49 protein-coding genes and 1 pseudogene (2 of these 50 running past the window's edge) are annotated in these 57,542 nt (G+C 64.9%); 15 read left to right on the plus strand and 35 right to left on the minus strand.

Annotated elements, in window-relative coordinates; genetic code table 11:
• From ACVMDN_RS23230 to ACVMDN_RS23255, 6 genes are all read right to left on the minus strand, one after another.
• Positions 1-7, minus strand: the beginning of a protein-coding gene (locus ACVMDN_RS23230) for a c-type cytochrome (RefSeq protein WP_456834947.1). Its footprint begins 440 nt before the window's first position; the window shows 7 of its 447 coding nt (coding positions 1-7); its start codon is at positions 5-7; the stop codon falls past the left edge of the window.
• 103 nt (positions 8-110) lie between these two features.
• Positions 111-2,420, minus strand: coding sequence for a xanthine dehydrogenase family protein molybdopterin-binding subunit (locus ACVMDN_RS23235; protein WP_456834946.1), 2,310 nt, complete (start codon positions 2,418-2,420; stop codon positions 111-113).
• 128 nt (positions 2,421-2,548) lie between these two features.
• Entirely contained in the window at positions 2,549-4,078 is a 1,530-nt protein-coding gene (gene murJ / locus ACVMDN_RS23240; protein ID WP_456834945.1) for a murein biosynthesis integral membrane protein MurJ, read from the minus strand.
• 43 nt (positions 4,079-4,121) lie between these two features.
• Positions 4,122-5,273, minus strand: a complete 1,152-nt coding sequence (locus tag ACVMDN_RS23245) for a DegT/DnrJ/EryC1/StrS family aminotransferase (protein ID WP_456834944.1) — start codon at positions 5,271-5,273, stop codon at positions 4,122-4,124.
• Between the two features lie 33 nt (positions 5,274-5,306).
• Positions 5,307-6,323, minus strand: a complete 1,017-nt coding sequence (locus tag ACVMDN_RS23250; protein WP_456834943.1) for a Gfo/Idh/MocA family oxidoreductase — start codon at positions 6,321-6,323, stop codon at positions 5,307-5,309.
• A gap of 250 nt (positions 6,324-6,573) precedes the next feature.
• Positions 6,574-7,986, minus strand: a complete 1,413-nt coding sequence (locus ACVMDN_RS23255; RefSeq protein ID WP_057016706.1) for a mannose-1-phosphate guanylyltransferase/mannose-6-phosphate isomerase — start codon at positions 7,984-7,986, stop codon at positions 6,574-6,576.
• 353 nt (positions 7,987-8,339) lie between these two features.
• Here ACVMDN_RS23255 and ACVMDN_RS23260 point away from each other — a divergent pair, with 353 nt between their 5' ends.
• Together ACVMDN_RS23260 and ACVMDN_RS23265 are read left to right on the plus strand one after the other, a co-directional pair.
• Positions 8,340-9,305, plus strand: coding sequence for a lysylphosphatidylglycerol synthase transmembrane domain-containing protein (locus ACVMDN_RS23260; protein ID WP_456834942.1), 966 nt, complete (start codon positions 8,340-8,342; stop codon positions 9,303-9,305).
• 8 nt (positions 9,306-9,313) lie between these two features.
• Positions 9,314-10,342: an MraY family glycosyltransferase gene (locus tag ACVMDN_RS23265; RefSeq protein ID WP_456834941.1), complete on the plus strand. Its 1,029-nt coding sequence runs from the start codon at positions 9,314-9,316 to the stop codon at positions 10,340-10,342.
• On the opposite strand, the gene ACVMDN_RS23270 is transcribed toward ACVMDN_RS23265, so the two are convergent.
• From ACVMDN_RS23270 to rfaD, 6 genes are all read right to left on the minus strand, one after another.
• Positions 10,334-11,275, minus strand: coding sequence for an NAD-dependent epimerase/dehydratase family protein (locus ACVMDN_RS23270; RefSeq protein ID WP_092089540.1), 942 nt, complete (start codon positions 11,273-11,275; stop codon positions 10,334-10,336). The genes ACVMDN_RS23265 and ACVMDN_RS23270 overlap by 9 nt on opposite strands.
• Positions 11,272-12,414, minus strand: coding sequence for a glycosyltransferase family 4 protein (locus ACVMDN_RS23275; protein ID WP_456834940.1), 1,143 nt, complete (start codon positions 12,412-12,414; stop codon positions 11,272-11,274). Before ACVMDN_RS23275 ends, ACVMDN_RS23270 begins: the two co-directional genes overlap by 4 nt.
• Before the next feature lie 108 nt (positions 12,415-12,522).
• Positions 12,523-14,436 carry an SDR family NAD(P)-dependent oxidoreductase gene (locus ACVMDN_RS23280; RefSeq protein WP_456834939.1) on the minus strand — a complete coding sequence of 638 codons (1,914 nt, stop codon included), beginning with the start codon at positions 14,434-14,436 and terminating at the stop codon, positions 12,523-12,525.
• An 81-nt stretch (positions 14,437-14,517) separates the two neighbouring features.
• Positions 14,518-15,798, minus strand: coding sequence for an O-antigen ligase family protein (locus ACVMDN_RS23285; protein ID WP_456834938.1), 1,281 nt, complete (start codon positions 15,796-15,798; stop codon positions 14,518-14,520).
• An 8-nt stretch (positions 15,799-15,806) separates the two neighbouring features.
• Entirely contained in the window at positions 15,807-17,279 is a 1,473-nt protein-coding gene (gene rfaE1 / locus ACVMDN_RS23290; RefSeq protein WP_456834937.1) for a D-glycero-beta-D-manno-heptose-7-phosphate kinase, read from the minus strand.
• An 18-nt stretch (positions 17,280-17,297) separates the two neighbouring features.
• Entirely contained in the window at positions 17,298-18,278 is a 981-nt protein-coding gene (gene rfaD / locus ACVMDN_RS23295; protein WP_229159032.1) for an ADP-glyceromanno-heptose 6-epimerase, read from the minus strand.
• A gap of 135 nt (positions 18,279-18,413) precedes the next feature.
• Here rfaD and waaF point away from each other — a divergent pair, with 135 nt between their 5' ends.
• On the plus strand, positions 18,414-19,478 hold the full coding sequence (gene waaF / locus ACVMDN_RS23300) for a lipopolysaccharide heptosyltransferase II (protein ID WP_456834936.1): 1,065 nt from the start codon (positions 18,414-18,416) through the stop codon (positions 19,476-19,478).
• On the opposite strand, the gene ACVMDN_RS23305 is transcribed toward waaF, so the two are convergent.
• A complete protein-coding gene (locus ACVMDN_RS23305; protein WP_456834935.1) occupies positions 19,460-20,506 on the minus strand; it encodes a glycosyltransferase family 4 protein in 1,047 nt (348 codons plus the stop codon). The two genes, waaF and ACVMDN_RS23305, sit on opposite strands and share 19 nt — an antisense overlap.
• A 132-nt stretch (positions 20,507-20,638) precedes the next feature.
• Here ACVMDN_RS23305 and galE point away from each other — a divergent pair, with 132 nt between their 5' ends.
• A complete protein-coding gene (galE, locus tag ACVMDN_RS23310) occupies positions 20,639-21,652 on the plus strand; it encodes a UDP-glucose 4-epimerase GalE (protein ID WP_456834934.1) in 1,014 nt (337 codons plus the stop codon).
• Positions 21,653-21,761: 109 nt separating this feature from the next.
• Positions 21,762-23,573 carry an ABC transporter ATP-binding protein gene (locus ACVMDN_RS23315; RefSeq protein ID WP_057016717.1) on the plus strand — a complete coding sequence of 604 codons (1,812 nt, stop codon included), beginning with the start codon at positions 21,762-21,764 and terminating at the stop codon, positions 23,571-23,573.
• 6 nt (positions 23,574-23,579) lie between these two features.
• Here the strand turns inward: ACVMDN_RS23315 and ACVMDN_RS23320 are convergent, their stop codons facing one another.
• Complete coding sequence (locus tag ACVMDN_RS23320; RefSeq protein ID WP_456834933.1) at positions 23,580-24,323, minus strand: dipeptidase; 744 nt, start codon at positions 24,321-24,323, stop codon at positions 23,580-23,582.
• Positions 24,324-24,335: 12 nt separating this feature from the next.
• Positions 24,336-24,758, minus strand: a complete 423-nt coding sequence (locus ACVMDN_RS23325) for a hypothetical protein (protein ID WP_456834932.1) — start codon at positions 24,756-24,758, stop codon at positions 24,336-24,338.
• A gap of 153 nt (positions 24,759-24,911) precedes the next feature.
• Here ACVMDN_RS23325 and ACVMDN_RS23330 point away from each other — a divergent pair, with 153 nt between their 5' ends.
• Together ACVMDN_RS23330 and ACVMDN_RS23335 are read left to right on the plus strand one after the other, a co-directional pair.
• Positions 24,912-25,613, plus strand: coding sequence for a fumarylacetoacetate hydrolase family protein (locus ACVMDN_RS23330; RefSeq protein ID WP_076825777.1), 702 nt, complete (start codon positions 24,912-24,914; stop codon positions 25,611-25,613).
• Between the two features lie 86 nt (positions 25,614-25,699).
• Entirely contained in the window at positions 25,700-26,386 is a 687-nt protein-coding gene (locus ACVMDN_RS23335; RefSeq protein WP_456843652.1) for a hypothetical protein, read from the plus strand.
• Here the strand turns inward: ACVMDN_RS23335 and ACVMDN_RS23340 are convergent.
• The 5 genes and pseudogenes from ACVMDN_RS23340 to maeA (ACVMDN_RS23360) form a co-directional block, all read right to left on the minus strand.
• Positions 26,383-26,853 (minus strand): hypothetical protein, encoded by a 471-nt coding sequence (locus tag ACVMDN_RS23340; protein WP_456834930.1) that lies wholly within the window; start codon positions 26,851-26,853, stop codon positions 26,383-26,385. The genes ACVMDN_RS23335 and ACVMDN_RS23340 overlap by 4 nt on opposite strands.
• A gap of 18 nt (positions 26,854-26,871) precedes the next feature.
• On the minus strand, positions 26,872-28,236 hold the full coding sequence (locus ACVMDN_RS23345; protein WP_229191982.1) for an MFS transporter: 1,365 nt from the start codon (positions 28,234-28,236) through the stop codon (positions 26,872-26,874).
• Between the two features lie 271 nt (positions 28,237-28,507).
• Positions 28,508-30,190, minus strand: coding sequence for a gamma-glutamyltransferase (ggt, locus tag ACVMDN_RS23350; RefSeq protein WP_456834929.1), 1,683 nt, complete (start codon positions 30,188-30,190; stop codon positions 28,508-28,510).
• Positions 30,191-30,444: 254 nt separating this feature from the next.
• A complete protein-coding gene (gene maeA / locus ACVMDN_RS23355) occupies positions 30,445-31,320 on the minus strand; it encodes an oxaloacetate-decarboxylating malate dehydrogenase (protein ID WP_456843653.1) in 876 nt (291 codons plus the stop codon).
• A 73-nt stretch (positions 31,321-31,393) separates the two neighbouring features.
• Positions 31,394-32,143: pseudogene (maeA, locus tag ACVMDN_RS23360) on the minus strand (oxaloacetate-decarboxylating malate dehydrogenase); the annotation flags it as partial.
• A 325-nt stretch (positions 32,144-32,468) separates the two neighbouring features.
• Here maeA (ACVMDN_RS23360) and ACVMDN_RS23365 point away from each other — a divergent pair.
• Complete coding sequence (locus ACVMDN_RS23365; RefSeq protein WP_016843659.1) at positions 32,469-32,624, plus strand: hypothetical protein; 156 nt, start codon at positions 32,469-32,471, stop codon at positions 32,622-32,624.
• A 90-nt stretch (positions 32,625-32,714) separates the two neighbouring features.
• On the opposite strand, the gene ACVMDN_RS23370 is transcribed toward ACVMDN_RS23365, so the two are convergent.
• Complete coding sequence (locus ACVMDN_RS23370) at positions 32,715-33,644, minus strand: aspartyl/asparaginyl beta-hydroxylase domain-containing protein (protein ID WP_141342913.1); 930 nt, start codon at positions 33,642-33,644, stop codon at positions 32,715-32,717.
• A 353-nt stretch (positions 33,645-33,997) separates the two neighbouring features.
• On the opposite strand from ACVMDN_RS23370, the gene ACVMDN_RS23375 reads away from it, so the two are divergent.
• The 3 genes from ACVMDN_RS23375 (at position 33,998) to ACVMDN_RS23385 (ending at position 37,967) form a co-directional block, all read left to right on the plus strand.
• Entirely contained in the window at positions 33,998-35,200 is a 1,203-nt protein-coding gene (locus tag ACVMDN_RS23375) for an ABC transporter substrate-binding protein (protein WP_456834928.1), read from the plus strand.
• 10 nt (positions 35,201-35,210) lie between these two features.
• Positions 35,211-36,932 (plus strand): FAD-dependent oxidoreductase, encoded by a 1,722-nt coding sequence (locus ACVMDN_RS23380; RefSeq protein ID WP_456834927.1) that lies wholly within the window; start codon positions 35,211-35,213, stop codon positions 36,930-36,932.
• A gap of 240 nt (positions 36,933-37,172) precedes the next feature.
• Positions 37,173-37,967 (plus strand): IclR family transcriptional regulator, encoded by a 795-nt coding sequence (locus ACVMDN_RS23385; RefSeq protein WP_456834926.1) that lies wholly within the window; start codon positions 37,173-37,175, stop codon positions 37,965-37,967.
• A gap of 269 nt (positions 37,968-38,236) precedes the next feature.
• On the opposite strand, the gene ahcY is transcribed toward ACVMDN_RS23385, so the two are convergent.
• The 3 genes from ahcY to ACVMDN_RS23400 form a co-directional block, all read right to left on the minus strand.
• On the minus strand, positions 38,237-39,664 hold the full coding sequence (gene ahcY, locus ACVMDN_RS23390) for an adenosylhomocysteinase (protein WP_057016727.1): 1,428 nt from the start codon (positions 39,662-39,664) through the stop codon (positions 38,237-38,239).
• A gap of 126 nt (positions 39,665-39,790) precedes the next feature.
• Positions 39,791-40,987, minus strand: coding sequence for a methionine adenosyltransferase (metK, locus tag ACVMDN_RS23395; RefSeq protein ID WP_057016728.1), 1,197 nt, complete (start codon positions 40,985-40,987; stop codon positions 39,791-39,793).
• 60 nt (positions 40,988-41,047) lie between these two features.
• Positions 41,048-42,403, minus strand: coding sequence for a hypothetical protein (locus tag ACVMDN_RS23400; protein WP_016843649.1), 1,356 nt, complete (start codon positions 42,401-42,403; stop codon positions 41,048-41,050).
• Between the two features lie 196 nt (positions 42,404-42,599).
• On the opposite strand from ACVMDN_RS23400, the gene ACVMDN_RS23405 reads away from it, so the two are divergent.
• Positions 42,600-44,333, plus strand: a complete 1,734-nt coding sequence (locus ACVMDN_RS23405) for a caspase family protein (protein WP_456834925.1) — start codon at positions 42,600-42,602, stop codon at positions 44,331-44,333.
• Positions 44,334-44,444: 111 nt separating this feature from the next.
• Here the strand turns inward: ACVMDN_RS23405 and ACVMDN_RS23410 are convergent, their stop codons facing one another.
• From ACVMDN_RS23410 to ACVMDN_RS23435, 6 genes are all read right to left on the minus strand, one after another.
• Positions 44,445-45,563: a cobalamin-independent methionine synthase II family protein gene (locus ACVMDN_RS23410; protein WP_253623625.1), complete on the minus strand. Its 1,119-nt coding sequence runs from the start codon at positions 45,561-45,563 to the stop codon at positions 44,445-44,447.
• Positions 45,564-45,594: 31 nt separating this feature from the next.
• Positions 45,595-46,311 (minus strand): ABC transporter ATP-binding protein, encoded by a 717-nt coding sequence (locus ACVMDN_RS23415; RefSeq protein ID WP_229191356.1) that lies wholly within the window; start codon positions 46,309-46,311, stop codon positions 45,595-45,597.
• Entirely contained in the window at positions 46,304-47,056 is a 753-nt protein-coding gene (locus tag ACVMDN_RS23420) for an ABC transporter ATP-binding protein (protein WP_253623624.1), read from the minus strand. The genes ACVMDN_RS23415 and ACVMDN_RS23420 overlap by 8 nt, the downstream gene beginning before the upstream one ends.
• Entirely contained in the window at positions 47,053-48,084 is a 1,032-nt protein-coding gene (locus tag ACVMDN_RS23425) for a branched-chain amino acid ABC transporter permease (protein WP_456834924.1), read from the minus strand. The genes ACVMDN_RS23420 and ACVMDN_RS23425 overlap by 4 nt, the downstream gene beginning before the upstream one ends.
• A gap of 7 nt (positions 48,085-48,091) precedes the next feature.
• Positions 48,092-48,961 (minus strand): branched-chain amino acid ABC transporter permease, encoded by an 870-nt coding sequence (locus tag ACVMDN_RS23430; RefSeq protein ID WP_253623622.1) that lies wholly within the window; start codon positions 48,959-48,961, stop codon positions 48,092-48,094.
• Positions 48,962-49,170: 209 nt separating this feature from the next.
• A complete protein-coding gene (locus tag ACVMDN_RS23435) occupies positions 49,171-50,352 on the minus strand; it encodes an ABC transporter substrate-binding protein (RefSeq protein ID WP_456834923.1) in 1,182 nt (393 codons plus the stop codon).
• A 363-nt stretch (positions 50,353-50,715) separates the two neighbouring features.
• Between ACVMDN_RS23435 and ACVMDN_RS23440 the strand changes: the two genes are divergently transcribed.
• Positions 50,716-50,994: a hypothetical protein gene (locus ACVMDN_RS23440; protein WP_456834922.1), complete on the plus strand. Its 279-nt coding sequence runs from the start codon at positions 50,716-50,718 to the stop codon at positions 50,992-50,994.
• 60 nt (positions 50,995-51,054) lie between these two features.
• Here the strand turns inward: ACVMDN_RS23440 and purU are convergent, their stop codons facing one another.
• Positions 51,055-51,918: a formyltetrahydrofolate deformylase gene (gene purU / locus ACVMDN_RS23445; protein ID WP_456834921.1), complete on the minus strand. Its 864-nt coding sequence runs from the start codon at positions 51,916-51,918 to the stop codon at positions 51,055-51,057.
• Positions 51,919-52,053: 135 nt separating this feature from the next.
• Between purU and ACVMDN_RS23450 the strand changes: the two genes are divergently transcribed.
• Entirely contained in the window at positions 52,054-52,899 is an 846-nt protein-coding gene (locus ACVMDN_RS23450) for a uroporphyrinogen-III synthase (RefSeq protein WP_456834920.1), read from the plus strand.
• 97 nt (positions 52,900-52,996) lie between these two features.
• Here ACVMDN_RS23450 and ACVMDN_RS23455 read toward each other — a convergent pair whose 3' ends face one another.
• The 4 genes from ACVMDN_RS23455 to ACVMDN_RS23470 all read right to left on the minus strand — a co-directional run bounded on the left by ACVMDN_RS23455 (position 52,997) and on the right by ACVMDN_RS23470 (position 56,917).
• Entirely contained in the window at positions 52,997-53,971 is a 975-nt protein-coding gene (locus ACVMDN_RS23455) for a Bug family tripartite tricarboxylate transporter substrate binding protein (RefSeq protein ID WP_456834919.1), read from the minus strand.
• Between the two features lie 117 nt (positions 53,972-54,088).
• The gene (gene fcl / locus ACVMDN_RS23460; protein WP_456834918.1) at positions 54,089-55,033 is read right to left on the minus strand and encodes a GDP-L-fucose synthase; all 945 of its coding nucleotides are present in this window, start codon (positions 55,031-55,033) and stop codon (positions 54,089-54,091) included.
• Positions 55,014-56,099, minus strand: coding sequence for a GDP-mannose 4,6-dehydratase (gene gmd / locus ACVMDN_RS23465; protein ID WP_456834917.1), 1,086 nt, complete (start codon positions 56,097-56,099; stop codon positions 55,014-55,016). Before gmd ends, fcl begins: the two co-directional genes overlap by 20 nt.
• Positions 56,100-56,242: 143 nt before the next feature.
• Positions 56,243-56,917: a Crp/Fnr family transcriptional regulator gene (locus tag ACVMDN_RS23470; protein WP_018272661.1), complete on the minus strand. Its 675-nt coding sequence runs from the start codon at positions 56,915-56,917 to the stop codon at positions 56,243-56,245.
• A gap of 387 nt (positions 56,918-57,304) precedes the next feature.
• On the opposite strand from ACVMDN_RS23470, the gene ACVMDN_RS23475 reads away from it, so the two are divergent.
• Positions 57,305-57,542 carry the beginning of an ABC transporter ATP-binding protein gene (locus tag ACVMDN_RS23475; protein ID WP_016847995.1) on the plus strand. 584 nt of this gene lie beyond the right edge of the window, so 238 of the gene's 822 nt are visible here — the first part of the coding sequence; the start codon lies at positions 57,305-57,307; its stop codon lies off the right edge, out of view.

Below are 57,542 nucleotides of genomic sequence, written 5' to 3' on the forward strand. Positions count from 1 at the left end.
GCTTCATCGGCTAAACCCCTCAATTCCGCTCTGTCCCGATCCGCGATCTGCGGCCGGCCTGGTTTGCAAAACACCGCAGGCCGAATCTTCATTCCGCCTGCGACAATTTATCAGAGATTATGGCGGCGCTGCGCCTCGCGGATCGCGATCCAGACCCGTTCCGGCGTGGCGGGCATGTCGATGTGGTCGATCTTGTACTCGCGATGCAGCCCCTCGACGATCGCGTTGACGACCGCCGGGCACGAGCCGATCGCGCCGGCCTCGCCCGCGCCCTTCACGCCCATTGGATTGGTCGTGCAGGGCACGTTATGGGTCTCGAACACGAAGGACGGCCCGTCGGAGGCGCGCGGCAGCGCATAGTCCATGAAGGTGCCGGTGACGAGCTGACCATCGGTCGGGCTGTACACCGCCTGCTCCATCAGCGCCTGCCCGATGCCCTGCATCGCGCCGCCGTGAACCTGGCCGGCGAGCATCAGCGGATTGAGCGTGACGCCGAAATCGTCGACGATAACGTAGCTGACGATCTTGATGATGCCGGTTGAGGGATCGATCTCGACCTCGGCGAGATGGGTGCCGTTCGGATAAGTGCCGTCGGCGCTGGCGAAGGTCGCGCTGGCATTCATCTTCGACGTATCGCCGCCCGGACGTTTGGCGAGATCGGCAAAGCTGATCGAGCGGTCTGTGCCGGCGATGCGGATGCGGCCGTCGGCGAATTCGAGGTCGCCGGCGCCGGCTTCCAGCGCCTGCGCCGCGAGCTCCTTCAGCTTGTTGCCGAGATCATGCGTCGCCCGCTGCACGCTGACGCCGCCGGACGGAATCGATGCCGAGCCGCCGGTGCCGAGGCCGGTCGCGATCTTGTCGGTATCGCCCTGCAGCACATGGACGCGCTCGGGTGGCACGCCGAACTGCTCGGCGACGATCTGCGCATAGGCGGTCTGGTGGCCCTGCCCGCTCGACTGCGTGCCGATCAGGATCGAGATGTCGCCGTTGGGATCGAGCGCCACATTGGCAGTCTCCTCGCCCATCGTGCCGCAGACCTCGACATAGCTTGCCATGCCGATGCCTCGCACCAGGCCGTCCTTCCTGGCGGCCTTGGCGCGCTTCGGAAATTCCTTCCAGTTGGCAATCTCCATCGCGCGCTTCATATGCGCGACGAAGTCGCCGGAGTCGTAGACCTTGCCGGTCGCGGTCGTGTAGGGCAGCGACTTCGGCGGAATGAAGTTCTTCCGCCGGATGGCGTCCGGCGTCATGCCGAGCTTGCGCGCAGCGGCATCGACGAGGCGCTCGATGACATAGGCGGCCTCCGGCCGGCCGGCGCCGCGATAGGCATCGACCGGCACCGTGTTGGTGAACACGGTGCGGACCCGGCAGTGGAAGGCCTGGATGTCATAGAGGCCCGGCAGCATGCCGGCGCCGCCATGCGGGATGTAGGGCGCGAAGGTCGAGAGGTAGGCGCCCATGTCGCCCATCAGGTCAACATCCATGCCGAGGAATTTGCCGTCCTCGGCGAGCGCCATCTTCGCGGTGGTGAGATTGTCGCGGCCCTGCGCGTCGCCCATGAAATGGTCGGAGCGCTCGGCCGTCCATTTGATGCTCTTCTTGAGCTTGCGCGCGGCCACCGAGATCAGCGCATATTCGCGATAGGGAAACAGCTTGGTGCCGAAGCCGCCGCCGACATCCGGGCAGATCACCCGCATGTTCTCCTTCGGCATCTTCAGGACCATGTCGCAGAGGATCTCGCGCAGGCGGTGGCTGCCCTGGCTGCCGATCGTCAGCGTCAGATGATCCTTCTTGGCGTCGTATTCCGCGACCGCGGCGCGCGTCTCCATAAAATTTGTGATGACGCGCGGATTGACGATGGTGATCTCGGCCACCGCATGCGCCTTGGCGAACGCGTCCTCGGCGGCCTTCTTGTCGCCGATCGAGACGTCGAACAGCACATTGCCGGGCTTGTCCGGCCAGACCTGCGGCGCGTCCTTCTTCACCGCATTGACGAGGCCGACCGCCGCCGGCAGCGGCGTCCATTTGACGTCGATCGCCTCGATCGCGTCACGGGCATGATCGACGGTGTCGGCGACCACAAAGGCTACCGCGTCGCCGACATGGCGCACCTCGTCCTTGGCGAGGATCGGATAAGGCGGTGCGGTGAACGGATCGGTTTCGAGATTGAACAGGCACGGCAGGCCGCCGAGTTCGGCGACGTCGGCGGCGGTCAGGATCAGCGCCACGCCGGGCATGCCGCGGGCCTTGCCGGCATCGATCGTGTAGGTCGCGTGCGCGTGCGGCGAGCGCAGCATCAGCGCGTGCAATGCGGGAGACGGTGCAACGTCGTCGGTGTAGCGGCCCTTGCCGCGAATCAGAGCGTCGTCCTCCTTGCGCCGCACACTTTGTCCGACGCCGAATTTGATGGGAGCTGCCATCGTCTCTCCAATTGCCTTGGTGTGTTTTGCGCATATTGGCGTGGTTGTCGCCGAAGCGCAAACCGCTTTCCGCCGCGCGCGGCGCTATCACACAGCGGCCTCCTATGCATTTGATTTGACAGGTAAAACTATACGCGGCGGAGCGCGAACAGCCAGCCGCGGCCGAACAGCATGAGGATCAGGAGGGCGTAGACGAAGACGCCGACCGCAATCAGCAGCAGCAGGATCAGTTCGTCGCGAAAGATCTGCATCGGCGCGAACCACACATAAGCGAAATGCGAGGTCAGCCACAGTGCGACCGCGAGCAGCACGCCGCACAGCGCGAAGGTGCCGAACGAGCGGATCAGCGCGCGATCGAGCGCGAGGTAGCCGCGGCGCACGGCAAACATCAGCACCAGCAGCAGATTGACCCAGGCCCCGATTGCGGTCGCGAGCGCGAGCCCGACCTGCGCCAGCGTGCCGACTAGCGCGATCTTCAGCGCGACGTTGACCGCGACCCCGGTCAGCGCCGCTTTCACCGGCGTTGCGGTGTCCTTGCGGGCGTAGAAGGTCGCGACCGCGCTGCGGATCATCACGAAGGGAATGAGCCCCACCGCATAGGCCGCGAGCGTGGCCCCGGCGCTTGCCGCATCGGCCTTGGAGAACGCGCCGCGGGCGAACATCGCGCGCATGATCGGATCGGCGACCGTCAGGAACGCCGCCACGAACGGCACCGAGAACAGCAGCGTGAAATCGAAGGCGCGGCGCTGCGCGGCCATCGCGCCGGCGTGATCGTCGGCGCTCAGGCGCCGCGACATCTCCGGCAGCAGCACGGTGCCGATCGCGATCCCGATCACGCCGATCGGCAATTGATTGAGGCGGTCGGCATAATACAGCGCCGACAGCGCGCCGGCGGGCAGGAAGGTCGCGATGATGGTGTCGGCGAACAGCGCCACCTGGGTGCCCATCGAGCCCAGCGTCGCCGGTCCCAGCGCGCGGAAGAAGCCGCGGACGTCCTCGTCGAGCCTCAAGGGCGCGAACCGCGGCAGGCCGCCATGGCGCGCGAGGTCGCTGGCGAGCAGGAAGAATTGCAGGAAGCCCGAGATCAGGACGCCCCAGGCCGCCGCATGGCCCGCGCTCGGGAAGAACGCCGCAAGCGCCAGCGTCATCATCATGGCGAGGTTGAGGAAGATCGGCGCCGCGGCGGCGCTGGCGAAGCGATGCATCACGTTCAGCATGCCGCCATAGAGCGTCACCAGCGTGATCAGCAGCAGATAGGGAAAGGTGATCCGCGTCAGTTCGATCGCGAGCTTGCGCTGCGCCGCGTCCTCGGTGAAGCCCGGCGCGAGGATGCTCATCGCCTGCGGCATGAACGCCATCGCCACCGCCAGCAGGATCACCTGCGAGGCGAACAGCAGCGTGAAGATGCGGTCGGCGAACAGCCGTGCCGACGCTTCGCCCTTCTCGCCATGGACATGGGCGTAGGCCGGCACGAAGGCGGCGTTGAAGGCGCCTTCGGCGAAGATCGCGCGGAAATGATTGGGCAGCCGCAGCGCCACGAAGAAGGCGTCGGCAACCGGCCCGGCACCGAGGATCGCCGCGAGCATGATGTCGCGCGCGAACCCGGTGACCCGCGATAGCAGGGTATAGCCGCCGACGGTGAAGATGCGCCCAAGCATGCGCTGCTTCTAGCGCATGATTGCGGTCTGAAAAAGTTTCCTATCAGGCCGAAAGCGCGCTGCGCACAGCCGCGATGACGCGGTCCTGCGTCGCCTCGTCGAGATAGGGGTGCATCGGCAGGGCGATGACGTCCTTCGACAGGCGCTCGCTGACCGCCAGACCGCCGTCGGCGACCGGATAGTGGCTGTAGGCCGTCTGCTGGTGCACCGATTTGGGATAGTAGATCATGGTCGGGACGCCGTGCGCCTTCAGGGCCGCCGCGAAGGTGTCACGATCGATGCCGTCGGACAGGCGGATGGTGTATTGCGCCCACACCGAGGTACAGCCCGGGGCAAGGCGCGGCACCGCGACGAGGTTGCCGAGTGCGCGCGAATAGCGCTCCGCCACCCTGTTGCGCGCCGCGATCTCGTCGTCGAAAATCTTCAGCTTCTCGAGCAGGATCGCCGCCTGCATGGTGTCGAGCCGCGCGGTGAGGCCGAGCCGCACATTGTCGTACTTGTCCGAGCCCTGGCCGTGCACGCGGATGCTGCGCAGCGTGCGCGCGAGCTCCTCGTCGTCGGTGAAGATCGCGCCGCCGTCGCCGAAGCAGCCGAGCGGCTTGGCCGGGAAGAAGCTGGTCCCGGTCGCGAGCCCGAAGGTGCCGAGCTTGCGGTTCTTGTAGGTTGCGCCAAAGCCCTGCGCGGCGTCATCGAGCACGAACAGGCCCTCGGCCTCGGCGACGGCGCCGATCGCATCGTGATCGGCGCTCTGGCCGAACAGGTCGACCGGGATCACGGCGACCGGCTTCAGCCCGCGCGCGCGCGCCGTTGCGATGCCGCGCTTCAGCGAGTTGACGTCGATGTTGAAGGTCTCCTCATCGACATCGACGAAAACCGGCGTCGCGCCTGTCAGCGTCACGACCTCGCCGGTCGCACAGAAGGTGAAGGTCGGGCACAACACCGCGTCGCCCGGCCCGACATTCTTCGCCATCAGGACCATCAGCAGCGCGTCGGTGCCGCTCGCACAGCTGACCACATGCTTTGCGCCGCTATAGTCCGCCAGCGCCTTCTCCAGCGCGGTCACTTCGGGACCGTTGATGAACTGGCAATGGTCGAGCACGCGCGCGACCGCGTCATCGATCGACTTGCCGAGCCGCCGGCGCTGCGCGGCGATATCGATGAAGGGAATGGGCTCAAGCTGCATATGCTGGTTCATGGAAGCTCTTTGCACGTATTGAATGAATGACAATCAGCCGGCGATGCGGCGCGGTCCCTTGCGCATCGTCGAGGCGGCGGGTCTGGCGGGCGATTCCAGGCAGCGGATCGCGATCTCGAGGCTCGCCACGCCCTCGTCGCCGGACACGGCCGGCAGCTTGCCGCTACGTACGGCATCGAGGAAGGCGATCAGCTCGGCGCGCAGCGGCTCGTCGTGACCGACCGGCAGATGACGCATCGAATAGCTGCCGTCCGGCTTGAAGCCGAAACATTCGGTGACCTGACGCGTGAGCAGATCGCCCATCACATACTTGCCGCGGGTTGCGACCGTCACGTTGCGCGCCTTGAACGGCGTCAGCCAGTTGGTGTTGATGTGGGCGAGCACGCCGGAAGCGGTACGGAACTGCAGCAGCGCGATGTCCTCGCGCTCGGCGACGGCGCTGGAGAGCTGCGGCTGCACCTCGACGATGTCGGACTCGGTGAACCAGCGGATCAGGTCGATGTCGTGCACGGCCAGATCGATCACGACGCCGACATTGGACATTCGCGGCGGGAACGGGCCGACCCGGGTGATGCCGATCGACAGGATGTCCTCGCCCGAGATCGCCTTCTTGATCGCGGCGACCGCCGGATTGAAACGCTCGACATGGCCGACCATCAGCGTGACGCCGGCCCGCTCGGCGGCCGTGACGATCTCGCGGCCCTCTTCGACCGTGGATGCGACCGGCTTCTCGACCAGGATGTGAATGTTGCGCGCGATGCAGGCGAGCGCGATCTCGTGATGCAGATGGGTGGGAGCTGCGATCGTCACCGCATCGATGCCCTCGGCGAACAGCTGATCGAGGCTTTCGAAGGCGCGGCAGCCGACCAGGTCGATGGCGCGGGAGCGATGTTCCGGCAGCGGATCGACGATGCCGATCAGCAGCACCCCGGGCAGTCCGGCCAGCACGCGGGCATGGTTGCTGCCCATCACGCCGGCGCCGATCACGCCGACGCGCAATGCGCGGCCGATATCGGCTTTCGCGCCGGCCGCGGACACTTTTGCATTCATATCGTAGACCCCAAGTAACGTTCTGGCGGTTGTCCCGGCTTCTCAGGGAGCCATCCCGGCTCCGAGGGAATCAGCACCAAGGCCCCTCTGCCCGATCCGCGCCTTTGGCGCAAATCACGACCCGCTTCGTTGGCAGCCGCTATAGCACGGCGTCACAAATGTGGCGAATGCCAACGGCGAAATCCGGACACGTTTTGATTCAAAGAGTTACATCGCCCGCGACTCGGTCTTGAGCGCGCGGCCGTTCGCCTCAGGTGCGCCGATAGTCATCCTCGATGCGGATGATGTCGTCCTCACCGAGATAGCTGCCGGTCTGCACCTCGATCAGCTCGAGCTGGATCTTGCCCGGGTTCTCCAGCCGGTGCACCGCGCCGATCGGGATGTAGATCGATTCGTTCTCGTGCACCGTCTTGATCAGCTCGTTGACGGTGACCTGCGCGGTACCGCGCACCACGATCCAGTGCTCGGAGCGGTGATGGTGCTTCTGCAGGGACAGCCGTCCGCCCGGCTTGACGACGATGCGCTTGACTTGGTGGCGATCGCCATTGTCGACCGACTGATAGGAGCCCCAGGGGCGATGCACCTTGATGTGGTTCTCGGTCACCTCCGGCGCCGCCACTTTCAATTTCGCGACCAGCCGCTTCAGCCCGTTGGCGTCCTTCTGGCGTGACACCAGCACGGCGTCCTGGGTCGCGACCACGACGAGATCGTCGACGCCTTCGAGCGCAACCAGCGCCCGGTCGGTCGAAACGTTGCAATTGCGGGAGTCCTCGAACACCGCAGTGCCGCGCGCAGCGTTGCCGAGGCTGTCCTTGTCCGATAGCTCCCAGACCTGACGCCACGAGCCGATGTCTGACCAGCCGCACGCCACCGGCACCACCGCGGCACGCGATGTCTTCTCCATGACCGCGTAGTCGATCGAGATCGCCTTCGCCGCGCCGAAAGCCTGCGCATCGAGCTTGACGAAGCCGAGATCGCGCGCCGCCGACGCAACCGACTGCTCCACCGAGGCGACGCTGTCCGCATCGACATTGCGGTACTCGTCGAGCAGCACGCCGGCGCGGAACATGAAGTTGCCGCTGTTCCAGAGATAGCCTGCATCGATATAGCCCGCCGCCGTCGCGGCATCCGGCTTCTCGACGAATTTCGCTACCGCGCGCACCTCGCCGGCGACCACCTCACCCGGATTGATGTAGCCGTATTCGGTGGCCGGCCGCTCCGGCTTGACGCCGAACGTCACGATGCGGCCGGCGTCCGCAGCCACCAATCCGCCGCGGCACGCGGCGACGAAGGCCGCCGTGTCCCGCACCAGATGGTCGGCGGCCAGCGCCAGCACGATCGCTTCGCTGTCGCGGCTCTGCGCGAACGCCGCACCGGCCGCGATCGCCGGCCCCGAGTCGCGGCGCATCGGCTCCAGCAGCACGTCGGCCTCACGGCCGATCTCGGCCAGTTGCTCCAGCACCATGAAGCGATAGGCCTCGTTGGTGATCACGATCGGACGCTCGAACAGGCCGGCGTCGGAAACTCGCAGCAGCGTCTCCTGGAAGGTCGAGCGGGCCCCGAACAGCGACAGGAACTGTTTCGGATGCACCTCGCGTGACGCCGGCCACAATCGCGTGCCTGCGCCGCCGCACATGATCAGGGGAATAATTCGTCGATCCATCGATGCCTCAAATCCTGTCGTGCAAGTCCTGTCGTATCCGCCTGCGGACGACACACCAAATCGGCCCGGGCGGTCGCGGCCGGCGGCCCTGTCGCCTCGGAAGCACTATCCAAGCAGTAGCACGCGCCCCCACGCGCGTCTGGTCGGATTTTACCGGTAACGTAAACCCCCGGTGAGTGGCCGGCCGTCCCCCGTTCCGGCCTCTTTAGCCACCCCTTCGCGCCTGCCGCAATAGGGACCAGTACGGGTATTGCCAGATCGGCGCGGAAACCATACCAAGGCGGCGAATTTGGGCGCGCGAAAGCGTTTTGCGCTGTTTTTGACACATTCTGAAACCTGGCAGCCGAACGGAAATGCGCCGAATCCTGCTTTCGACCGTCAAGATCTTGATCTCGGCCGCGCTGCTGTATTTCTCGCTGCGCAAGGTCAATCTGTACGACCTTGCCTCCCGTATCCAGGTCGAGAGCCTGGGCTGGCTCGGCCTCGCGATCGCGGTCACGTTCCTGCAGATATTCCTCGGGGTGTTGCGCTGGCGGGAGATCAGCGTGGAGTGCGGAGCCCCGCTGGAGACAGGCCAGGCCATGCGCTTCAACGTGATCGGCACCTTCTTCAACCAGACACTGCCGTCCTCGATCGGCGGCGACGCGGTGCGGCTTTGGCTCGTCGCGCGCGCCGGCGCGGGTTGGCGCGCAGCCACCTATTCGATTTTCGTCGACCGCGCGATCGGACTGATCGCCCTCGCCGTCGTCATCGCCGCCACCCTGCCCTGGAGCTATCGGCTGATTTCCGATTCCCACGGCTGGATGGCGTTGCTGCTTCTCGACCTCGCCGCACTCGCGGCCGGATTTGGCTTCCTGCTGATCGGCGTGTTGCCGTGGGCTTGGCTGAAGCAATGGTGGGCGACGCATCACATCCACGCCTGCGCGGTCATCGCGAACCGGGTGTTGTTCAGCCGCACGCACGGATTGAGGGTCACAATCCTATCGATCGCCATTCACGTCGTGACCGCCGTGATCGCCTGGTGCGTGGTGAAATCGATCACCGCGCCCGTCACCTTCGGCCAGATCTTCCAGTTGTTGCCGCCGGTGATGCTGATCACGATGATGCCGATCTCGATCGCGGGCTGGGGCGTGCGCGAGGCCACGATGGCGCTGGCCTTCGGCTACGCCGGATTGATCGCCAATGAAGGCGTCAACATCTCGCTGTTGTTCGGCGCGGTATCGTTCGTGGTTGGCGTGTTTGGCGGCCTGGTGTGGATCCTGAGCCCGGAAAAGGCCGCCAAGGGCACAGAACCGATCGAAGTCCCAGGATCAAAGTAACTATCACCATGAGCAGCTCCGAAATCCTACTCTCGTTTATCGCGACAGTTCTGGCCGCATTGATCTCGGCCGTCTTAACCCAGGCGACGCGACCGATTCTGCAGCGTGTAGCGCTGGCCAAACCGAATGCACGGTCATCGCACCGAATTCCAACACCGCAGGGCGCCGGTGTTGCGGTCACGGCGGCCACGCTGCTCGCGGGTGGGATCGTCATCGTGCTGGCCGGATCGCCGGACCTGACAGTTCCGTTCACTGTCTTCGCGGCCTGCCTATTCATCGCGGTGGTCGGCTTGGCCGACGACATCCGTTCCTTGCCCGTCGTTCCGCGGCTGTTGCTGCAGGCCGCCGCCGTTGCTGCCGTGGTGTTTTCCGCGCCTGATGGTCTGAGGCTGGTTCCAGCCAGCCCGATCTGGCTCGAACGCGGGCTGCTGTTGATCGCCGGCCTCTGGTTCGTGAACCTCGTCAACTTCATGGACGGGCTCGATCTGATGACCGCGGCCGAGACCGTGCCGATCACCGTGGCGATCGCCCTGCTCGGCAGCTTCGGCTATGTTCCCGCAGCTCCCGCGCTGGTCGCGGCAGCGCTGTGCGGCGCGCTGCTCGGCTTCGCGCCGTTCAACCGACCGGTCGCAAGGATATTCCTCGGCGATGTCGGCAGCCTGCCGATCGGCTTGCTGCTGGGCTGGTGCCTGCTCGAGCTTGCCCTGCATCAGCAATTTGCCGCTGCGCTGCTACTACCGCTCTACTATTTGACGGATGCGACGGTCACGCTGTTTCGCCGCATGGCGCGCCGCGAGCCGTTCTGGGCAGCGCATCGCTCGCACTTCTATCAGCGCGCGACCAACAACGGTTTTACGGTGTGGCGCGTCGTCGGCGAGGTCTTTGTGCTTAACTTAGTGTTGGTTGTGCTCGCATTCGCCTCGGTCGCCCTCGATTCGTTCACCGCAGATATTACCTTACTATTAGTCGGTGCGCTCGCAGTTACCCTCCTGCTCCGCCGGTTCTCGCGTCTCGCTCCTCCCGCTAAGTTAAGGTAGCCTTGGACTAACGACACGTTTCAAGCCGTCATCGAGGCTGAGTGGCGGTTGCCATCCGGTCGTGGCAACTTTCGAAAGATCTAGCTCGAGCGAGCCAAGCAAGCTGTCGCACGCGTCACCTCGACCAATCAACGTCAGCATCACCCTAAGAAGCGACGCGGGCAATCGGAATAAACGTGGAGGAGTCTGCGCTGCGTGGGCGAGGCGTTCGATGAAATGCGGCGTCGAAACCTGCTCGCTATCAGCCACAAGAAACACGTCGAAATCCTGCCCTGGCTGCGAGAGGCGGTGTAGGATGAATGAAGCGAGATTCTCCACCGATAGGAAGGCCCGGCGGTTGCGGATATTCGCTAAAGGAAGTGGGACACCGCGTTTCACGGCCTTTTCGAGATACGCAAAATTTCCTTTTGCTCCGGCACCATAGATCATTGGCGGACGGATGACGGTGACCCTCATGCTGCCACCTGCTACCAGCTCCTTAAGACCTGCCTCCGCAGCAGCCTTCGACATTCCATAGAGGCCACGGGGCGTCAAGAAGTCATCTTCGCGAAACGGTGGACGCCCGCTATTGCTGCGCCCGTGCACCAGTATTGTGCTGATAAAGATGAAATGCTGTACGCCGGCGGCCATCGCCGCGCGCGCCAAGTGCAGCGTGCCCTCTACATTTACGGTCTGGTAAAGCTCGATCGCATGCTCTTCGTTCTTGTGATGAACGCGAGCTGCGAGGTGAACTACGGCGTTTGCACCGACAACCGCATCGCTCCAATCTGCGCTCGGCCCCAACGTATCGATCATGATATCGTTCGCATCCGGCGACGGAGTTCGCATGGCACGCCGCACCAACCAGCCATGGCCAGCCAATAAAGGCACTACGTGGCGACCGACGAAACCGCTCGCACCAGTCACAAGAACCGTCGGGCGTCGATTACTCATGCGATCTGCTCCATATCGTGATTGGATAGCAGTTCCCGAACCAGAGCGGCGTAGCTGGCCAGGGACCTCTCAGGAGTAAAGGTCATCGCGGTCGCAACTGCACGCTCAGCCATGCCGGCATCCTTCGAACACGACGCCAACCTAATCGCGTTGGCGAGTTGATCGGGCCTGCCGGGTGTCACAACCCAGCCTAACCTATTCTCCCTGACGGCAAGTGCGGCCTCGGCCTCAGCCTCAGATACGAGAATGACGGGCCGACCGACTGCAAGAAGATTGTAGAACCGGCTCGGAACTGACACACCGGCGACATTCTTGCGATAGGGAACGAGCCAAACGTCCGCACTTGAGAGAAGGGCGTCAAGTTCACCGTCCGCAACGCGGTCGACCAATGTGACGTTGGCAAGCCGCGCTGAGGCCTGCATCTCCTTCAGTCGCGCAAAGCCTATACCCCATCCCGAGAGCAGGAAATGGATATCGCATTCGGCTCGCAGGAGCCGCGCTGCCCCGAAGACAATGTCCGGATCGTGGGTGAAGCCCAGATTGCCGGAGAGACCGACGACGAAGCGGGCGGTGATAGCCTTACGAAATGGATTGTCCGGGCTGACGGGACGGTTGGCGGGGGTGAGCGTGCCCCAGTTCGGGATGAATTTGACCTTGTCAGGCGTCATTCCGCCATACCGCAGCACGAGCTTCTCGGCGTCGCGGCCGATCACGATGACGACGTTCAAGGCACGGAACATCAGCGTGTTGATCGCTCGCAGTGCCCGCGTGACAAGCGAGGACGGCCGCAGCAGCCCGGCCATCACGAGCACATCGGGAAACAGATCGTGCAGGATCAGCGCCGACTTGGCTCCCTTCAACCTTGCCGCGGCGGCAACGGCATAAGGAAGCGCGAAAGGGGCTGTCACCGTCAGCGCCACGTCGCCCCGACGCAGCTGCCGCAATAGCGCAAAGAAAATGCGGCCCGTGAACAGCGTCTCGGCCAGCGCTCGCTTGATCAAGGCCGCCTTTCCAGGCAGCCAATTCCTGATCTCGATAACGGCTGGCCGCCCGGGCGCCGGCGCGCGCGCCGAGCCCGGCATCCCAGAGATCACCACCACATCCGACTCGCGCGCGATCCGCTCGGAGATGGCGGCCATGATCCGGGCGGTCGTGCTATGATCCGGTGGATAGTGCTGGCTGACGACAACCACTTTTCGGGAGCTGCGCATCAATGGCTTTCGAGGCGCTTGTGCACCGCGGCGCGGTCAGGCGGCATTCGACCCGAACTCAGGCACGGCGTCTTGAAGTACCGAGCGGATGGTCTTGCGGTCGTCCCTCTGGATTGCATCCTCCAGCGCCACCAGCCATTTGCGCAACGTCGACATCGGAGGCTGGTTCGGCTTGGCCGCCATCATGCCATCGACGCCGATCTCAATGGTCGGCTCTTCGCTTGCAAACAATATCTCGTTCAGCCGTTCTCCGGGACGCATGCCGCTAAACACCACCTCGATATCAACACCGGGCTGCAGACCTGACAAGCGGATCATCCGCTCCGCGAGATCTACGATCTTGACCGGCTGCCCCATGTTCAGGACATAGACCGACACGTCCGGCCGCGCAGGCGTCATTGCGTGCGTTGCCGCGGTGATTACGAGATCGCAGGCCTCGCGGATCGTCATGAAATAACGGACCATGTCGGGATGGGTCACTGTGATCGGTCCGCCGGCCTCGATCTGCGTCTTGAATTTAGGCACCACCGATCCATTGGACGCCAGCACATTGCCGAACCGCACCGAGATCAGCCGCATGTGCGGCTTGCCCTTTGCCTCGGTCATCAGGTCATGGTCCAGCGCCTGGCAATACATCTCGGCGAACCGCTTGGTCAGGCCCAGCATCGATACCGGCTCGATCGCCTTGTCAGTCGAGATCATCACCATCGCGCTCGCGCCCGCGGCATGCGCGGCGTCGGCCACGTTCACCGACCCGAAGATGTTGGTTTTGACCCCTTCGCTCCAGTCGCGCTCCAGGATTGGCACATGCTTGAGTGCCGCGGCATGGAACACGATGTCGGGCTTGAACTCGCTCATCAGCCGCGTGATGCGCTCGCGATCCCGGATATCGGCGATCCGGCCCTCGATCTCGGGGCCGGAGTCGCGCGCGGACAGCGCCTCGGTGACCGCATAGAGCGCCGGCTCGGAGTTCTCCACGACTAGGAGGCGCGCGGCGCCGAAGGTCGCGACTCGTTCGCAGATTTCGGCGCCGATCGAGCCGCCGCCGCCGGTCACGATGACGGACTTGCCCCTCACCAGCGTCTCGAGCCGCGCGTAGTCGATCTTCCGGCTCGGGCGCAGCAGCAGGTCCTCGACGGCGACATTGGTCAGTCGCGGCGCGTCGCCGCCCTCCAGCGACGGCAGGCGACTGACCATCACGCCGAGCCGCCGGGCGCGCATCAGCACGCTTTCCGGATGCGATTCGGGCTCAAACGCCGAGGGGGTCATGACGACGCGCTTGATCGGCCGCTGGCGGGTCTCGAAATCCCTGATTACGGCCTCGATATCGTCTACGCCGCCGACCACGGGAATGTTGCGGATCATCTGTCCGCGATCCGCGTTCGACGGCGAGAGCACGCCGACCGGCCAGAGCCGCTTGATGGCGCCATTCTCGATGCCGCGCAGCACGATCTCCGCGTCGGCCGTACGTCCGACCAGCAGGGCCGGCGCGGCATTGTCGGATCGGGCATGCAGGCGCGTGCGTGAATAACGGAAGTAGCGATAGCCGAGGCGCAGTGCGCTCAGCGCGAACACCTCAAGGAAAAAGAAGAGGATGATGGTGATCCGGCCGAGAAACACTGGGGCGTGCGAACTCGCTCCAGTAAAGAAATATACGTAGTCCAGCACGACAAGCGCCAATGTCAGCACCGCCGCGACCCGCAGTATGTTGACCGCGTCTGGTAACGAGGTGAACCGCCATTTCGCTGTTGTCAGATTGCAGAAGTAGCTGACCGCAACGCTGAACAGCACGAACCATGGCAGAATCTGCCACAAATGAGGTTGTCGATCAGAAAGCTGACTGCCCTCAAAACGTAGATAAAAACTCGCGAGCAATGCAAACGCCGTCGCCAGCGCGTCATGGACCAAGATCAGGAAGTTGCGCAAAGTGAACCGTGAAAGGCGCATCATGTAACGGAAATTTGCCAGCAATTAGGGGTTCGGGATGAGAGTAGGCTGCTGATAGCGCATCTGTGGAGCGCATGCCAGCGATCATGGGCGGATTGGAGGTTCAGGTTCCGCATTGCCCCGGATTTGTCCCTTCAACACCATGCCGCCGGCAACCCCGACGCCCAGTACATACATCCAGCCTTCGTGAAAGTCGAAAATGTGTGAATTAAACAACGAACTAGAAATATTCTGTACCACGACGAGAAGCCCGATCCAGTTGACGAGACCGTCGCCGCGGAACAGCAAAAGGTGCAGGAGCCACATCGCGTACAGTATCGCTACACCCACAATGCCCCACTGCACGGCGACGTTCAACGTTTGATTGTGGGGGTTTCCGATGACTTCGCCGGAAGCCTGGGTCGCACCGCCCTTCGCGACGCGCTCGAACAGGCCCCGCGTCGCGCCGGTGCCATGGCCGATGACCGGTGCCTCGGCAAAGAAGCCGAGTGACTTGCGCCAGAATTCGAGCCGCAAGCCGAGCGATGTCGGTTCGTTGCGCTGCATGTAGAGCGTGTAGTCGCGCTCGAATGACTCAGCCGTCGAGCGCAATTGCGGCGAGCCGTACCACGCCACCACGGATAACGCGGCGGATGAGCAAAGGATCAGGACGATGCCGCGCCAGCGCAGATGGAGCAGCGCAAACACCGCGAACATAATCGGAACCGTCACCAATGCAGTCCGCGACACCACCACCATCGCCATGTTGGCAAACAGGCTGAGCGCGATCGCGATCAGCAACATGGCCGGCAGGATGCGTTTGGCCCGCAGCAGCATCACGACCGGATAGGCCAGCGCGACTGCGCACAAGGTGAATTCCTGGCTCTGGTCGATGTAGTTCTTGACGAAGACTCCCTGCTCGCCCGGAGCGGGCGCCCGCAGCGCGAGGTGCGGATAGGCAAGCACCAGCCAGGACATCAGCATCAACAGCGTGCAGGAGACCAGGAAGGCGACGAACACCCAGGTCCCGCGGGCCGAGCGCTGGAAATGATAGAGCAGGACCGGAAGCACCAGGAGCTTTGCGGTCGGCCCGACCGCGTAGAATCGCGCGCCCCAGGCCGCGTCCGACCAGAGCGTGCCGACAAGCGCGAGGCAAAACAACGCGACTGGCGCCAGGCAGATCGGCCGCTTCAGCAGCGCCCAGAACGCCTTCAGATCGACCGTCGGCGCAATCGCGATCAGCAGCACCACGCCGAAGATGCCGACCAGCGAGGTCGACCACGGCAGCGACAGCGCGATCAGGACCGCCACCACATCGGTCGCGGTCTGCCAGCGCGCCGGATCGCGCCAGGCCTGACACGCCGCGGCGCCTGCCGGGGATGCCATGCTGGCGCTCACGCCTTGCCCTCACGGGCCCGCGCGACGAGTGACGTCGTGCTGTGGCCGGGCAGCATCTCGACCAGCACCACCTCGCCGCCGGCGGCTTCGACGATCTCGTGGCCGACCACCTGCTCGCGGGTATAGTCGCCGCCCTTGACCAGCACGCTCGGCCGCACCTGCGTGATCAGATTGATCGGCGTGTCCTCCTCGAAGATCGCGACGAGGTCGACGGCTTCCAGCGCCGCCAGCACCTCGGCGCGGGCGCGCTCGTCCTGCACCGGACGCCCCTCGCCCTTCAGCCGCTTCACCGAGGCGTCGCTGTTCAGCCCGACGACCAGGCGGTCACAGGCGCCGCGCGCGGCGGTCAGCACCTTGACGTGGCCGGGGTGCAGGATGTCGAAGCAGCCATTGGTGAAGCCGATGCGCAGATCCTGCCTGCGCCACTCCTCGAGGCATGCATCGATGTCGCCGCCGGCCGCGACGATCTTCTCCTCGGCCGCCAGCGAAGCGTGCGGCAGGATCCTTCGGCGTAATTCGGCGGACTTGACGATCGCGGTACCGGTCTTGCCGACCGCAACCGCCGCCGCCGCGCTCGCGATCCGCAGCGCACCTTCCCAGTCGGCACCACCCGCCAGCGCCAGCGCCAGCGCCGCGGCAACGGTATCGCCGGCGCCGGAGACGTCGCGCACCTTGACCGGTAGCGCCGGCACATGGATCGACTCGCCGCCCCGCGTCACCAGCGTCATGCCGCGCTCGCCCTGCGTCACCAGCATCGCCTCGCAATCCGCGAGGTACATCGCATCGGGCGCGGCCTGCGCGATACTGTCCTGGCTGTCGGCGCGGCTGCGGGTCGCCTCGGCGAATTCCTTGCGGTTCGGCGTCAGCACGGTCGCGCCGCGATAGATCGCGAGATTGGCGCTCTTGGGGTCGACGATAACGCGCTTTTGCGCCTGGCGCGCCGCGTCGATCACGTTGCGGATCACGCGCGCGGTGAGCACGCCCTTGGCGTAGTCCGACAGCAGCACGATGTCGGCCCGCGCAAGACGCGGCAGGATCGCATCGATCAGCTGCTGCTCGATGGCCGGCCCGGCCGGCGCGGCGAGCTCCCAGTCGGAGCGCAGCATGTGGGTCGAGAATTGCTCGGAGACAAAGCGCACCTTGCGCGTGGTCGGACGCGCGGCGTCGCGCACCAGCACGGTCTCGATAGCGGCCTCCTTCGCCAGCGCCTCGGCCAGCATCGCGCCGGCGGCGTCCTCGCCGATCAGGCCGACGAAGATGCAGCGCCCGCCAAGCGCGGCGATGTTGCGCGCGACGTTGCCGGCGCCGCCGATATTGGTCTCGCTGCGCCTGACCGCGATCACCGGCGCCGGCGCCTCCGGCGAGATTCGCGACACCTCGCCATAGACGAACTCGTCGAGCATGAGGTCGCCGACGCAGAGCACGGTCTGGCCGGACATCGCACGCGAGATCGCTTCAAAATCGAACATCAGTCACCGTCATCCGCTCTAGCGATAGCGATCCGCGCGATCGAGAAAGCCCTTCACATAGGCCCCGACTGCGTCTTCCAGGCGGGTGAAACCGCCATTGTATCCGGCGCGCCCGAGACGATCGACTACGCTCTGGGTGAAGTACTGGTAGCTGCCGCGAATCTGCTCGGGCATGTCGACATACTGGATGTTCGGCTCCAGCCCGAGCGCGCCATAGGCCGAGACGATCAGGTCCTTGAAGCTGCGCGCCTTGCCGGTACCGACATTGAACAGCCCGGAGACCCGCGGCGTCGCGATCAGCCACATCATCACCCGCACGACGTCGTCGACATAGATGAAGTCGCGGCGCTGATCGCCGTCGGCGATGCCCTCGCGATGCGACTTGAACAGCTGCACGACGCGACCCGCCTTGATGTCGTCGAAGCGGCGCGCGAGCACGCTCATCATCGGGCCCTTGTGATATTCATTGGGGCCGAACACGTTGAAGAATTTCAGCCCGGCCCATTGCGGCGGCAAAGGCGCGCCCTTCGCCGCGCGCTCGGCGACCACAAGGTCGAACAGGTTCTTGCTCCAGCCGTACAGGTTCATCGGCCGCAGCCGCTTCAGCGCCTCGACCGATGCGTCATCGTCAAACCCCTGTTCGCCGTCGCCATAGGTCGCGGCCGAGGAGGCATAGATGAACGGCGTGGCATTTGCCGTGCACCAGTCGAGCAGCCGCATCGAGAGACGGAAATTGGTCTCGATCACCAGGTCGCCGTCGGTTGCCGTGGTCTCGGAGATGGCGCCGAGATGGATCACGGCGGTGAGCCGCCGCCCCTTCAGCCAGTCGCCAAGCTCGGCCGGCGGAACGACATCGGCAAGCTGGCGCTTGGCCAGGTTCCGCCACTTGCCATCCTGCCCAAGCAGATCGCAGACCGCGACGTCGCTGCGCCCGGCGTCGTTCAACGCGGCCACGACATTCGATCCGATAAAACCGGCGCCCCCGGTTACCAGAAACATGATGAAATCCCGCCAGATTCCTTTGCAGCCGTCAGCTTTGCCCCACTCCCGCGTCGCAGGCAACGACGGCTTTACCTCTCATCGCGAACCGGTTACCGACTTGGCCGCACCCGATCGGCCTTGGCCTATTTAGAAATGAATATTGATTCAATATCTGATATCGAAACACAGGATACCGGGGATACCAGACCTATCCTCGTCGTGCCCTATGTTTGGATCGGCGATTTCGTGCGCGGCCACACAGTGGTCAGGGTGCTCCGCAAGCGTTGGCCGAACCGGCCGATCGACCTTCTGACGTCCAGGCTTTGCGCCCCTTTGGTCGATTATATGCCCGATGTTCGCGCCGGGATCGTGTCTGACCTGCCGCGCAGCCGGCTGGCGCTGGCCCAGCAGCAGGCCCTCGCGGCCGAGCTTCGCCGACGGAACTACGCCACCGCGCTGGTGCTGCCGCGGACCTGGAAGGCCGCTCTCGCGCCGGCGCTGGCGGGCATCCCGGAACGGGTCGGCTTCTTTGGCGAGGCGCGGTTCGGCCTGATCAACGCGATGCGATGGGGTGAAAAGCAGCAGCCGCGCTTCATCGACAAGAACGCGATCCTGGCACTGCCTGACGGCACTGCCCGCCCGCCGGAATGGCCGGTGCCGCAGCTTCGGGTTCCCACGGACGAAATCGAACGCTGGCGGCAGGCTAACGGCCTCGGCCGCGGTCCCGCCATCGCGCTCGGCCCCGGCTCGGTCGGCGCCTCGAAACGCTGGACCTATTATCCGGAGGCCGCGCGGCTTTTCGCCGAACATGGCTTCGACGTCTGGGTGGTCGGCGGCCCCGGCGAGAAGGCGCTGGCGCAGGAGATCGCGGCCGTCGGCGGCGCGCGGGTCCGCGACCTCACCGGCAGTGATCTGCGCAACGGCATCGTTGCGATGGCCGCGGCCAGCGTCGCTGTGACCAACGACTCCGGCCTGATGCACATCGCCGCCGCAATCGGCACGCCGACCATGGGCATCTTCGGCCCGACCGATCCTTATCTCTGGGCGCCCCTCAACGGCCTCGCCGCGACGGTGCTACAGACCAGAAGCAAGCTGTCGTGCCAGCCCTGCCAGCGCACGGTCTGCACCATGAACGATCATCGCTGCATGCGCGACATCGCCCCCGAAGAGGTCGTGGAGATTGCGCAGCGCGTGCTGGCTCAGGTCAGCGCGCGGTAGACCTTGGCGATCGCGTTCGCCTCGGCATCGAGGCTGAACTTATCCACAACTCGTTGCCGCGCCCGCGCCCCCATCGCCGCGGCCGCAGCCGGATCGCGCATCAAGGGCTCCAGCGCGGCCACCAGCGCATCGGCGTCGCCAGGCGGCGTCAGCACGCCGGTGACGCCGTCCTCGACGACGAACTCGGCGGCGCCCGCGCGCGCTGCCACCAGCGCCGCGCCCGCAGACATCGCCTCGATCAGGGTCAGGCCGAAACCTTCATTGCGCGAGGTGAAGGCGTAGATCGTCAGCCGCTGATACCAGCGCATGACGTCCTCGATGGGCAGTTCGCCCGTGATGATGATGCGCGATTGCAGGCCGGCGGCCTCGATCTTCCGCTTCAGCTCGTTGGCAAAGGCGAGCTGCTCCGGCACCACGGCGCCGACGATGACGGCGGTGAAATCGGGATAGCGCGGCAGCAGCCTGCACATCGCCTCGACGAAGACGTCGCTGCCCTTCTGCGCGCGCACCCGCCCGAAACAGCCGATCGCATAGCGTCCCGGCAGTCCGCTCTCGGCGAAGGCTGCCGCGCGATCGGCCGGCGGCGCATAACGATCGGTGTCGACGCCGTGCATCACCACTGTCGCGTCACGCTTCAGATAGGAGGCCGACAGCGGACTGGTGGCGATGATCGCATCCATGTTGCGGATCAGCCAGCGCGTCAGCCAGGTGTGATGGCGCTGCGCGGCCGAGGTGAAGATCAGTTTCAGCGGCCAACCGAGCGCGCGCAGCGCGAGCCCGACGATCATCTCGTCGTTGCGCCGCGCATGCCAGATCAGCGGCGATGCGCGCCGCCACAGGTGCAGGAGATCGGCAAATCCGATCGCGTCGATGCCGTCGGGCCGATGCGGGCCGAGCCAGGCTGCGCGAAACATTTTGGCGAGCTTCGGCGCGACCATGCGGTTGGTCGCGGTAACACCCGAATAGCGTCGGTGCAGATTGGGCACGATGAGCTCGAGCTCGCCGGCAGATGTGTTCTCGATCGGCACTCAAGTCTCCGTTTCGTGCCAGTTCCTATACGCAACATTAAGCATAGTGGCCAGTTCGGCCGCGGCGAAACCCCCTCTTCACCGCACTCCCGCTAGCATCACCGGTTAAAGAACATCGGGAGAGCTCTATCCATGACCGTGCTCGTGACCGGCGGCGCCGGCTATATCGGAAGTCACATGGTTCATGCGCTGGTCGATGCCGGCGAGAGCGTCGTCGTGATCGACAACCTTTCCACCGGCTTCTCCGCGTTCCTGCCCGAAGGCGTGCCGCTGTTCATCGGCGATGCCGGCGACGAAAATCTCGTCGAGGGCGTGATCGCCCAGCACGGCATCGACAGCATCATCCATTTCGCGGGCTCCGTCGTGGTGCCGGACTCGATGCGCGATCCGCTCGGCTACTACCGCAACAACACCATGACGACCCGCAGCCTGCTCAACGCGGCGGTGAAGGGCGGCGTCGGCCGCTTCATCTTCTCCTCGACCGCGGCCGTCTACGGCAATCCGGACCAGGTGCCGGTGCCGGAGATCGCATCGACGCGTCCGCTGTCGCCCTACGGCTCGTCGAAGCTGATGACCGAGATCATGCTGCACGACGTCGCGTCCGCTCATGGCATGAGCTACGTCGTGCTGCGCTACTTCAACGTCGCCGGCGCCGACCCGAAGGGCCGCGTCGGCCTTGCCACCATCGGCGCCACCCATCTGCTCAAGATCGCGGTCGAGGCCGCGACCGGCCAGCGCGCCAAGATCGACGTGTTCGGCACCGACTATCCGACCCAGGACGGCAGCTGTATCAGGGATTTCATCCATGTCAGCGACCTCGTCGAGGCGCATCGCTCGGCGCTGTCCTATCTGCGCGCCGGCGGGCAATCGGTGACGATGAATTGCGGTTATGGCCGCGGCTATTCCGTGCTCGAAACCATCGAGGCGGTGCGCCGGGTCTCGATGCGCAATTTCGCGGTCGCCTACGCCGCGCGCCGGCCCGGCGACATCATGACCATGGTGGCCGACACGACAAGGATCCGCTCACTGCTCGACTGGACGCCGCGCTACGATGATCTCGAGACCATCGCGAGCCACGCACTGGCCTGGGAGGAGAAGCTGTTCCGGGAGCGCGCCGGCTCCGCGCGACAGGCGGAATCGGCCTAAAAAACAAACCGTTATCAAGCAGTTATTGTACTTGAAAAAGCCCCGCCAAGCGGGCAAGGAGGTCCCGCAACCCTGACGGCCGGCGCTGCCCGCCGTCAATGGAACGCGGATGGCCCAGTTTCCAAAGAAAATCACCGACGATCCCTATGGCGCGGCGATCCTGATTCGCCGCCTGGTCATGGAACAAGGGATTACCTATTGGCGGCGCTATCTGACAGCGTTCGCCCTGATGGCCGTTGCTGCCGGCTCGACGGCCGGCGCCACCTACGTGCTCGGCCAGGTGATCAACCAGGCCTATGTCGACAAGAACATCCCCGGCATCGCGATGTTCGCCGGGATCACGGTGGTGCTGCTGTTCATCAAGGGCGTGGCGACCTACGGCCACATGGTGATCCTGAACAAGATCTCCAACGCCATCCTCGCCAGCAACCAGCGGCAACTGTTCGCCAAGCTGATGAGCGAGAGCATCGGCTTCTTCTCGCAACGGCACTCGTCGGAATTCCTGGCGCGGCTGACCGCCGGCGCCAAGTCAATCACCGACGTACTCAACATGCTGGTCAATGCGATCGGCCGCGACTTCCTGATGCTGATCAGCATGGTCGCCGTCATGGTCTGGCAGGACCCGCTGATGTCGTTCATCGGGCTCGTGGCAGTGCCGCCGGCGATGCTGATGCTGCGCAGGCTGGTGAAGCGGATCAAGGGGCTCGCCTACAACCAGTTCACCGGCACCGCCGACATCATGGAGACGATGCAGGAATCGCTGCAGGGCATCCGCACCGTGAAGGCGTTCACGCTGGAAGGCACCATGCAGCAGCGGATCGACGAGCACATCGCAACCGTCGAGAGCAATGCCAACAAGATGGCACGCGTCGCCAACCGTTCCAATCCGCTGATGGAAATGCTCGGCGGCTTCGCGGTCGCCGGCTGCCTGATGTATGGCGGCTACAGCGTGGTGGCGCTCGGTTCCACGCCGGGCCAGTTCTTCACGTTCCTGACCGCCTTCCTGATGGCGACCGAGCCGGCCAAGCGGCTGGCGCGGCTCAACATCGACCTCAACAGCCAGCTGGTCGGCGCGCGGATGCTGCTCGAGGTGGTCGATAGCCCGGCGAGCGAACAGTCCGATGACGGCAAGCCTGCGCTGAAACTCTCCGAGGCGCAGATCGAACTGCGCGACGTCAGCTTCGCCTATCGGCCGGGCGAGCCGGTGCTGAACCGCATGAGCTTCGTGGCCGAGCCTGGCAAGGTGACCGCGCTGGTCGGCCCCTCCGGCGGCGGCAAATCCACCGTGCTGGCCTTGCTGCTTCGTTTCTACGAGACGCGCGAGGGCGACATCCTGATCGACGGACAGCCGATCTCGTCAGTATCGCGCAAGTCGCTGCGGCAGCAGACCGCCTATGTCGGACAGGACGTCTATCTGTTCCGCGATACCATCCGCGCCAACATCGCCTTCGGCAAGCAGGGCGCCACCGAGCAAGAGATCGTCGACGCCGCCAAGGCCGCCTGCGCGCACGACTTCATCATGAGCTTCCCGCTCGGCTACGACACGCCGGTCGGCGAGCACGGCACCCAGCTGTCCGGCGGGCAACGCCAGCGCATCGCGGTCGCCCGCGCGCTGATCAAGAACGCGCCGATCATCCTGCTCGACGAGGCCACCGCCGCGCTCGACTCGGAGTCCGAGAAGCAGGTGCAGGAAGCGATCGAGCATCTCTGCCAGGGCCGCACCACAATCGTGATTGCGCACCGCCTGCACACCATCATGCATGCCGATGCGATCCTGGTGGTCGAGGGCGGCGAGATCGTCGAGCGCGGACGGCACGAGGAGCTGCTGCGCCGCGGCGGCCGCTACGCCTCGTTCTTCCGCCTGCAGCACCACCACGACCCGTCGCCGCTGGCGCTGGCGCCGATCAGCGCCACCGGCTAGAGCCTGTCATCCCCTCCGGGCAATGCCTGCGCGCAGCACGCGCAGGACATTGCCACCCATCACCTTGCGGATGTCGTCCTCCGAGAACCCGCGCGACATCAGCGCCTGGGTCACGGCGACGATCCCGCCGGCATCGAAGCCCGTGGTGGTCGAGCCGTCGAAATCCGAGCCGAGGCCGACATGGTCGATCCCGACCAGGTCGCGGACATGGGCGATCGCCCGCGCGACATTGTTCGGATCGAGCGAGCAGACCGCGCCTTGCCAGAAACCGATGCCGACCACGCCGCCGGTCCGCGCGACACCCCGGACTTCGTCGTCGGTGAGGTTGCGGTTGACCTTGCAGGTCGCCTGAACGCCGCCATGGCTCGAGACCACCGGGCGCGTCGCCATCGCCAGCACCTCGGCGACCGCCGCGTGGCTCGCATGCGCGAGGTCGACGATCATGCCCATCGCCTCCATCCGCTGCACCACCTGCCGGCCGAGCGGCGTCAGTCCGCCCTTTGCGACGCCGTGCATCGAGCCCGCGACATCATTGTCGAAGAAGTGAGCGAGACCGGCCATTCTGAATCCGGCGGCATAGAGCACGTCGAGATTGGCGATGTTGCCCTCGATGTCCTGCAAACCCTCGATCGAGAGCATGCCGCCGACCACCGTCGCGCCGCTCTTGCGGTCGAAGAGCAGGCGGTCAAGGTCGGCCGGCGTTGCGATCAGGCGCAGCCGCCCGGTGGATTGTTCGGCGAAGCTCCGCAATTTCTCTGCATGTTACAGCGAGCGCTGCAGCAACGAGAACCACGTCCGTGTCGGCTGCAGATCGATGATGGCGAGGTTCGTGATGGTGTCGGTGTCGGCGCCGTTGGCATCATAGTTCTGGCCCTTGGGCGACTTGGTGACCGACGAGAACACCTGCAGCGCGTAGTGTCCCTCGATCAGGCGCGGCAGGTCGATATGGCCGCGATCGGATCGCGCGATCAGGTCGCGCTTCCACAGCAGGCTGTCCGCATGCATGTCCGCCACGTCGAGCGACGCCTGCAGGGCCGTAGCGGCGGGCGTGATATCCAGCGCCACGCGCTGGACCCTGTTCTGCGCCCGGTCGATCCGCTCCGGGACGACCGTGAAAAAGCGAACGGCGGCGGCGATCAGGACCACGGCGACCAGCGCCAGGCCGATCGAAAGCCATTTCCTCATGGACACCACCGCCTTTGTCGACCAAAGGCGGCTGCGCTCGGCGGAAAGCTGGCCTCACCTCTGCGCCGGATGCAGCCGCAGCCACTAGCCCTGAGCGGCGTAAGCGCGTAAATACCGCCCGCGCTCCCTCCTTCAACCCTCCGGGACCCGTTCATGAACGCCGCATCCACCGTCATTCCGCTTCCCCCGCAGCCCTCGCTTCCCGTCGTCGGCGAATCCGGCACCTATCCGGTCCGCCGCATCTGGTGCGTTGGCCGCAACTATCTCGAGCATATCAGGGAGATGGGCAATGACGAGCGCGCGCCGCCGTTCTTCTTCGGTAAGCATGCCGACATGCTGGTGCCCGATGGCGCGATCATCCCCTATCCGCCGCTGACCAAGGACCTGCATCACGAGGTCGAGCTAGTGGTGGCGATGAAGAGCGGCGGGCTGAACATTCCCGCCGACAAAGCGCTCGAGCATGTCTACGGCTATGCCGTCGGCATCGACCTGACCCGCCGCGACCTGCAGATCGCCTCGCGCAAGAAGGAGCGGCCCTGGGAGATCGGCAAGTCGTTCGACTATTCCGCGCCGTGCTCGGCGATCCAGCCGGCCGCGAAGATCGGCCACCCGACCGCGGGCAAGATCTGGCTCACCGTCAACGGCAAGGAAGCCCAGAAGGGCGACCTCACCGAGCTGATCTGGAACGTGCCTGAAATCATCTGGCAGCTCTCGCAGCAGGTGAAGCTCGCCGCCGGCGACATCATCATGACCGGCACGCCCGCGGGCGTCTCGCAGCTGCAAGTGGGCGACAAGCTCGAATGCGGTGTCGACGGCGTCGGCAAGCTCGCGGTGACGATCGGCAAGCCGGAATAACCGCCTCAGGAACGAGGCAAGGCCCAAAGCCCCGGACCTCAGGTCCGGGGCTTTTTGCTGTGCGCCATCAGCGCATCGTGCCGGGCATGCAGGGCGGCTCGGTGAAGGGAGCGGTCGCGAACGATCCAACCTTCGGCGCGCGCACGCAATCGGTGGTCTTGCTGCTGGCCGTCGTTGTCGTCATCGAAGCATTGGCGCGCCGCACCGCAGCGTTGTTGCCGGCGGCCGACGCCTGCGCCGAACAGGCGGCTGCGGCAACCAGCGCAAGCGCCGCGAGGGTCAATTTGGTCATGGGATTTCTCCGTACGGTGGGTGAAGCCGACCTAGCTCGGCTCCTGTGTTCAGGACCGCGCGCGCCCGGAAATTATTTCATCACGCGCGATCACCGCGCCGCGAGCGCCCGATCACATCGGATGGAGCGGGGAATACCGGAGCGACCGGGGCACTCCATGTCATCAAGGCCGCGCGCAAAACGCGGCGACGACGATATGGAGGTTTTCATGATCGATCTTCAACGACCCGGCGTACGATTGGGCTTGGCTGCGATTATGTCCGCGGCAATGGCGACCGCTTGCTTCGCACAGGCGGCGGTCCAGCAGCCCCGCGCCTACGCGTCAAACGAAACCGCGAGCAGGCCGTGGTCGGCGCCGGTCGGCCATCGCCAGCCGCGCGCCGCCGATATTCCGGCGACGACATCGACATCGCAGCAGATCATCGATCAGGAGGACGCGATCGTCGACCGCAAGATCAAGGGGATTTGCCGCGGCTGCTAGAGCATGATCCGGAAAAGCGCGAAGCGGTTTTCCGAGGAGGTCATGCTCAAAGACAAGGAGCCACACCCCTCGGTCTCGCCGGCGGCGGATCCTACTGCCTTTCGGCGGCCTGCGGCGCCGCCGGGCCGAAATGCGTCTTCTCGTATTCGAGCCACAGCTCGAGCAGCGCCATGAATGCCACCACCGCGCCGGCGGCGATGGCAAAATGCATCGCGCGGGTATGCGTGAAGCCGAGCAGCCAGGGCGAGACGATCAGCCAGCATCCGACGACCAGGTTGATCCATTCTTCCCAGATCGAGAACGACGATCGCCGCCAGCGACATGATCGCGATCGCCGCGCCGCTGATCCTGAGATCGATCGCCGCCGTCGGATTGGCCCGCACGAACAGCCACAGCGCAGCGAGCAGGAAAATCGCTGCGATGAGGTTATAGAGATCGAGCGCGGATTCTTTTCGCCACTTCATCATCGATTGCTCCCTTGCTACTCAAACCCGCTGCTGATGCGCCTCGGGCGCATTGATGTCCCTGCCCGTGTAGTCGGTCATCATCGCGGTCGCGACCAGCGTGATGATTGCGCAAGCCGCGATATAGGCCGCGATCGCGGTCGCCGAATGGAACGTGCCGAACAGCCAGGTCGCGATCAGCGGTGCCGGACCGCCGGCGATCACGGAAGCAAGCTGATAGCCGAGCGAGGCGCCGCTGTAGCGCAGGCGACCAGTAAAGCTCTCTGCGATCAGGGCCGCCTGCGGGCCGTACTGCATGTCGTGCGGAATCAGCGACAGGAAGATCGCAAGGAAGATGATCGTTTCCGATCCGGTGTTAAGCATCGCGAAATAGATGAAGCCGAACACGCCGGTCACGGCAGCGCCGATCATGTACATGTTCTTGCGGCCGATCTGATCGGAGATGTGCCCGCACAGCGGAATCGAGACGAACGACAGCACCGAGGCCGCGAGCACCGCGGTCAGCAGGAAGTCACGCGACACGTGCAGCGTTCCGACGCCGTAGGAGAACACGAAGGCGGTGAAGATGTAGAACGGCGCCTGCTCGGACATCCGCGCGAAGGCGGACAGCAGGATCTCCTTCGGATGATCGCGGATCACCGTCAGCATCGGCGTGCGGTCGAGCTGACGCTCGGCCAGCAGCTTGCTGAACACAGGCGTTTCCAGAATGCCGAGCCGGATGTAGAGGCCGACACCGACCAGGACGATGCTGAGCGCGAACGGAATGCGCCAGCCCCACGACAGGAACTGGTCGCCCGACATCTGGCTGAAAGCCAGCACCGCGAGATTGGCGAGGAACAGTCCGCAGGGCACGCCGAATTGCGGCCATGACGCGATCAGGCCGCGGGAGCGATCGTTGCGCGCCCATTCCATCGACATCAGCACCGAGCCGCCCCATTCGCCGCCGACGCCGACGCCCTGGATGAAGCGCAACACGGTCAGGATCACCGCACCCCAGATGCCGATGCTGGAATAGGTCGGCACCAATGCGACCGCCGCGGTCGCCAGTCCCATCAACAGCAGCGTCGCGATCAGCGTCGACTTGCGGCCGATGCGGTCGCCATAGTGCCCGAAGATCGCAGCCCCGATCGGCCGCGCGACGAAGCCGACCGCATAGATGGCGAAGGCCTCGAGCGTGCCGACCCAGGGATCGGAATGCGGAAAGAACAGTTTTGCGAACACCAGGCCGGTGACGGTGCTGTAGAGAAAGAAGTCATACCACTCGATCGCGGTCCCGACGGTGGAGGCGATCACCGCACGGCGCATCTGCAGCTGATGCTCGGATGGTGTGAGCCGGTTGGCGTCGAGGCCGGGGGTCAGACCAAGCATTGGGCCAAATCTTGCCATGGGGGTGTCTCCCTCGCACAGGCCCCCGGACGGATATTGACTGTGGTTTGTTTGAGTACAAACGATAAGGCGCGCCGGAAAGTTCCACCGGAACGGACCATCGACGCTTGAACTTTAGTCGGCCTTCAGTCGGCCATGGCGAGCGACAGATCGCAACGCGTCGAGGGCGTCGTCCGCCACCGCTCGCCCACCGGCGGACCATGCTTCGCATATGGCTGCCGGATGCGCCCGGCAGCCGCCGGGCGGCTCCGTCAATCCACCGCGCTTCGTCTCATGACAGCCCGAGCGCCCGCCCGTCGCTGCGTGGATCATGCGCCCCGGTGATGCTTCCGTCAGCGTCGATCCGGATCGCACCCGGATGTCCTGCGAGCGGGCTCTGGGCTGGTATCGGACTGATTTCGTGGCCGCGCCCGGCGAGCGCCTTGAACACCTCTTCACCGGCATCCTTCTCCAGCTTCAAGCTGTCGCGCGCATCGGAGAACGTCTTGCCGAGCAGGAAGCGCGGCCGCGACAGCGCGGTGAGCGGATCCATGTTGTAGTCGATCAGCCTGGTCAGCACCGCCGCGAGCGTCTGCGGCTGGCCGTCGGCTCCCTGCGTGCCGTACAGCAGATGCGGCCGTCCGCTCTTGAGATAGATCCCCGGATTGAGCGTGTGGAACGGCCGCTTGCCTGGCTTGAGGCAGTTGGGGCTGGCCGGGTCGAGGTTGAACGAGGCACCGCGGTTGTGCCAGATGATGCCGGTGTCGCCGGCCACCATGCCGCTTCCCCAATCGTAGTAGACGGTTTGCAGCATGCTGACGCAATTGCCGTCCCGGTCGATCGCGGCGAGATAAACCGTGTCGCCCTTCTTGAACACGTGCGGCCACGGCATCGCCTTCGCCACGTCAATCGCCTTCGCGCGCGCGTCGAGGTAGCTCGCCGAGAGCAGCTGATTGACCGGGACGTCGACGAATTCCGGATCGCCGATGTAGCGACCGCGGTCGATGAAGGCTTGCTTCACCGCTTCGACCAGCAGGTGATAGTAGTCCGCGCTCCCTTCCGGATATTTCGCAAGCTCGAAGCGGTCGAGGATGCCCATGATCTCGAGCGTCGTGAGACCCTGCGTCGGCGGGCGCAGCCCGAGCAGCTCGCCGCCGCGATAACCGACGCGCAACGGCGTCTCGTCGCGCGCGCGGCAGCGCGCCAGATCGTCGGCGGTCAGCGGCGAGCCGATCTGCTTCAGTCCGGCCGCTATGCTCGCGGCGAGCTTTCCTTCATAGAAATCACGCCCGCCATTTGCCGCCAGTATCTCCAGTGATTTCGCGAGCTCGGCCTGAACCAGCGGCTCGCCGATTTCAGGCATCCTGCCGGCGGGCATGAAGATGCGCTGGATGTCGGGCCAGTCCTTCAGGTTCTTCGCTTCCATGTCCTGCCAGAAGCGCTGCGACGGTGTGACCGGGAAGCCCTTGCTGGCGTATTCGATCGGGCGCGCGAACAGCGACGCCCAGCTTTGCTTTCCGGCCCAGGACTTGCGGCTGAAATCGAACGCCTGGTCCCAGACGTCGACGGTCGTGGCCGCGGTCAGCGCCGACCCCGGCCCCCGGATCGGGACCGAGCCGCTGTAGTTCGGCAGGTTGAGCGCGGCCTGACCTGCGCCGGACAGCGTCCGGACATTTCCCTTGCGGTCACTGATCACCATGAAGCTGTCGCCGCCGAGGCCGCTGAAATGCGGATAGGTCACGCACAGCGTGGCACCGATGGCGATGACCGCCTCGATCGCATTGCCGCCCTTGCGCAGCACCTCGAGCCCCGCTTGCGTGGCGAGCTCGTGCGGGCTCGTCACCATGCCGGTCTTCGATCGCGCCAGCGCACCCGTATTGTCGAGGGCCCAGAGCGGTCGCGGCGCCGCCGCGGCGACCGCCGTAAGCATGGACCCGACCAGCAACTCCCTGCGCGACACGCCAAGATTGGCCATTCGACTTCCCTCCCCGTTTCCTCGTTGTGTCGATGTTGTGCGATCGCGGGCTGCGGACACCGCGACGTCCAAATCCCCGAAGGACCGCCACTGGCATTTGGCATACCAAGATTGAAGAAAATTCTTACTTCGGTCAAGCCCGTTGAGAAGGCGTAAGCGAGGTCGAGCCCATCCTGACCCGATCATGATGGTCGTAAAATCGATGCGGGGCCGCGCGCGGCCCGGAGGATCGCGCCGCGCCGACGCGCCGAGCTCTAAGCCCGATCGCTGCGGCGGTACGGCACGTAGCGCGGCGTCCAGACCTTGGCGTGAATCCGCGCCTCGACCTGGTCGATCGGAACGTTGCTCGCCAATCCCTCCTTGTGCGCCTGCAGCGCGACCGCAAGCGCCACGGTCTGCGAGACGTCGCGCAACGCGCTGACCGGCGGCAGCAGATTGTGCTTCGGGTTGTCGCGCGCCGGCGAGACGCTGGCCAGCGCCTTGGCGGCGGCCATGAACATGCCGTCGCTGACCCGGCTGGCACCGACCGCGAGCGCGCCGACGCCGACCCCCGGGAAGATGTAGGAGTTGTTGGTCTGGTCGACCTTGAAGCGCGCGCCGTCGCGCATGATCGGCGGGAACGGGCTGCCGACACCGATCAACGCCCGCCCCTCGGTCCACGCCTCGATATCGACCGGCGTCGCCTCCTCGCGCGAGGTCGGGTTGGACAGCGGGAAGATCACCGGCCGCTTGTTGCACTCGGCCATCGCGCGGACGATCGGTTCGGAGAACGCGCCGGCCTGCCCGGAGACGCCGATCAGCACCGTCGGCCTCGCGTTGCGCACGACGTCGAGCAGCGCGATCTTGTCGGGATGGCTGAGCTGCCAGCCCGCGATCGCCTGCCTGTCCTGCACGAACGGAAGCTGGAACGGGGCGAGCCCGCTCATACCCTCGAGCAGCAGCCCGTCGCGGTCAACCATGAAGAAGCGCTTCGCCGCCTCGCTCTCCGACAGGCCGGCATCGACCATCGCGGCCCGGATCAGGCTGGCGATGCCGCAGCCGGCCGAGCCTGCGCCCAGCACGGCGACGCGCTGCTCGGTGAGCGGCACGCCGGTGACGTTGATCGCGGAGAGCAAGGCGCCGGTCGCCACCGCCGCGGTGCCACTGAATGTCGTCGTTGAAGGTCAGGAGCCGGTCGCGATAGCGCTCGAGCATGCGCGTCGCGTTGTTCTTGGCGAAATCCTCCCACTGCAGCAGGACGCGCGGCCAGCGCTTCACCACCGCCGCGACGAAAGCCTCGATGAAGTCGTCATAGGCCTGGCCGCGGACGCGCTCGTTGCGCCAGCCGACATAGAGCGGATCGGCGAGGCAATCGGGATTGTCGGTGCCGACGTCGAGCATGATCGGCAGCGTCGTCGCCGGATGCAGGCCGCCGCAGCCGGTATAGAGCGCGAGCTTGCCGATCGGGATGCCCATGCCGCCGGCGCCCTGGTCGCCGAGGCCGAGGATGCGCTCGCCGTCGGTCACCACGATCGCCTCGACGTGATCGAAGCGCGGATGGGCGAAAATGCGGTCGATCCGGTGCTGATGTGGGATGCTGAGGAACAGCCCGCGCGGCTTGCGGAACAGCCGACTGAATTTTTGGCAGCCCTCGCCGACGGTCGGCGTGTAGACGATCGGCAACAGCTCTTCCAGGTTGCCGACCAGGAGCGCGTAGAACAGCGTCTCGTTGGTGTCCTGCAGCTCGCGCAGAAAGGCATAACGCTCGATGTCGGTCTCAAAACCGCGCAGCGCCTCGAGGCGGCGCGAGACCTGCTCGTCCAGCGTCAGGATATTGGGCGGCAACAGGCCATGCAGGTCGAACGCCTCGCGCTCGGCCTCGGAGAACGCTGTGCCCTTGTTCAGCTGCGGATCGGCCAGCAGCTCGTAGCCGCTCAGCGCAGTGGTCGCAAAAGCTCCTGATGACTCCGACATGGCAAGGTCCCCTCAATGCGAAACGCCAGATGGGACGTTATCACGCCCATGTAACGGATCGGAGCACGAAGGCGCGCCGCCGCGCAAAGTTGAACGGCCCCGACGCTGCGGCTGCACCTCCTGACCGACACCAACATACCTTGGTATAGCCCGCCTGATTCCTTGTGATGGCCCGTGCTTACGCCCGTACAGTTGAGCGATGGCGAAAGATTTTTACACTCGCGGCTACTCCAACGTGATCAGGATCACTGCTCCGAGCCGTCAATCGCAAGACTGTCACGTGTGGCAGGTGTCGACTGGAACGCGGGTTTCGAGGACCACTCAGATGATCGTCAACATTCAGAAGCTGAACGGCCTGTGGCACCTGATCGTCGGGTCGTGCAAGATCCGAACTCCGTTCCTGGAGACCCAGGACAGGGAGTGGGTCGTCGCCTATGCCAGGCGAATCTACCCTGGCGCCAAGGTTTTCGAGCGCGACTGACGCTGTTCCGCCTCACAGCTCTCGTCCCAGACAAAAAGCCCCGGAGCATGCTTCGGGGCTTTTGCTTCCAACGCGGCAACGCCGCCGCGGTCAGTGCAGCGCCGACATCACGATCAGGCCGAGGATCAGCGCGGTCGCGGAATATTTGAGCGTGTAATACACGTTCCGATTCCACTCCTTCACCTTGCGGCTGGCGAGATGGATCTCGTAGAGCTTGCCGAACACCTTGTTCAGCGCGCCGACGTGCTCGCCGTCAACGTTCTGGGTCGCCGACGCCTTGACGATGTTGTGGCTGACCCAGCGGTTCATCGCCGTCATGAAGCCGAACTTCATCGGGCGCTCGACGTCGCAGAACAGGATGATGCGGTTGACGTCGGTCTTGTTCTCGGCGCTGTGGATGAAGGTTTCGTCGAACATGAAGGCCTCGCCGTCGCGCCAGACGCATTCGACGCCGTCGACGAGGATGCGGCACTGGTTCGAGTTCGGCGTCACGAGGCCGAGGTGATAGCGCAGCGAGCCGGCGAAGGGATCGCGGTGCGCCCCGAGCTTACCGCCCGGCGGCAGCATCGCGAACATCGCGCCATGCACGTTCGGAATCGAGTTGAGCAGCTCCACCGTCTTCGGGCACAGCGTCCGCGCCGACGGCAGGAAGTCGTCGTACCATTTCAGATAGAAGCGCTTCCAGCCGCTCTTGAAGAAGGAGTAGAAGCCCCAGTCGTTGTTCTTGGCCGCGGCACGGATGAAGCCTTCGTCGAACAGGCGCGTGGCCTCGTCGCGGATCGTCTCCCAATTGTCGGAGAGCTTCTTGAGCTCGGGAAACTGCTCGACCGGAATCACCGGCGTGTTGGGCACGGCGGAGCCGGCATACATCAGCACATTGTAGGGCGCGAGGTAGGTCGAGTGATCGCCGAGCTGGCGAGCGAAGCGCAACCGATGCTTGCCGCGGAAGTGGACGTAGAGCGTAGAGGCCACCAGCACGTAAAGAATGACGAGCTGCGGCGCGAAGAGCTGTCTCAACATGATCCGTCTATGATCGCTGCCCGCCGACGCCCTTCATGCCCCGCCCCGCAGGAGCCTTGCCCTTCACGGGTGGCCCAGTCCGGGCGGCGAAACGCGTCGCCGTCCGCGAAAATTCCCCTGTTTCATAGTGACTTGGCACTGCGGCGCGGTCTGGCAAATGAGCCGGACTCGTTGCCGCGGTGCCGTCCCGGACGACGCAATGTAAGCGTTCGCTCACCAAATGTGAAGCATCGCGCCGCACTGGTGCCAACCTTGTGACACTATTCACACACCTAATTCGCCATTGACAAACTGATTAGACAATTCCTAATCCTGAGTGACCCGCCGAAGAGCGCGGACATCCAAAGGGAGGAATGATGAGACAGTTTCTGGCGGCAGCCCTTGTCGCGGCGATGACCACGGCCGCTCACGCCCAGGTTTCCGATGACGTCGTGCGCATCGGCGTGCTGACCGACCTGTCGAGCTGGGGACGCGACAATTCGGGCCCGGGCTCGGTCGAGGCGGCCAGGATGGCGGTCGAGGAATTCGGCCCCACCGTGCTCGGTAAGCCGATCGAGATCATCTCCGCCGACCACCAGATGAAGACCGATGTCGGCGTGCAGGTCGTGCGCGGCTGGTTCGACAACGGCAAGGTCGACGCGGTCGTCGACATCCCGAATTCCGGCATCGCGATCGCCGTGCACAACATGGTGCGCGAGCGCAACAAGATCGCGCTCTTGTCCGGTCCCGGCGCGAGCTCGCTGACCGACGAATTGTGCAGCCCCAACACGGTGCATTTCGCCTACGACACCTACGCGCTGTCGAAGGTGACGGCCTCGGCCGTGATCAAGGAAGGCGGCAAGTCCTGGTTCTTCGTCACCGCGGATTACGCCTTCGGCCAGCAGCTCGAGAAGGACGCGACGCGCTTCATCAACGAGATGGGCGGCAAGGTGCTCGGCAGCGTCAAGCATCCGACCAACACCGCCGACTTCTCCTCCTTTGCGCTGCAGGCGCAGAGCTCGAAGGCCGACGTGGTGGCGTTCGCCAATGCCGGTCAGGACACCGACAATTCGATCAAGCAGTCCGGCGAGTTCGGCCTCGTGCAGGGCGGCCAGAAGCTGGTCGGGCTCTTGATGTTCGACACCGACGTGCATGCGATCGGCCTCAACGCCGCGCAGGGCACCTATATGACGACGGCATCGTACTGGAACATGGACGAGAAGACGCGCGCCTGGTCGAAGAAGTTCTACGCCCGCGCCAATGTGATGCCGACCATGATCCAGACCGGCGTCTACGGCTCGGCGCTGCATTATCTCAAGGCGATCCAGGCCGCCGGCACCGACGATCCGAAGGCGGTGATGGCCAAGATGCGCGAGCTGCCGATCGAGGACACCTTCGTGCATGGCGGCAAGCTGCGCGAGGACGGCCGCGTGATCCGCGACATGTATCTGGCGAAGGTGAAGAAGCCTTCGGAATCCAAGGAACCGTGGGACTATCTCGACATCGTCAAGACGGTGAAGGGCGAGGACGCCTATCGTCCGGTCTCCGAGTCGAAGTGCCCGCTGCTCAAGAAATAGGATCGATCGCGTGGCCAACGAAGAAGCTTATGATTGCGACGCGCTGGTCGTCGGCTCCGGCTGCGCCGGGCTGTCGGCGGCGGTCACCGCCGGCCATCACGGCCTCAAGGTCCTGGTGGTCGAGAAGGAGCCGCGGTTCGGCGGCACCACCGCGCGCTCCGGCGGCTGGCTGTGGATCCCCGGCACCTCGCTGGCCAAGGCCTGGGGCATCGAGGAGAGGACCGATCAGGCCAAAACCTATCTGCGCCACGAGGCCGGCAACAGCTTTGACGCCGCCCGCGTCGATGCGTTCCTGACCGAGGGGCCGAAGGCGGTCGACTTCTTCACCACCAGCACCGCGGTACGCTTCGACATGCCGCTGACCTTCCCGGACTATCATGCGGAAGCGCCGGGCGGCGCGCAGGGCGGCCGCTCGATGGTGACGCGGCCGTTCGACGCCCACGAGCTCGGCGACGCCCTCAAGAATCTCGGCAGCCCCCTGCCCGAGCTCACCGTGTTCGGCATGATGCTCGGCTCCGGCAAGGAGATCGTGCATTTCATGCGCGCGACCCGGTCGCTGACCTCGGCGGCCTATGTCGCCAAACGGCTGTCGAAGCACGCCATCGACGTGATGCGCAACGGCCGCGGCATGACGCTGACCAACGGCAACGCGCTCGCCGGACGGCTGGCGAAATCCGCCTTCGACCTCAAGATCCCGCTCTGGCTCAACTCGCCGGTGCGCGAATTGATCGTCGAGAACGGCGCGGTGCGCGGCGCGGTCGTCGTGCATGAAGGGCGCCCGATCCGCGTCAACGCCAAGCGTGGCGTGGTGCTCGCCTGCGGCGGTTTTCCGCACGACGTCGCGCGACGGCAGAAGATGTTTCCGCATGCGCCGACCGGAAAAGAGCACTACTCGCCGGGCCCGACCGGCAACACCGGCGACGGCCTGCGCCTTGCGGAATCCGCCGGCGGCCGCGTCGACGACTCGCTGCCGAATGCCGCGGCCTGGGTGCCGGTCTCGGTCACGACGCGCAAGGACGGCTCGAAAGGCGTGATGCCGCATTTCATCGATCGCGCCAAGCCGGGCGTGATCGCGGTGATGGCCGACGGCAGGCGCTTTGCCAATGAAGGCAATTCCTACCACGACTTCGTGCAGGCGATGATCAAGGCGGCGAAGCCCGGCGAGGAGATCGCGGCGCATCTCATCTGCGATCACGAGACGCTGCGCAAATACGGCCTCGGCTGCGTGCCACCGCGCCCCATGCCGCTCGGCCATCACCTGAAGACCGGCTATCTCAAGCGCGGCGCGACGCTGGCGGAGCTCGCCGCGCAGGCCGGCATCGACGCCAAGGCGCTCGAGGCGACCGTCGCGGAGTTCAACACCACCGCGGCGGAGGGACGCGATCCCGCCTTCGGCAAGGGCTCGCGCGCCTATAACCGCTACCAGGGCGATGGGCTGCACGGACCCAATCCCTGCATCGCGCCGATCCGGCACGGGCCGTTCTACGCCATCAAGATGGTGATCGGCGATCTCGGCACCTATGCCGGCATCCGGACCGATGCCAATGCCCGCGCGCTCGACGCCGACGGCCAGCCGATTGCCGGCCTCTATGCCGCCGGCAACGACATGGCGAGCATCATGGGCGGCAACTATCCCGGCGCCGGCATCACGCTCGGGCCCGCGCTGACCTTCGGCTACATCGCGGGCAAGCACATTGCAGGTGAGGCGGCGGCGGAGAGAAGCAAGTTGTGAGTACCGTCATCCCCGCGCAAAGGCTTCGCCTTTGTCGCTGGAGGTGCGAGCGGAGCGAGTCTCGAAGGATGGATCGGCCACCAGCCGGGCCGTGCACATCCTTCGAGACGCCCGCTTCGCGGGCTCCTCAGGATGACGGGTGGGGACCTGTCACTCACAACGACTTCCCGCGCAGATCGACGTCTCGCGGACGGCAAGGTTTCCTGCTAAGTGCGAACGCGCGAACCCAAACAGGGCCACATGACGAGAGAGAGCCGCGGCATACAGTCGATCGAGGTCGGCGGAGAATTGCTCCGCGCGCTGGCCCGCAGCGGCGAACCGATGATGCTGCGCGATCTCGCGCGCGAAGCCGGCATGCCGCCGGCCAAGGCGCATCCCTATCTCGTCAGCTTTTCCCGCATCGGCCTGATCGAGCAGGACGAGACCACTGGCCGTTACGAGATCGGGGCGCTGGCGCTCGAGCTCGGCCTGATCAGCCTGCGCCGGCAGTCCGCAGTGCGGATCGCAACGCCGCGGATCGCAGCGCTCGCCGACAGCATCAATCACGCGGTATCGCTGTCGGTCTGGGGCACCCACGGCGCGACCGTGGTGCGGCTCGAGGAGCCGAGCCATCCGGTGCATATCGCGATGCGCGTCGGATCGGTGGTGGCGCTGCTCGAGACCGCGACCGGCCGCGCCTTCGCCGCCTTCATGCCGCCGAACGCGATCAGGACCGCGCTCGAGAGCAGCCTCGATCGCCTCGGCGTCGGCTACAATCCGAAGCGTCCGCCGGCGGACGCGAAGACGGCCGAGATCCTCGCCGATGTCCGCAGCCGCGGGCTGGCGCGAGCGATCGGCGATCCCCTGCCCGGCGTCAACGCCTTCGCCGCGCCGGTGTTCGATCACGCCGGCCACGTCGCGCTGGTCATCACCGCGATGGGGCCGGAAGGCACCTTCGACGCCGGCTGGGACAGCGCAATCGCAGCTGCGCTGCGCGATTGTGCGGGCGAGATCTCACGGCAACTGGGGCACGGCACGGCGCGGGCGTTGGAGTGACGCCAAGAAGTGAGAGGGCGGAACGAAGAGCAAAGCTCGGACAGATCATGTCGCGAGAATGCTGACGTATGATCCAGTCGTGCAACAAACTCGCTGTCGTCCCTGCCTAGTGCGCAATTGCTCACCAGGCAGGGACGACGACGGGGTATTTGGCGACATCAGAGCGTCGTTCCGCCGCGAAGGCGGCCCATCTGTTGCATGCGTCACCCCAGCAAAAAGCCCCGGGCGATGCCGGGGCTCTTCACGTGATCGATCGCTGCGGGCGCGGATCAGTAGCGGTAGTGATCCGACTTGTACGGACCTTCCTGCTTGACGCCGATGTAGTCGGCCTGGTCCTTGCGCAGCTCGGTCAGCTTGACGCCGATCTTGGCGAGGTGCAGGCGGGCGACCTTCTCGTCGAGGGTCTTGGGCAGCACGTAGACCTTCTTGGCGTACTTGCTGTCCTTGTTGTTGGCGAACAGCTCGATCTGCGCCAGCGTCTGGTTGGTGAAGGAGGCGGACATCACGAAGGACGGGTGACCCATCGCATTGCCGAGGTTCACGAGCCGGCCTTCCGACAGCATGATGATGCGGTGCTTGTCGGGGAATTCGATCTCGTCGACCTGCGGCTTGATGTTGGTCCACTTCAGATTGCGCAACGCGGCGATCTGAATCTCGTTGTCGAAGTGACCGATGTTGCAGACGATGGCGCGATCCTTCATCGCGCGCATGTGCTCGATGGTGATGATGTCCTTGTTGCCGGTCGCCGTGACGAAGATGTCGGCGCGCGGCGCCGCGTCTTCCATGGTCACGACCTCATAGCCTTCCATCGCCGCCTGCAGCGCGCAGATCGGATCGACCTCGGAGACCATGACGCGGCAGCCGGCCTGGCGCAGCGAGGCGGCCGAGCCCTTTCCGACGTCGCCGAAGCCGGCGACCATCGCAACCTTGCCCGACAGCATCACGTCGGTGCCGCGGCGGATGCCGTCGACCAGCGACTCGCGGCAGCCATAGAGGTTGTCGAACTTCGACTTGGTGACGCTGTCGTTGACGTTGATCGCCGGGAACAGCAGCGTGCCCTTGTTGGCCATCTCGTAGAGGCGATGCACACCCGTGGTGGTCTCTTCCGAGACGCCCTTGATGTTCTTGGCGATCTCGGCGAACCAGCCCTTCGGCTTCTCCTTCAGGAGGCGCTTGACCAGCGCGTAGAAGATCTCCTCTTCCTCGGAGCCCGGCTTGTCGAGGAAGGCGGTGTCGCCCTGCTCGGCGCGGTAGCCGGCATGCACCAGCATGGTGGCGTCGCCGCCGTCATCGAGGATCATGTTCGGCGTGCCGCCGCCGTGCCAGTCGAACAGCTTCGCGGTGTAGTCCCAGTACTCGGTCAGCGTCTCGCCCTTGATCGCGAACACCGGAATGCCGGCGGCGGCGATCGCGGCCGCGGCGTGATCCTGGGTCGAATAGATGTTGCAGGAGACCCAGCGGATGTCGGCGCCGAGCGCGGCCAGCGTCTCGATCAGGACCGCGGTCTGGATCGTCATGTGCAGCGAGCCCGCGATGCGCGCGCCCTTCAGCGGCTGCTTGGGGCCGAACTCCTCGCGGGTGGCCATCAGGCCGGGCATCTCGGTCTCGGCCAGCGAGATCTCCTTGCGGCCGAAATCGGCGAGCGCAATGTCCTTGACGATGTAGTCGGTGAAGCCGGGCTTCGTGGGGGCGTTCATTTGAGCGTCCTGTTGTTGAACGGGTCGTTACGGGGCGCCTCGAAGAGGCGAACCCGGAATCTCGAGGTGATGATTAGGGATTCCGGGTTCGCTCGCTCTCGCGGGCGCCCCGGAATGACGCAAGTATCAGAGCGCGCGCTTCAGCTGCTCGACGAGATCGGTCTTCTCCCAGGAGAAGCCGCCCTCATTGTCGGGCGTGCGGCCGAAATGACCGTAGGCCGAGGTGCGCGCGTAGATCGGGCGGTTGAGATCGAGATGGCTGCGGATGCCGCGCGGCGTCAGATCCATCGCCTTGGCCGCCGCCTTCTCGAGCTGATCCTCCGACACCTTACCGGTGCCGTGGGTGTCGATGTAGATCGACAGCGGACGCGCCACGCCGATGGCATAGGCGAGCTGCAGCGTGCAGCGGTCGGCAAGACCGGCCGCGACAATGTTCTTGGCGACATAGCGCGCGGCATAGGCGGCCGAGCGGTCGACCTTGGTCGGATCCTTGCCGGAGAACGCGCCGCCGCCATGCGGAGCCGCGCCGCCATAGGTGTCGACGATGATCTTGCGGCCGGTCAGGCCGGAGTCGCCGTCGGGACCGCCGATGAAGAACTTGCCGGTCGGATTGATGTGCCAGATCGTCTTGTCGGTGATCCACTCCTTCGGCAGCGCCTCGCGGACATAGGGCTCGACGATGTCGCGGATCTGCTTGGACGACAGGTCCTCGACCAGATGCTGGTGCGAGACCACGATCTCGCGGACGCCGACCGGCTTGCCGTTCTCGTACTGCACCGTGACCTGGCTCTTTGAGTCCGGACCCAGCACCTTCTCGCGGCCGGAGTGGCGCGCTTCAGAGATCAGCCGCAGGATCTTGTGGGCGTAGAAGATCGGCGCCGGCATCAGGTCCGGCGTCTCGTTGGTGGCGTAACCGAACATGATGCCCTGGTCGCCGGCACCCTCTTCCTTGACCTCGCCCGGTTGCAGCGCGTCGACGCCCTGCGCGATGTCGGCCGACTGCGGATGCAGCAGGATCTCGATGTCGCAGTTCTTCCAGTGGAAGCCGTCCTGCTCGTAACCGATGTCCTTGATTGCAGAGCGAACCACGCTCTCGATGTGGTCGTTGGTGACCGAGCTCGGGCCGCGCGTTTCGCCGGCGATCACCACCTTGTTGGTGGTCGCGAGCGTCTCGCACGCCGCGCGGATCTGCCACGGGTCGATGCCCGCTTTCGGTCCCTCGCGATAGAACAGATCGACGATCTCATCCGAAATACGATCACAGACCTTGTCCGGATGGCCTTCCGAGACCGACTCGCTGGTGAACAGGTAAGACGCGCGCATCAAGCAAACCCCTTGTTAAGTCGAAGTCCGACGTTGGTTGGTGAATATGTCCCCGGCATGTCAGTCTCGTCGCCGCGAGATGACGTAGGATTCGTCGTAGAACCACAGCCCGTTGTGTTTGCGGAGAACTTCGCGTGTGGCCTCGAGAGCTCGTCCGTTTTCGGTCGTTTCGGTCAACCGCTCATCTTCGATCTGCGCGACATACACCGCCGCATTCCACGCAGCAAAGGCCGTCGAGGTTCCGATCGAGCCGGTTACCTCATTGGGCAGCGCTTCCATATCATATCGGAAGATCGAACGGTTATCGGCGTAGGCGTTGAAGTTCAGCTCGCGGCCGGCGGAGCCCAGTTCGTATTTCACCGCGCGCAGTATCTCATGGCGACTGACGGCGAAAGGATTTTCTCCGGGCCAGACGGCTTGAATCATTTCAAGTCCGGGATCGCCGCCGTGGGAGTGGATTCCTATCAGCCGTCCGCCGCCGCGCAGCGCGCGGGCCAGCGGCGCGATGATCCGCTTGGCGCGGAAGTTCACCGAGGATTTGGCACGATAGGGCTGCGAGGCGATCACGAGATCGAAATTGGCTTCGGTGCGTCCGGCCCGCGGAATGATGGAATCGAGCAGGAACCGGTGATCGTCCCGGTACAGGACCAGCGCCACCGGCCGCTCATAGATCGGCATCGCATTGCCGGGGCTGAGATTGGCGCGCCAGTTCTGCTCCAGAAACGGACCGAGTTCGGCGATCTGGGCCTCGAACTCACCCGACGACGCTCCCCGCAGAGCTACCTCGTGCCAGATCATGCTGGCGGCCGCCGCGGAGTTCTTGGGCGTCAGCCACGGCGCCTCGGCGTAATACATGTTGGTGAACACGAAGACGCTGGCCGGATGCTCGAACAGGCGGTCGGGGACCTTGTCGAGGGTGAGGCGGACGTCCTCCAGGCTCAGTTCCTTGCCGGCGACATAGAACGGCATATGTGGGAAGCGGCCATGCATGGCGCGCAGGACCCGGGCCAGCACCGTGCCGTCGCCCATTCCGGCATCGAACACCCGCAGCGCCGGCGGCCGCGGATGGATGGCGGCCAATTCCAGCGCAACCCGGTCGGCGATCACCCGCTTCTCGCTGCAGGTGTGGACGAACAGCAAATAGCGCTGGCGGTTCTCGAAAAACCGGAAATTGCCCCGCGGATCGCGCTTTTCCGGCGGCACCACGAGGCCCCGCGGCGGCGCCACGCCGCCCGGCGTAGAGGTCGCGATGAAGGCGTTGATGCGGTCGAGGGTATCGATCGTGATGCGCTTGCCCTCTCGCAGCCGGTACACCAGCTTGCCGTCGTTGACGGCACGGCGGCCGAACGTCGTCTCCGCCATGTCGGAGCGACGGCAGAAATCCGTGATCTGGCTAAGGATTTCGTCGTTCTTCATGGCGCCTTGGGTGGGCAGCGGCGAGTGGGACGGGAGTGGGCAGAAATGATGACTGGCAGCGTCTTATCACCATTTTCCCACCAGTTGAACCCCCTCTGCTGCCCAATCACCAAACAGTCATGGACCGCCCCCTGGACCGGTCTCTTGGACCGCCCTGCCGTCGTCGATCGCCATGACGGCCTTACCCGGATGACCGATGCGCCGCCTGCTCCTGATCCCCACCCTCCTTGCCGCTTTGCTCTGGTCGGCGCCCTGTTTCGCCCAGGCGCGCTCCCAGCTCGGTCCGCTCTGCACGACCGAGACCACGCCGGCCGACCAGATGATCGACGCCTGCACCAAGATCATCGCGCTGAAGGTGTTTTTCGGCGAGAAGCTCGCGACCATCTATTTCTGGCGCGCGGTCGGCTGGAACAAGAAGGGCAACTACGCCCAGGTGATATCCGACGCCACCGAGGCGCTGCGCCTCAAGCCCAGCACCGCCGTTTACAATCTCCGGGGCTCGGCCTATTTCGACAAAGGCGAGTACGACATCGCGATCGCCGACTTCAACGATGCGCTGCGCATGGGGCCGCCGAGCGGCATCATTTTTCACAACCGCGGCAACGCCTATCGCAGCAAGGGCGACTATGCCAAGGCGATCGCCGACTATGACGCCGCGATCAAGGCCGGTCCGAAGTCAGCCTTCTCCTATCAGAACCGCGGCGCCTCGAAGCGGGCGCTCGGCGATCTCGACGGCGCGCTCGCCGACATCAATGAGGCGGTCAGGATCGACCCGTCGCTGCCGCAGCCGCTGATCAGCCGCGCCGTGATCTGGCGCGCCAAGGGCGAGATCGAGCGCGCGATCGCGGACACGACGGAGGCGATCCGGCTCGCCAAGGCCAAAGCGCCCGTCAACATCATGACGCCGCCCGGCAGCGTGCTGATCTCAGCCTATACCCAGCGCGGCCTCAGCTACGAAGCGAAGGGTGATGCTGCGCATGCCAAGGAAGATTACGCCTCGGTGCTCGAAGGCGTGGCATCCGATGCCGGCAGCAAGGCCAACCAGGCCACCGCGAAAGTTCGGCTCGCGCTGCTCAAGGAGACCGACGCGGCACCGCGCAAGACCGCGGCAGCGCCGGCCGCCGAGGGCAGCCCGGCCGCGCCACCGGCCGCTTCCGTCAAGACACCGGCACCGGCGCCGCCCGCCGCGGCGGCCCCGGCGGCAGCAACCGGCCGACGCCTCGCGCTGGTGATCGGCAACGGCGCCTATGCGCATGTCAAGGCGCTGCCCAATCCGGCCAACGATGCGCGCGCCATCGCCAGGAGCCTGCGCGACATCGGCTTCACCGTCTCCGAGGGGCTCGATCTCGATCGCGACACGATGCGGAAGACGATCAATGATTTCCTGCGCGAGGCGGCGCAGTCGCAGATCGCCGTGGTCTACTATGCCGGTCACGGCGTGCAGGTCGACGGCCGCAACTATCTCGTGCCGGTCGACATCGAGTTCAGGGCGGGCGCGCGCATGACCGACGCGATGGTCGACATGGACACGATCATGGCCGGGCTCGACGACCAGATCCGCACCAACATCCTGATCCTCGATGCCTGCCGCAACAATCCGATGGCACCGCAGCTGGCCTCCGCAGGTTCAAGCCGCGGCATCGAAGCGGGCTCCGGCCTTGCCGCGCCCGCCTCGCTCGGATCGGGCTCGACGCTCGGCGCCGGCACGCTGATCGCGTTTGCGACCGCGCCGGGCGAGGTCGCGCTCGACGGCGAAGGCGCCAACAGTCCGTTCTCGGCGGCGCTGTCGCGCCATGTCGGCACGCCCGGCCTCGAGGTGCAGCAGATGCTGACCCGGGTCCGCGCCGAAGTCGTCGCCGCGACCAAGGGCAAGCAGGTGCCGTGGTCGAATTCGTCGCTGCTCGGCGAGGTCTATCTGGCGGAGCAGTGACACAGCGCTCTCCACGTCATTGCGAGCGCAGCGAAGCAATCCATGCCTCCATGCAGGGAAAAGATGGATTGCTTCGTCGCTTCGCTCCTCGCAATGACGGAGAATGCGGCCTTATTTCCCCCACACCTCGTTCGCGACCTCGACCGCGAGCCTGAGCTTGGCCCACTGCTCTTCCTCGGAGAGGATATTGCCCTCCTCGGTCGAGGCGAAGCCGCATTGCGGGGACACTGCGAGCTGCTCGATCGGAGCGAACTTCGATGCCTCTTCCAGCCGCCGCTTGATGTCGTCCTTCTTCTCGAGCTCGCCGAACTTCGAGGTGATGACGCCGACCACCACGACCTTGTTGCCCTTGGGCAGGAAGCGCAGCGGCTCGAAGCCGCCGGCGCGGTCGGAATCATATTCGAGGAAGTAGCCGTCGTAATTGGTGCCGGCCAGCAGGGTCTCGGCGACCGGCTCGTAGCCGCCGGAGGAGATCCAGGTCGAGCGGAAATTGCCACGGCAGACATGGGTCGTGATCACCATGTCGGACGGACGGTCGGCGATCGCGTAGTTGATGACCCGGGCGTAGATCTCCTGCAGGCCATCGGGATTGTCGCCGCGGTCGCGCGACTTCTGCAATTCCTCCTGCGAGCACAGATAGGCCCACACCGTGTCGTCGAATTGCAAATAGCGGCAACCGGCGTCGTAGAACGCCTTCACCGCCTTGCGATAGGTCTTGCCGAGGTCCTGATAGAATTCCTCGAGGTCCGGATAGACCTCCTTCGAGATCAGCTTGCGGCCGCCGCGGAAATGCAGCACCGCCGGCGAGGGGATCGTCAATTTCGGCGTGACGTGCGCCTGGTCGGCGTACTTCTTCAGGAACCTGAAGTGATCGAGCATCGGGTGATGATCGGAGAAATCCAGCTTGCCGATCACCCTGATGGCGTCGTGCCGGGTCTGCACGCCGGCGAACTGGATACCCATGTCGGGATGGAACAGCTCGCAACCGGTCAGATGGCTGAGGAAATCGAAGTGCCACCAGGAGCGGCGGAACTCGCCGTCGGTCGCAAGCTTCAGGCCGACCGAGGCCTGCTTGTGCACGACCTTCTCGATCTCCATGTCCTCGACCTTGCGCAGCTCGTCGGCCGAGATCTCGCCCTTCTCCAATCTGGCGCGGGCCTCCTTGATCTTCGGCGGCCGCAACAAGCTGCCGACCTCGTCGGCGCGGAACGGAGGCTTGGTTCGCTGCATGGTCAACTCCCGGACGTTTCTCATGTGCCTTCTAATGTGCCTTGGCCCCGGAGACGCCGAGGTGGCGCTCGAGGACGGAGGGATCGGCTTTCAGCGCGCTGCTTGCGGCATCGTGCACGATCGTGCCGCGTTCCAATATCACAACGCGGTCGGCGAGCCCCAGAATCTTTTGCGCGTTCTGCTCGACGATGATCGAGCAGATGCCACCCGAGCGCGTGATGGTTCCGATCGCCTTTAACAATTCCTCAACGATGATCGGCGCGAGGCCTTCGGTCGGCTCGTCGAGCAGCAGCACTTTCGGATTTAGGGTCAGCGCGCGGCCGATCGCCAGCATCTGCTGCTCGCCGCCGGACAGCTGGTTGCCGAAATTGCGCCGCCGCTCCTGCAGCCGCGGAAACATCTCGTATACCCGCTCGACCGTCCACGGCCCGGGCTGCGCCACCGCGGTCATGTTCTCTTCCACCGTCAGCGAGCGGAAGATGTTGCGCTCCTGCGGCACCCAGCCGATCCCGGCGCGGGCGCGCTGGTCGGGCCGCATCGCCGTGATGTCGCGGCCTGCGAGCGCGACGCTGCCACTGAGGCGCCTGACGATGCCGACGATCGAATTGATCAGCGTGGTCTTGCCGGTACCGTTGCGGCCGAGCAGCGCGAGCACCTGGCCCTCGGCAAGCGCCAGCGACATGTCGGGCAGCACCACCGCCTCGCCGTATCCGGCACGCAGGCCCTGGATGGAAAGAAGCTCAGGCATCGGCGGCCTCGCCGAGATAGACCGCCCTCACCTGCGGATCGCGCGCGACCTCATCGGGGGCGCCCTCGGTGAGCAGGCCGCCATTGACCAGCACCGAGATGCGGTCGGCGAAGGAAAACACGAGGTCCATGTCGTGCTCGATCAGCAGCACGGTGACGTCGCGCGGCAGTGCCGCCACCGCCGCAAGGATGTCGTGACGCTCGCTCTCGGGCACGCCGGCCGCGGGCTCGTCGAGCAGCAGCACCCGCGGCTTGGCGGCGATCGCGACCGCGATCTCGAGCAGGCGCTGCTTGCCATAGGGCAAGGTCGAGGTGGGCTCCGTCATCACGTCGAGCAGATGGAAGCGCGACAGGATCTCGGCGATCTCGGCATTGACGTCGCTCCGCGTTCCCATCCGTCGCCACCAGTCGCCGCCGCGCCCCATGCGTTCGGAGACCGCAAGCCCGATGGTTTCGAGCGGGGTCAGGTCGCGATAGAGCTGGTTGATCTGGAACGTGCGCGACAGCCCGCGCAGCACCCGCTTGTGGACGGAAAGGCCGGTGATGTCGCTGCCTTCGAGCAGGATGCGCCCGCTGTTCGGCGTTAGCACGCCGGTCAGCTGATTGATGACGGTGGTCTTGCCCGCGCCGTTCGGCCCGATCAGCGCGTGGCGCGCGCCCTGCATCACCTTCAGCGAAAGATCGCGGGTGACGCGAAGGGCGCCGAAGGATTTTTCGAGGCCGCGTGTTTCCAGCGCGATCGTCATGACGCGTCGCTCTCCGGCACGGCAACGGCGGCCTTGCGGCCGGCGAACTGGCGGATGATCAGGTTGGGCATGAACAGCACCCAGCGATGGATGCGCGCGCGGCCGACCAGCACGATCACGACCAGCACGATGCCGATCCAGAACAGCCAGTATTGCGGGGTGATGCTCTGAAACAGCTCCTGCAGCATCTTGAACACGACGGCGCCGATCAGGCCGCCATAGAGATAGCCGGTGCCGCCGATCACGAGCATAAGCATCAGGTCGGCGGAGCGCTCAAAGGAAAACACGTCGAGCGAGGCGAGCGCCGTGGTCTGGGTGAACAGCGCGCCGGCGATCCCGGCATAGAAGGCCGCGAGCGTATAGACCGCGATCAGGCGACGGTTGACCGGCACGCCGATCGCGGCCGCGCGCAGCGGATTGTTCTTGATCGCGCGCAGCGACAGGCCGAACGGCGAATGCACAATGCTTCGGGCCAGCAGGAACAGGATGAACAGCACGATCAGCGAGTAGAAGAACCCGGTCTTGCCGAACATGTCGAAGGTGAACAGACCAAGGATCGGCTGCATCTCGATGCCCTGCAGCCCATCGGTGCCGCCGGTGATGTTGGAGAAGCGCTCGGCAAGCGCTTCCAGCAGCAACGCGATGCCGAGCGTCACCATCAACCGCGTCAGGTCGACGCCGCGGATGACCAGGAAGCTGGTCAGGAAGCCGAGCACCGCCGCGACCAGACCGGCGGCGACCAGCGCTATGACGGGCTCGTTGATGATGCCGTGCAGCGCCAGCAAGCCGGCGGAATAGGCGCCGACGCCGAAAAAGGCCGCGTGGCCGAGCGAGACGATGCCGGCGTAGCCGAGGATCAGGTCGAGCGACAGCGCGAACAGGCCGAGCCGCACGATGTCGGTCATGATCAAATAGCGCGACGGGAACAGGAAGGCGCAGGCGAGCGCCAGCGCCCAGAACGCGACCTCGCTGACCCGCCAGCGCGCGCTGGCCATCGCGTGAGTGGAAACGTCTGATAGCGCCGTCATGACCGCCTCACCGTGCCGCGGTACGGCCGAACAGGCCGTTCGGACGCCAGAGCAGGATCACGATCATAACAGTGTAGATCACGAAGGGGCCGAGCTTCGGCACGTAATACTTGCCGGCGACGTCGGCGATGCCGAGCAGCAGCGACGCCAGGAACGGTCCGGTGATCGAGGACGAGCCGCCGACGGTGACGACGATCAGGAAGTAGATCATGAATTTCAGCGGGAAGTACGGATCGAGCCCGAGGATCTCCGCACTCAGCGCGCCGCCGAGGCCAGCGAGGCCGCAGCCGAACGCAAAGGTGAAGGCGAACACCTGCGGCACGTTGATGCCGAGCCCGATCGCAGCGCGCGGATCGTCGACCGAGGCGCGCAGCCGGCTGCCGAACCGGGTCTTGGCGAGGATCAGTTGCAGCGCCAGCGTGAGCAGGCCGCAGATCACGACGATCATCAGCCGGTAACGGCCGATGCCGACGCCGAACAGGTCAATCTGGCCCTCCAGCGCCGCCGGCAGCTTGATGAAGACCCGCGACGATCCCATGATGTAGTCGACCGCCGCCACCGACATGAACACCAGGCCGATCGAGAACAGCACCTGATCGAGATGGCTGCGGCTATAGAGATGGCGGTACAGCGTGCGCTCCAGCGCGATGCCGATCACCGCGCTGCCGACAAAGGCGAGCGGCAGGCCTGCGAAGAACGGCCAGCCGGAATTGTTCACCAGCACGGCGCAGATATAGCCGCCGGCCATCGCGAAGGCGCCATGCGCGAGGTTGACGAAATTCATCAACCCGAGCGTCACCGCAAGCCCGCAGGCAAGCACGAACAGCAGCATGCCGTAGGCGACGCCGTCGAACAGGTTGGTGAGGATAGAGGCCATGGAGTCAGCTTAGCCGTGAGGACGCAACAAGAACAACAGCTCGAACGTCAAAGTCATCGTCATGGCCGGGCCTGTCCCGGCCATCCACGTCTTTCTGCTCGCCGGGAAGAAAGACATGGATCCCCGGCACACCTGCGCGAAGACGCGCTTCGCGCTTTTGGCCGGGCATGACGTGGTGAGGGCCGGAGCGCACGCCGCCGATGATGATGCTATTTCTTGGTCTTGCCGGAATCCTTGACGGCCTCGAAGGTCGCGAACTCGACATTGTAGAGCTCGCCGTCGACCTTCTCGACCTTGCGGATATAGATGTTCTGCACAATGTCGCGGGTTTCCGGATCGATCGAGATCGGGCCGCGCGGGCTCTCCCACTTCATGCCCTTCATCGCCTCGATCAGCTTGTCGCCGTCGGTCGCACCATTGGTCTTCTTCAGCGCCTCGTAGATCAGATGGATGCCGTCATAGCCGCTGACCGCCATGAAACCCGGGCGGTTGCCGAACGCCTTCTTGTAGGCTGCGACGAACTCCTTGTTCATCGCGGACGGATGCGCGGCCGAATAGAGATGCGCCGTCACCGCGCCGAGCGCGGCATCGCCCATATTGTTGAGCAGATCGTCGTCCATGACGTCGCCGGGTCCGATCACCCTGATGCCGCTCTTGTCGAGCCCGCGCTCGGCATATTGCTTCATGAAGTTGCCGCCCTGCCCCGCCGGCACGAATACGAACATCGCGTCGGGCTTGGAATCCTTCATGCGCTGCAGGAACGGCGCGAAGTCCGGATTGGCGAGCGGGACCTTGACCTCTTCGACGATCTCGCCGCCGCCGGCGGTGAAGTGCTGCTTGAAGAAGGTCAGCGCATCGTTGCCGGGCGCGTAGTCGGAGGTCAGCGTCGCAACCTTCTTGACGCCGTTCTTCACCGCCCAGTCGCCGATGATGGTGGAGGACTGCGCCAGCGTGAAGCTGGTACGCACGATATAGGGCGAACGCTCGGTGATGATCGAGGTGCCGGCCGCCATCACGACTTCCGGGATCTTGGCCTGCGTCGCCAGCGGCGCCGCGGCAAGCGCCGCGGGCGTCACGCCGAAGCCGGCGATGAAATTGACCTTGTCGTTGACGATCAGTTCCTGCGCGAGCCGCTTGGTGTTGTCCGGCACCGCGGCGTCGTCCTTCAGGATGATCTCGATCTTCTTGCCGGCGACGGTGTCGCCCTTCTGCTGCATGTAGAGCTTGATGGCGTTATCGATCTGCTTGCCGGTCGACGCCTGACCGCCGGTCATCGGCAGGATCAGCCCGATCTTGACGGCGTCGTCCGCCCACGCCGGCACGCTGGCACACAACCCGGGAAGCACGGCCGAAGCGGCGCCCCACAGCAACATTTTGCGACGATTAAACATCGACGTTCCTCCCCCTTCCGTTCTTGGTCCCCGGCTCTTGCCTTGTTTTAACTCAAGCATGCACGGCCAAGCCGCAACGCGACAAGGCGTCTCCCCGTGCCCTCTGTCAATCGGACGATGGACGCGTGCCGCGCGCGACGCGATCGGGCCTGGCTGCAGAGACAAGTATCAGGATACCAACATCGCTCCACAAGACTCAGTGCCTCCGCGAGAAGCGGTCTCGCGCATTCAAGGCCGCCGCCGGCTCGATTCATTTGTACGATCGTACAAACGCAACGGCAATGTCAACAAACAAGCACAATTGCAGCCGAACGGTCGCCCGAGATCATCATCCATAAAGACCAGGGCTGTATCCTGCCTCCCATGCCAATCGTCTCGCGTCCCATCGCTGTCCTGACTGCCCTCGCGCTCGCGGCCGGCGCGCTCGGGGGATGCAGCTCCATGAACCAGAAGCTCTCGGCCGGCATGGCCGATACCATTCCATCCTGGGCCGGCGGCCTGCCGGCGGATGCGCCGCCGCGGCCAGGCACCCCCGAATACGACAAGTTCATGCAGGATCGGGAACGCAAGCGGCTGATGCCTGCGGCCCAGCGCGGCGACGACGCCAAGCCGGCAACGGCACCGCAGGACGCGGCCCACTGAGCGTATGGACGGCCGGCCGCAGAGCCCACATCGCCTGGTGCGGGCCGAGTGAAGCGCGGATCAGTCGACGAACACCACGGTCTTGCGTCCGTTGAGGATGACGCGATCGGCGAGATGGTAACGGATCGCGCGCGCCAGAACCCGGCGCTCGATGTCGCGCCCCTTGCGCACAAGATCCTCAGGCGTGTCGCGATGGCTGATGCGCTCGACGTCCTGGTCGATGATCGGCCCCTCGTCGAGATCGCTGGTGACGTAATGCGCGGTGGCGCCGATCAGCTTGACGCCGCGCTCATGCGCCTGGTGGTAGGGCTTGGCGCCCTTGAAGCCCGGCAGGAAGGAATGATGGATGTTGATGCAGCGGCCCGACAGCCGCGCCGACATCTCGTCCGACAGGATCTGCATGTAGCGGGCCAGCACCACGAGATCGGTCTTGGTGTCCTGGGCGAGCTTCCACACCGCGTCTTCCTGCTGCCGCTTGGTCTCCTTCGTCACCGGCAGATGATGGAACGGGATATCGCCGAAATCGAGCGAGCCATAGGTCTCGCGCGGATGATTGGAGACGATCGCGGTCGGGATCATTTCGAGCTCGCCGGTGCGCCAGCGGTAGAGGATGTCGACCAGGCAGTGATCGGACTTCGACACCAATAGCATCACCCGGCGGCGGGTGGCGCGATCGCGCATCTGCCATTCCATGCCGAAACGTTCGGCGATCGCCGCAAAGCCGGTCTGCAGCGCCGCGAGCTCGACCGCGAGGTCGGCCGCGGTAAACACCACGCGCATGAAGAACTTGCCGGTCTCCACGTCATCGAACTGCTGGGCGTCCAGGATATTCTGGCCGTTATGGGCGAGAAACGTCGAGACCGCCGAGACGATCCCTGGACGGTCCGGACAGGACAGGGTCAGAACGAACTGATGGTCGGGCATGCCAATTGACCAAAGCTTGAGCAGATTGATGGAACGGTCATTTTCGGCCCTCGTCTACACCGCAGGCGGCCTTGCGCCAATCCCGGCGCGGGGGTCAAATCGAACAAATGACGACAATGTTTGTTAGGGACCATCATGGCTGATCGGCTGAACGGATACCGCATCCTGATCCTCGAGACGCGCGAGGAAGCGCAGTTTTCCCGCCTGCTCGCCGAACAGGGCGCCGACGTGCTGCAATGTCCGATGTTCACCATCCACGATGCGCCTGACGCAGCGCCGATCGAGGCCTGGATTCACCGCGCCATCGAACGGCCGCTCGACGACCTCGTGCTGATGACCGGCGAAGGCCTGCGCCGGCTGATGAAGGTCGTGCGCCGGATCGGCGTCGAGCGGAAGTTCGTCGATGGGGTCGCCAAGGCGCGCAAATTCGCCCGCGGCCCCAAGCCCGGCCGGGCGCTGCGCGAGATCGGCCTGGTACCGCAAATGACGACCGAAAAGCCGACGTCCGAAGGCGTCGCCGAGATGCTGTCGAAGCTCAACCTGAGCGGCCATCGGCTCGGCCTGCAGCTCTATCCGGACAAGGATCACGCCACCCTGATCGGCGCGATCAAGGCGCAGGGCGCCGAGGTCGATACGGTGCTGCCCTATGTCTATGATGCGCAGGCCGCCGACGCCAACATCGTCACCGCGATCGAGGAGATGGCGCAGGGCCGCATCGACGCGATCGCTCTGACCAATCTCGGCCAGGTCCGCCGCCTGATCGAGGTGGCACGGGCGCGCGGTTGCGAGGACAGGTTACGCGAGGGGTTCGAGCGTACGCCGATCGCGTCGGTCGGACCGGCGGTATCGGACGAACTCAAGTCCCAAGGCCTGCGCACCGACATCTACCCGGCCGAAGACGCCTTCTTCATGCGGCCGCTGATATCGGCGATGGCGGCGGCGCTTTCAAAAAACCCGCCGCGCGCGACGGCGCGAAGCTAAAGCATGATCCGGAAAAGTGCGAAGCGGTTTTCCGAAAAGATCATGCTCGAACAACAAGCTAAAGCGCGATGACGATTCGACCTGATCTCATCGCGCTTTAGTCCACCTTGGCGCCGGCGAACTTGACCACCTTGCCCCATTTCTCGGTCTCGTCGGCCACCAGTCCGCCGAAGTCGGCAGCCGAGCCCGGCAGCATGATCGCGCCGATCTCGGTAAACCGCGCCTTGGCCTTGGAATCGGCGAGGATTTCATTGACGGCCTTGTTGAGCCTGTCGACGATTTCAGGCGGCGTGTTCTTCGGCGCCGCGAGGCCGTACCAGGCGCTCGCCTCGTAACCCGGCAGGAAGTCGGCGAGCGGCTGCAGGTCGGGAAGCACGTCCGAACGGGTCGTGCTGGTGACCGCAAGTCCGCGCAGCTTGCCGGATTTGACGTGCTCGGCGCAGGTCGGAAGATTGTCGAACATCACCTGCATCACGCCGGACAGCATATCGGTGAGCGCCGGCGCGCCGCCCCGGTAGGGCACGTGCTGCATGTTGATACCGGTCAGCATCTTGAACAGTTCGCCCGACATGTGGATCGTCGAACCGTTGCCTGAGGACGCCATGTTGAGCTTGCCGGGATTGGCCTTTGCATAGGCGATCAATTCGGGAATCGACTTGATCGGCAGCGAGGGGTGCACCACCACGACGTTGGGAAAGCGAATGATGCCCGCGATCGGCTCCATCTCGCGCATGAAATCGAACGGCAGCTTCTGGTAGAGCGTCGCGTTGATCGCATTGGCCGGCGCGACCAGCAGCAGCGTGTAGCCGTCGGGCGCCGCGCGCAGCGCCTGCTCGGTGGCGATGTTGGTCCCGCCGCCCGGCCGGTTCTCGACAATGAAGGATTGCCCGAGCTTCTCCGACAGCCACTGTCCCATCAGGCGCGCCGTCAGGTCCGCCGAACCGCCGGGCGTATAGCCGATCACGAGGCGAACCGGCCGCGCCGGATAGGCCTCGGCAATCGCTTTTCCAAATGTGAGCGGAAGCACAGCCGTAGCCGCAAGTTGCAGGAACTGGCGGCGTAGAACCTTCATGATGTCTCCTCCGACGCACTGGCGGCTCTTGCGGCACGCTTGGGTACGCGCATCCTAGCCGCGTGGCGTTGCCAAGCCGACAGATATTCTCAGTCGGAGGGCGGGAGGTTCACCGCGTCACTTCGTCTCGCGCAGATAGGCCTGGTACGCGAGGGCGATGCCATCCTCGAGCGAGGTGGTGGCGCGCCAGCCGAGCCTGGCCAGCCGGCTGACGTCGAGCAGCTTGCGCGGCGTGCCGTCCGGGCGCGACGTGTCGAAGCTGATCGCGCCGCGATAGCCGACGGCGGCCGCGACGACGCGCGCGAACTCGGCGATGGTGATGTCCTCGCCGGTGCCGATATTGACCAGTTCGGGCGAGGAATAGGTCTTCATTAGATGGACGCAGGCGTCGGCGAGATCGTCGACATAGAGGAATTCGCGGCGCGGCGTGCCGGTGCCCCACACCGCGACGTTGCCCGCGCCCGAAACCTTGGCCTCGTGGAAGCGGCGGATCAGCGCGGCGACGACGTGGCTGTATTCGGGGTGATAATTGTCGCCGGGGCCGTAGAGATTGGTCGGCATCACGCTGATGTAATCGGCGCCGTACTGGCTGCGATAGGCCTCGGCCATCTTGATGCCGGCGATCTTGGCAATGGCATAGGGCTCGTTGGTCGGCTCCAGTGGGCCGGTCAGCATCGAATCCTCGCGCAGCGGCTGAGGCGCCAGGCGCGGATAGATGCAAGACGAGCCGAAGAACATCAGCTTCTCGCAGCCATTGGCGTGCGCCGCCTGGATCACGTTGCTCGAGATCGCCAGATTGTCGTAGAGGAATTCCGCCCGCAGCGTGTTGTTGGCGACGATGCCGCCGACCTTGGCGGCAGCGAGGAACACGGCCTGCGGCCGCTTCGCGGCAAACCAGGCGTTGACCGCGGTTTGGTCGCGCAGATCGACATCGCTGCGCGACACCGTCAGGAGATCGGCCTCCTCGCGCGCCAGCCGGCGCATCAGCGCCGAGCCGACCATGCCGCGATGGCCGGCAACGAAGACCGTCTTGCCCTTCAGCTCAAACGCCGTGCTTGCCATTGGTCGCGTCCTGCCTGGCCTCGACGAGATCGCTGGCGACCATTTCCTTCACCAGCTGCGCGAACGGCGTCTTCGGCGTCCAGCCAAGCTTGGCGCGCGCCTTGCTGGCGTCGCCGATCAGAAGATCGACCTCGGTCGGGCGGAAATAGGTCGGATCGATCTGCACCAGGGTGTTGCCGGACGCCGTGTCGACACCGACCTCCTCGACGCCCTTGCCGCGCCATTCGATGCTGCGGCCGACCTCGGCAAACGCCAGCTCGACGAATTCGCGGACCGACCGCGTCTCGCCGGTCGCGAGCACGAAGTCGCCGGGATCGTCGACCTGCAGGATCCTGTGCATGCCCTCGACATAGTCGCGGGCGTGGCCCCAGTCGCGCTTAGCGTCGAGGTTGCCGAGATAAAGCTTGTTCTCGAGGCCAGCCTCGATGCGGGCGACGGCGCGGGTAATCTTGCGCGTCACGAAGGTCTCGCCGCGGATCGGGCTCTCATGGTTGAACAGGATACCGTTGCTGGCGAACATGCCATAGGCCTCACGGTAGTTCACCGTGATCCAATAGCCGTAGAGCTTGGCGACGCCATAGGGCGAGCGCGGATAGAACGGGGTGGTCTCTTTCTGCGGCACCTCCTGCACGAGCCCGTAAAGCTCCGAAGTCGAGGCCTGGTAGAACCGCGTCTCCTTTTCCATGCCGAGGATGCGGATCGCCTCCAAGAGGCGCAGCACGCCGATCGCGTCGGCGTTGGCGGTGTATTCCGGGCTCTCGAAACTGACCTGGACGTGGCTCTGGGCGGCGAGGTTATAAATCTCGGTTGGCCGGATCTGCTGCACCAGGCGGATCAGATTGGTCGAATCCGTCATGTCGCCGTAGTGCATCAGGAACGGCACGTTGCCAACATGCGGATCCTGGTAGAGATGGTCGACGCGCGCGGTGTTGAGCGAAGACGATCGGCGCTTGATGCCGTGGACGATATAGCCGAGGCTGAGCAGATATTCGGCGAGATACGCGCCGTCCTGCCCGGTGACACCGGTGATCAGCGCAATGCGCCGTTTTGAATCTTGAGCCGTCATGTCATCTCCAGAAGGCGCGGAACCACGCGGTCCCCAACGAGGCCGGTCTGTAGCAGACAGCCTCTTCCAAGTCTAATGGCATAATCGTTTGAAAATCAGGCCTTTAGAGTGTGCGAAAGTGGTCAAATACGGCCTGGAGCCGGTCACTCCCCGTAATGGCGCAACTTGTCGAGGTTGGTGATGGTCACACCACCATATTCGAGCCGCAACAGCCCTTCCCGCTCGAGCCGCTTCAGGCACTGGTTGGCATTCTGCCGGGAGATCCCCGACAGTGCTCCGATCTCCTCCTGGGTGATCTCGAGGTGCAGCGTCAGGTCGGGATAGAGAATCGGATTGAACAGCGAGGCGATCGAACGCGCCAACCGCGCCGTGGCGTCCAGCGTGCGGCCATATTCGAGCAGCGCGATGAACTGGCCGAGCCGTTCATTGAGCGAGCCGACCAGAAATCGGTTGAAGCCGACACTGTTCTCGAACAGCCAGACGAAGGTCCGGCGATCCATCATCGCCAGTCGCGTGTCGCGCAGCGCGACCACATCGTAGCGCCGGGGCTCATTCTTGAGCACGGTCCCCTCGCCGAACCACGCGCCCGCGGTGAGGCCCGCGAAACTCGCCGCCTTGCCGCCGCGCGAGACGATGCCCATGCGCGCCAGCCCGGTGACGATTCCGGTCCAGTACTGAAAATTGTCGCCGCGCATGAAGATGAATTCGTTGGCGCGATAGGATTTCTCGGAAATGCCGGCGCGTGCGATTTCGATTTCTTGCTCGCTCAGTTCGCGCGACCAGGCCGCGATGCGCCTCAGGTAATCAGCAGCAATCATTCTAGCGACGGCGTCCTACCCCAAGAGACTGCAACGATATTGCACTGCAGCAACGCCGTGCGCGAAGCCAGGGACCCGAGGCCTGGAATGCCAGCGAAAATTCCTGACCAAATGTCGGGCACATGACAATTCAACCTATCGCTTTCTCGTATTCAGAGCCACCTCGCGTAACGTCGCGCAGCTCCTTGATGGATCGCTGAAGGCGGGCGACGCGAGGGACGGGCTTGCAGGCGGGTGCGGCGTTACCGCGCATGACGCAGGCGATCGGGTCAAGCGATGCTCCCGAACGCCGGCATCATTAGTCGGATGGTCTCCCTTCGGCGGCCCATGTAAGATCGAAGCGAAGATAAAGAGCGCGCCAAAGCGCCCGTATCTGGAGGGAACAAGGTGGCTAATAGTCTCGAGGTGCGCGGAGTCTCATTGCGCTTTGGCGGCGTCCGCGCGCTGACCGAAGTGAGCTTCGGCGTCAACGAGGGTGAGCTGTTCTCCATCATCGGCCCGAACGGCGCCGGCAAGACCTCGATCGTCAACTGTATCTCCGGCCGCTACCGGCCGACCGAAGGCCAGCTGTTCTATCGCGGCCAGGACATTACCGGCCTCAACCCGAACGCGCGGCCCCGGCTCG

The sequence above is a fragment of the Bradyrhizobium sp. USDA 4510 genome (assembly GCF_054059095.1).

Coding starts and splice junctions, on each gene's coding strand:
- ACVMDN_RS23235 (WP_456834946.1), bottom strand. CDS start 2,420: ATGGCAGCTCCCATCAAATTCGGCGTCGGACAAAGTGTGCGGCGCAAG.
- murJ (WP_456834945.1), bottom strand. CDS start 4,078: ATGCTTGGGCGCATCTTCACCGTCGGCGGCTATACCCTGCTATCGCGG.
- ACVMDN_RS23245 (WP_456834944.1), bottom strand. CDS start 5,273: ATGAACCAGCATATGCAGCTTGAGCCCATTCCCTTCATCGATATCGCC.
- ACVMDN_RS23250 (WP_456834943.1), bottom strand. CDS start 6,323: ATGAATGCAAAAGTGTCCGCGGCCGGCGCGAAAGCCGATATCGGCCGC.
- ACVMDN_RS23255 (WP_057016706.1), bottom strand. CDS start 7,986: ATGGATCGACGAATTATTCCCCTGATCATGTGCGGCGGCGCAGGCACG.
- ACVMDN_RS23260 (WP_456834942.1), top strand. CDS start 8,340: ATGCGCCGAATCCTGCTTTCGACCGTCAAGATCTTGATCTCGGCCGCG.
- ACVMDN_RS23265 (WP_456834941.1), top strand. CDS start 9,314: ATGAGCAGCTCCGAAATCCTACTCTCGTTTATCGCGACAGTTCTGGCC.
- ACVMDN_RS23270 (WP_092089540.1), bottom strand. CDS start 11,275: ATGAGTAATCGACGCCCGACGGTTCTTGTGACTGGTGCGAGCGGTTTC.
- ACVMDN_RS23275 (WP_456834940.1), bottom strand. CDS start 12,414: ATGGCCGCCATCTCCGAGCGGATCGCGCGCGAGTCGGATGTGGTGGTG.
- ACVMDN_RS23280 (WP_456834939.1), bottom strand. CDS start 14,436: ATGATGCGCCTTTCACGGTTCACTTTGCGCAACTTCCTGATCTTGGTC.
- ACVMDN_RS23285 (WP_456834938.1), bottom strand. CDS start 15,798: ATGGCATCCCCGGCAGGCGCCGCGGCGTGTCAGGCCTGGCGCGATCCG.
- rfaE1 (WP_456834937.1), bottom strand. CDS start 17,279: ATGTTCGATTTTGAAGCGATCTCGCGTGCGATGTCCGGCCAGACCGTG.
- rfaD (WP_229159032.1), bottom strand. CDS start 18,278: ATGTTTCTGGTAACCGGGGGCGCCGGTTTTATCGGATCGAATGTCGTG.
- waaF (WP_456834936.1), top strand. CDS start 18,414: ATGAATATTGATTCAATATCTGATATCGAAACACAGGATACCGGGGAT.
- galE (WP_456834934.1), top strand. CDS start 20,639: ATGACCGTGCTCGTGACCGGCGGCGCCGGCTATATCGGAAGTCACATG.
- ACVMDN_RS23315 (WP_057016717.1), top strand. CDS start 21,762: ATGGCCCAGTTTCCAAAGAAAATCACCGACGATCCCTATGGCGCGGCG.
- ACVMDN_RS23325 (WP_456834932.1), bottom strand. CDS start 24,758: ATGAGGAAATGGCTTTCGATCGGCCTGGCGCTGGTCGCCGTGGTCCTG.
- ACVMDN_RS23330 (WP_076825777.1), top strand. CDS start 24,912: ATGAACGCCGCATCCACCGTCATTCCGCTTCCCCCGCAGCCCTCGCTT.
- ACVMDN_RS23335 (WP_456843652.1), top strand. CDS start 25,700: ATGCAGGGCGGCTCGGTGAAGGGAGCGGTCGCGAACGATCCAACCTTC.
- ACVMDN_RS23340 (WP_456834930.1), bottom strand. CDS start 26,853: ATGATGAAGTGGCGAAAAGAATCCGCGCTCGATCTCTATAACCTCATC.
- ACVMDN_RS23345 (WP_229191982.1), bottom strand. CDS start 28,236: ATGGCAAGATTTGGCCCAATGCTTGGTCTGACCCCCGGCCTCGACGCC.
- ggt (WP_456834929.1), bottom strand. CDS start 30,190: ATGGCCAATCTTGGCGTGTCGCGCAGGGAGTTGCTGGTCGGGTCCATG.
- ACVMDN_RS23365 (WP_016843659.1), top strand. CDS start 32,469: ATGATCGTCAACATTCAGAAGCTGAACGGCCTGTGGCACCTGATCGTC.
- ACVMDN_RS23370 (WP_141342913.1), bottom strand. CDS start 33,644: ATGTTGAGACAGCTCTTCGCGCCGCAGCTCGTCATTCTTTACGTGCTG.
- ACVMDN_RS23375 (WP_456834928.1), top strand. CDS start 33,998: ATGATGAGACAGTTTCTGGCGGCAGCCCTTGTCGCGGCGATGACCACG.
- ACVMDN_RS23385 (WP_456834926.1), top strand. CDS start 37,173: ATGACGAGAGAGAGCCGCGGCATACAGTCGATCGAGGTCGGCGGAGAA.
- ahcY (WP_057016727.1), bottom strand. CDS start 39,664: ATGAACGCCCCCACGAAGCCCGGCTTCACCGACTACATCGTCAAGGAC.
- metK (WP_057016728.1), bottom strand. CDS start 40,987: ATGCGCGCGTCTTACCTGTTCACCAGCGAGTCGGTCTCGGAAGGCCAT.
- ACVMDN_RS23400 (WP_016843649.1), bottom strand. CDS start 42,403: ATGAAGAACGACGAAATCCTTAGCCAGATCACGGATTTCTGCCGTCGC.
- ACVMDN_RS23405 (WP_456834925.1), top strand. CDS start 42,600: ATGCGCCGCCTGCTCCTGATCCCCACCCTCCTTGCCGCTTTGCTCTGG.
- ACVMDN_RS23410 (WP_253623625.1), bottom strand. CDS start 45,563: ATGCAGCGAACCAAGCCTCCGTTCCGCGCCGACGAGGTCGGCAGCTTG.
- ACVMDN_RS23415 (WP_229191356.1), bottom strand. CDS start 46,311: ATGCCTGAGCTTCTTTCCATCCAGGGCCTGCGTGCCGGATACGGCGAG.
- ACVMDN_RS23420 (WP_253623624.1), bottom strand. CDS start 47,056: ATGACGATCGCGCTGGAAACACGCGGCCTCGAAAAATCCTTCGGCGCC.
- ACVMDN_RS23425 (WP_456834924.1), bottom strand. CDS start 48,084: ATGACGGCGCTATCAGACGTTTCCACTCACGCGATGGCCAGCGCGCGC.
- ACVMDN_RS23430 (WP_253623622.1), bottom strand. CDS start 48,961: ATGGCCTCTATCCTCACCAACCTGTTCGACGGCGTCGCCTACGGCATG.
- ACVMDN_RS23435 (WP_456834923.1), bottom strand. CDS start 50,352: ATGTTTAATCGTCGCAAAATGTTGCTGTGGGGCGCCGCTTCGGCCGTG.
- ACVMDN_RS23440 (WP_456834922.1), top strand. CDS start 50,716: ATGCCAATCGTCTCGCGTCCCATCGCTGTCCTGACTGCCCTCGCGCTC.
- purU (WP_456834921.1), bottom strand. CDS start 51,918: ATGCCCGACCATCAGTTCGTTCTGACCCTGTCCTGTCCGGACCGTCCA.
- ACVMDN_RS23450 (WP_456834920.1), top strand. CDS start 52,054: ATGGCTGATCGGCTGAACGGATACCGCATCCTGATCCTCGAGACGCGC.
- ACVMDN_RS23455 (WP_456834919.1), bottom strand. CDS start 53,971: ATGAAGGTTCTACGCCGCCAGTTCCTGCAACTTGCGGCTACGGCTGTG.
- fcl (WP_456834918.1), bottom strand. CDS start 55,033: ATGGCAAGCACGGCGTTTGAGCTGAAGGGCAAGACGGTCTTCGTTGCC.
- gmd (WP_456834917.1), bottom strand. CDS start 56,099: ATGACGGCTCAAGATTCAAAACGGCGCATTGCGCTGATCACCGGTGTC.
- ACVMDN_RS23470 (WP_018272661.1), bottom strand. CDS start 56,917: ATGATTGCTGCTGATTACCTGAGGCGCATCGCGGCCTGGTCGCGCGAA.